Source organism: Bacillus sp. Leaf49, from assembly GCF_001426125.1.
In the GTDB taxonomy this organism is placed as follows: Bacteria; Bacillota; Bacilli; order Bacillales; family Bacillaceae; genus Bacillus; species Bacillus altitudinis.
In genome coordinates, this window is sequence record NZ_LMRK01000022.1 from 1 (window position 1) to 57671 (window position 57671).

54 protein-coding genes and 1 tRNA gene (1 of these 55 running past the window's edge) are annotated in these 57671 nt (G+C 40.8%); 44 read left to right on the forward strand and 11 right to left on the reverse strand.

Going from position 1 to position 57671, the window contains the following annotated elements:
• Positions 1 to 130: 130 nt before the first annotated feature.
• Positions 131 to 1423, reverse strand: a complete 1293-nt coding sequence (locus tag ASG46_RS14720; RefSeq protein WP_056705048.1) for a homocysteine synthase — start codon at positions 1421 to 1423, stop codon at positions 131 to 133.
• Between the two features lie 265 nt (positions 1424 to 1688).
• Here ASG46_RS14720 and ASG46_RS14725 point away from each other — a divergent pair, with 265 nt between their 5' ends.
• The 12 genes from ASG46_RS14725 (at position 1689) to ASG46_RS14780 (ending at position 10956) form a co-directional block, all read left to right on the forward strand.
• Complete coding sequence (locus ASG46_RS14725; RefSeq protein ID WP_034647783.1) at positions 1689 to 1844, forward strand: FbpB family small basic protein; 156 nt, start codon at positions 1689 to 1691, stop codon at positions 1842 to 1844.
• A gap of 162 nt (positions 1845 to 2006) precedes the next feature.
• The gene (locus ASG46_RS14730) at positions 2007 to 2774 is read left to right on the forward strand and encodes an ABC transporter ATP-binding protein (protein WP_056705050.1); all 768 of its coding nucleotides are present in this window, start codon (positions 2007 to 2009) and stop codon (positions 2772 to 2774) included.
• Positions 2775 to 2788: 14 nt separating this feature from the next.
• Positions 2789 to 3778, forward strand: coding sequence for an aliphatic sulfonate ABC transporter substrate-binding protein (locus tag ASG46_RS14735; protein WP_056705052.1), 990 nt, complete (start codon positions 2789 to 2791; stop codon positions 3776 to 3778).
• 44 nt (positions 3779 to 3822) lie between these two features.
• Entirely contained in the window at positions 3823 to 4611 is a 789-nt protein-coding gene (locus ASG46_RS14740) for an ABC transporter permease (protein WP_235562248.1), read from the forward strand.
• Between the two features lie 14 nt (positions 4612 to 4625).
• A complete protein-coding gene (gene ssuD / locus ASG46_RS14745; protein WP_017360383.1) occupies positions 4626 to 5768 on the forward strand; it encodes an FMNH2-dependent alkanesulfonate monooxygenase in 1143 nt (380 codons plus the stop codon).
• A gap of 541 nt (positions 5769 to 6309) precedes the next feature.
• Positions 6310 to 6522, forward strand: a complete 213-nt coding sequence (locus ASG46_RS14750) for a hypothetical protein (protein ID WP_003211695.1) — start codon at positions 6310 to 6312, stop codon at positions 6520 to 6522.
• A 115-nt stretch (positions 6523 to 6637) separates the two neighbouring features.
• On the forward strand, positions 6638 to 7384 hold the full coding sequence (locus tag ASG46_RS14755) for an ABC transporter ATP-binding protein (RefSeq protein ID WP_008349096.1): 747 nt from the start codon (positions 6638 to 6640) through the stop codon (positions 7382 to 7384).
• The gene (locus tag ASG46_RS14760; protein WP_056705056.1) at positions 7362 to 8828 is read left to right on the forward strand and encodes a hypothetical protein; all 1467 of its coding nucleotides are present in this window, start codon (positions 7362 to 7364) and stop codon (positions 8826 to 8828) included. Before ASG46_RS14755 ends, ASG46_RS14760 begins: the two co-directional genes overlap by 23 nt.
• Positions 8812 to 9717, forward strand: a complete 906-nt coding sequence (locus ASG46_RS14765; protein ID WP_056705059.1) for a PqqD family protein — start codon at positions 8812 to 8814, stop codon at positions 9715 to 9717. The genes ASG46_RS14760 and ASG46_RS14765 overlap by 17 nt, the downstream gene beginning before the upstream one ends.
• The gene (locus tag ASG46_RS14770) at positions 9714 to 9995 is read left to right on the forward strand and encodes a hypothetical protein (protein WP_008349089.1); all 282 of its coding nucleotides are present in this window, start codon (positions 9714 to 9716) and stop codon (positions 9993 to 9995) included. The genes ASG46_RS14765 and ASG46_RS14770 overlap by 4 nt, the downstream gene beginning before the upstream one ends.
• Positions 9996 to 10074: 79 nt before the next feature.
• On the forward strand, positions 10075 to 10755 hold the full coding sequence (locus ASG46_RS14775) for a hypothetical protein (RefSeq protein ID WP_047947127.1): 681 nt from the start codon (positions 10075 to 10077) through the stop codon (positions 10753 to 10755).
• 127 nt (positions 10756 to 10882) lie between these two features.
• Positions 10883 to 10956 (forward strand) — tRNA-Gly (locus ASG46_RS14780).
• Positions 10957 to 11052: 96 nt separating this feature from the next.
• Here ASG46_RS14780 and ASG46_RS14785 read toward each other — a convergent pair.
• The gene (locus tag ASG46_RS14785; protein ID WP_082515502.1) at positions 11053 to 11649 is read right to left on the reverse strand and encodes a hypothetical protein; all 597 of its coding nucleotides are present in this window, start codon (positions 11647 to 11649) and stop codon (positions 11053 to 11055) included.
• A gap of 83 nt (positions 11650 to 11732) precedes the next feature.
• On the opposite strand from ASG46_RS14785, the gene queG reads away from it, so the two are divergent.
• The 9 genes from queG to ASG46_RS14830 all read left to right on the forward strand — a co-directional run bounded on the left by queG (position 11733) and on the right by ASG46_RS14830 (position 21574).
• Entirely contained in the window at positions 11733 to 12881 is a 1149-nt protein-coding gene (gene queG, locus ASG46_RS14790; RefSeq protein WP_041093435.1) for a tRNA epoxyqueuosine(34) reductase QueG, read from the forward strand.
• A gap of 61 nt (positions 12882 to 12942) precedes the next feature.
• Complete coding sequence (locus ASG46_RS14795) at positions 12943 to 13845, forward strand: amidase domain-containing protein (RefSeq protein ID WP_056705061.1); 903 nt, start codon at positions 12943 to 12945, stop codon at positions 13843 to 13845.
• A gap of 43 nt (positions 13846 to 13888) precedes the next feature.
• Complete coding sequence (trmL, locus tag ASG46_RS14800; RefSeq protein WP_003211950.1) at positions 13889 to 14362, forward strand: tRNA (uridine(34)/cytosine(34)/5-carboxymethylaminomethyluridine(34)-2'-O)-methyltransferase TrmL; 474 nt, start codon at positions 13889 to 13891, stop codon at positions 14360 to 14362.
• Between the two features lie 443 nt (positions 14363 to 14805).
• Positions 14806 to 16701 carry a PrkA family serine protein kinase gene (locus ASG46_RS14805; protein ID WP_017360374.1) on the forward strand — a complete coding sequence of 632 codons (1896 nt, stop codon included), beginning with the start codon at positions 14806 to 14808 and terminating at the stop codon, positions 16699 to 16701.
• 140 nt (positions 16702 to 16841) lie between these two features.
• The gene (gene yhbH / locus ASG46_RS14810; RefSeq protein WP_056705062.1) at positions 16842 to 18005 is read left to right on the forward strand and encodes a sporulation protein YhbH; all 1164 of its coding nucleotides are present in this window, start codon (positions 16842 to 16844) and stop codon (positions 18003 to 18005) included.
• 362 nt (positions 18006 to 18367) lie between these two features.
• A complete protein-coding gene (locus ASG46_RS14815) occupies positions 18368 to 19000 on the forward strand; it encodes an HlyD family efflux transporter periplasmic adaptor subunit (RefSeq protein WP_007497037.1) in 633 nt (210 codons plus the stop codon).
• Positions 19001 to 19039: 39 nt separating this feature from the next.
• Positions 19040 to 20659, forward strand: coding sequence for a DHA2 family efflux MFS transporter permease subunit (locus tag ASG46_RS14820; RefSeq protein WP_041507548.1), 1620 nt, complete (start codon positions 19040 to 19042; stop codon positions 20657 to 20659).
• A gap of 17 nt (positions 20660 to 20676) precedes the next feature.
• Positions 20677 to 21201: a flavodoxin family protein gene (locus ASG46_RS14825; protein ID WP_017366904.1), complete on the forward strand. Its 525-nt coding sequence runs from the start codon at positions 20677 to 20679 to the stop codon at positions 21199 to 21201.
• Between the two features lie 13 nt (positions 21202 to 21214).
• Positions 21215 to 21574 (forward strand): hypothetical protein, encoded by a 360-nt coding sequence (locus ASG46_RS14830; RefSeq protein ID WP_056705064.1) that lies wholly within the window; start codon positions 21215 to 21217, stop codon positions 21572 to 21574.
• Positions 21575 to 21691: 117 nt separating this feature from the next.
• Here the strand turns inward: ASG46_RS14830 and cspB are convergent, their stop codons facing one another.
• Both cspB and ASG46_RS14840 read right to left on the reverse strand, forming a co-directional pair.
• A complete protein-coding gene (gene cspB, locus ASG46_RS14835; protein ID WP_008349061.1) occupies positions 21692 to 21892 on the reverse strand; it encodes a cold shock-like protein CspB in 201 nt (66 codons plus the stop codon).
• A 211-nt stretch (positions 21893 to 22103) separates the two neighbouring features.
• The gene (locus ASG46_RS14840; protein WP_056705065.1) at positions 22104 to 23195 is read right to left on the reverse strand and encodes a GGDEF domain-containing protein; all 1092 of its coding nucleotides are present in this window, start codon (positions 23193 to 23195) and stop codon (positions 22104 to 22106) included.
• 94 nt (positions 23196 to 23289) lie between these two features.
• Here ASG46_RS14840 and ASG46_RS14845 point away from each other — a divergent pair, with 94 nt between their 5' ends.
• Complete coding sequence (locus ASG46_RS14845; protein WP_056705066.1) at positions 23290 to 23670, forward strand: hypothetical protein; 381 nt, start codon at positions 23290 to 23292, stop codon at positions 23668 to 23670.
• 34 nt (positions 23671 to 23704) lie between these two features.
• Here ASG46_RS14845 and ASG46_RS14850 read toward each other — a convergent pair whose 3' ends face one another.
• A complete protein-coding gene (locus ASG46_RS14850) occupies positions 23705 to 24121 on the reverse strand; it encodes a hypothetical protein (RefSeq protein ID WP_041507545.1) in 417 nt (138 codons plus the stop codon).
• A 153-nt stretch (positions 24122 to 24274) separates the two neighbouring features.
• On the opposite strand from ASG46_RS14850, the gene ASG46_RS14855 reads away from it, so the two are divergent.
• Positions 24275 to 24781, forward strand: a complete 507-nt coding sequence (locus ASG46_RS14855) for a YhcN/YlaJ family sporulation lipoprotein (RefSeq protein ID WP_008349054.1) — start codon at positions 24275 to 24277, stop codon at positions 24779 to 24781.
• Positions 24782 to 24937: 156 nt separating this feature from the next.
• Positions 24938 to 25813, forward strand: a complete 876-nt coding sequence (locus ASG46_RS14860; protein ID WP_056705068.1) for a hypothetical protein — start codon at positions 24938 to 24940, stop codon at positions 25811 to 25813.
• A 29-nt stretch (positions 25814 to 25842) separates the two neighbouring features.
• On the opposite strand, the gene ASG46_RS14865 is transcribed toward ASG46_RS14860, so the two are convergent.
• The gene (locus tag ASG46_RS14865) at positions 25843 to 26487 is read right to left on the reverse strand and encodes a spore coat protein (protein ID WP_017366909.1); all 645 of its coding nucleotides are present in this window, start codon (positions 26485 to 26487) and stop codon (positions 25843 to 25845) included.
• A gap of 144 nt (positions 26488 to 26631) precedes the next feature.
• On the opposite strand from ASG46_RS14865, the gene ASG46_RS14870 reads away from it, so the two are divergent.
• From ASG46_RS14870 to ASG46_RS14880, 3 genes are all read left to right on the forward strand, one after another.
• A complete protein-coding gene (locus tag ASG46_RS14870) occupies positions 26632 to 29994 on the forward strand; it encodes a CheR family methyltransferase (RefSeq protein WP_056705070.1) in 3363 nt (1120 codons plus the stop codon).
• A gap of 82 nt (positions 29995 to 30076) precedes the next feature.
• Positions 30077 to 32983 (forward strand): 5'-nucleotidase C-terminal domain-containing protein, encoded by a 2907-nt coding sequence (locus ASG46_RS14875; protein ID WP_056705072.1) that lies wholly within the window; start codon positions 30077 to 30079, stop codon positions 32981 to 32983.
• 32 nt (positions 32984 to 33015) lie between these two features.
• On the forward strand, positions 33016 to 33582 hold the full coding sequence (locus ASG46_RS14880; protein WP_056705074.1) for a class D sortase: 567 nt from the start codon (positions 33016 to 33018) through the stop codon (positions 33580 to 33582).
• A gap of 34 nt (positions 33583 to 33616) precedes the next feature.
• On the opposite strand, the gene ASG46_RS14885 is transcribed toward ASG46_RS14880, so the two are convergent.
• Complete coding sequence (locus ASG46_RS14885; RefSeq protein WP_056705076.1) at positions 33617 to 34519, reverse strand: RluA family pseudouridine synthase; 903 nt, start codon at positions 34517 to 34519, stop codon at positions 33617 to 33619.
• Positions 34520 to 34627: 108 nt separating this feature from the next.
• On the opposite strand from ASG46_RS14885, the gene ASG46_RS14890 reads away from it, so the two are divergent.
• From ASG46_RS14890 to ASG46_RS14900, 3 genes are all read left to right on the forward strand, one after another.
• Positions 34628 to 34969: a DUF5365 family protein gene (locus ASG46_RS14890; protein ID WP_056705078.1), complete on the forward strand. Its 342-nt coding sequence runs from the start codon at positions 34628 to 34630 to the stop codon at positions 34967 to 34969.
• A gap of 307 nt (positions 34970 to 35276) precedes the next feature.
• Positions 35277 to 35942, forward strand: a complete 666-nt coding sequence (locus ASG46_RS14895; protein ID WP_017366913.1) for an HAD family hydrolase — start codon at positions 35277 to 35279, stop codon at positions 35940 to 35942.
• 14 nt (positions 35943 to 35956) lie between these two features.
• The gene (locus tag ASG46_RS14900) at positions 35957 to 37495 is read left to right on the forward strand and encodes a bifunctional GNAT family N-acetyltransferase/carbon-nitrogen hydrolase family protein (protein WP_007497061.1); all 1539 of its coding nucleotides are present in this window, start codon (positions 35957 to 35959) and stop codon (positions 37493 to 37495) included.
• 45 nt (positions 37496 to 37540) lie between these two features.
• On the opposite strand, the gene ASG46_RS14905 is transcribed toward ASG46_RS14900, so the two are convergent.
• The gene (locus tag ASG46_RS14905) at positions 37541 to 37957 is read right to left on the reverse strand and encodes a hypothetical protein (protein ID WP_025207006.1); all 417 of its coding nucleotides are present in this window, start codon (positions 37955 to 37957) and stop codon (positions 37541 to 37543) included.
• A gap of 166 nt (positions 37958 to 38123) precedes the next feature.
• Here ASG46_RS14905 and ASG46_RS14910 point away from each other — a divergent pair, with 166 nt between their 5' ends.
• From ASG46_RS14910 to ASG46_RS14960, 11 genes are all read left to right on the forward strand, one after another.
• On the forward strand, positions 38124 to 38540 hold the full coding sequence (locus ASG46_RS14910; RefSeq protein WP_008349030.1) for a VOC family protein: 417 nt from the start codon (positions 38124 to 38126) through the stop codon (positions 38538 to 38540).
• 83 nt (positions 38541 to 38623) lie between these two features.
• Positions 38624 to 39541: an AEC family transporter gene (locus ASG46_RS14915; RefSeq protein WP_007497064.1), complete on the forward strand. Its 918-nt coding sequence runs from the start codon at positions 38624 to 38626 to the stop codon at positions 39539 to 39541.
• A 28-nt stretch (positions 39542 to 39569) separates the two neighbouring features.
• Complete coding sequence (locus ASG46_RS14920; RefSeq protein ID WP_056705080.1) at positions 39570 to 41162, forward strand: PucR family transcriptional regulator; 1593 nt, start codon at positions 39570 to 39572, stop codon at positions 41160 to 41162.
• A 241-nt stretch (positions 41163 to 41403) separates the two neighbouring features.
• The gene (locus ASG46_RS14925) at positions 41404 to 42741 is read left to right on the forward strand and encodes an aspartate aminotransferase family protein (RefSeq protein WP_056705082.1); all 1338 of its coding nucleotides are present in this window, start codon (positions 41404 to 41406) and stop codon (positions 42739 to 42741) included.
• Between the two features lie 325 nt (positions 42742 to 43066).
• Entirely contained in the window at positions 43067 to 43624 is a 558-nt protein-coding gene (locus ASG46_RS14930; protein WP_017360356.1) for a glycerol-3-phosphate responsive antiterminator, read from the forward strand.
• A gap of 215 nt (positions 43625 to 43839) precedes the next feature.
• Positions 43840 to 44655, forward strand: a complete 816-nt coding sequence (locus ASG46_RS14935) for an MIP/aquaporin family protein (protein ID WP_008349011.1) — start codon at positions 43840 to 43842, stop codon at positions 44653 to 44655.
• A gap of 15 nt (positions 44656 to 44670) precedes the next feature.
• Positions 44671 to 46167 carry a glycerol kinase GlpK gene (gene glpK / locus ASG46_RS14940; protein ID WP_007497075.1) on the forward strand — a complete coding sequence of 499 codons (1497 nt, stop codon included), beginning with the start codon at positions 44671 to 44673 and terminating at the stop codon, positions 46165 to 46167.
• A 139-nt stretch (positions 46168 to 46306) separates the two neighbouring features.
• The gene (gene glpD, locus ASG46_RS14945; protein ID WP_056705084.1) at positions 46307 to 47968 is read left to right on the forward strand and encodes a glycerol-3-phosphate dehydrogenase; all 1662 of its coding nucleotides are present in this window, start codon (positions 46307 to 46309) and stop codon (positions 47966 to 47968) included.
• Between the two features lie 144 nt (positions 47969 to 48112).
• Positions 48113 to 49858: a phospho-sugar mutase gene (locus ASG46_RS14950; protein ID WP_056705085.1), complete on the forward strand. Its 1746-nt coding sequence runs from the start codon at positions 48113 to 48115 to the stop codon at positions 49856 to 49858.
• 151 nt (positions 49859 to 50009) lie between these two features.
• Positions 50010 to 51155: a GAF domain-containing sensor histidine kinase gene (locus ASG46_RS14955; RefSeq protein WP_041507534.1), complete on the forward strand. Its 1146-nt coding sequence runs from the start codon at positions 50010 to 50012 to the stop codon at positions 51153 to 51155.
• Positions 51152 to 51802, forward strand: a complete 651-nt coding sequence (locus ASG46_RS14960) for a response regulator (protein WP_056705088.1) — start codon at positions 51152 to 51154, stop codon at positions 51800 to 51802. The genes ASG46_RS14955 and ASG46_RS14960 overlap by 4 nt, the downstream gene beginning before the upstream one ends.
• A gap of 158 nt (positions 51803 to 51960) precedes the next feature.
• Here the strand turns inward: ASG46_RS14960 and ASG46_RS14965 are convergent, their stop codons facing one another.
• Positions 51961 to 52209, reverse strand: a complete 249-nt coding sequence (locus tag ASG46_RS14965) for a YhdB family protein (RefSeq protein WP_008349000.1) — start codon at positions 52207 to 52209, stop codon at positions 51961 to 51963.
• Positions 52210 to 52337: 128 nt separating this feature from the next.
• On the opposite strand from ASG46_RS14965, the gene ASG46_RS14970 reads away from it, so the two are divergent.
• Positions 52338 to 52721, forward strand: a complete 384-nt coding sequence (locus tag ASG46_RS14970) for a YqzG/YhdC family protein (RefSeq protein WP_056705090.1) — start codon at positions 52338 to 52340, stop codon at positions 52719 to 52721.
• A gap of 45 nt (positions 52722 to 52766) precedes the next feature.
• On the opposite strand, the gene ASG46_RS14975 is transcribed toward ASG46_RS14970, so the two are convergent.
• Positions 52767 to 54242 (reverse strand): catalase, encoded by a 1476-nt coding sequence (locus tag ASG46_RS14975; RefSeq protein WP_041091807.1) that lies wholly within the window; start codon positions 54240 to 54242, stop codon positions 52767 to 52769.
• Positions 54243 to 54402: 160 nt separating this feature from the next.
• Positions 54403 to 54834, reverse strand: coding sequence for an Rrf2 family transcriptional regulator (locus ASG46_RS14980; protein WP_007497090.1), 432 nt, complete (start codon positions 54832 to 54834; stop codon positions 54403 to 54405).
• A gap of 183 nt (positions 54835 to 55017) precedes the next feature.
• Here ASG46_RS14980 and ASG46_RS14985 point away from each other — a divergent pair, with 183 nt between their 5' ends.
• Positions 55018 to 56217, forward strand: a complete 1200-nt coding sequence (locus tag ASG46_RS14985; RefSeq protein WP_056705091.1) for a globin domain-containing protein — start codon at positions 55018 to 55020, stop codon at positions 56215 to 56217.
• 67 nt (positions 56218 to 56284) lie between these two features.
• Positions 56285 to 57671 carry the 5' portion of a SpoVR family protein gene (locus tag ASG46_RS14990; RefSeq protein WP_407707318.1) on the forward strand. Its footprint extends 38 nt past the window's final position, so only the first 1387 of its 1425 coding nucleotides appear in the window; its start codon is at positions 56285 to 56287; its stop codon lies beyond the right edge, outside the window.

Sequence of the window (57671 nt, forward strand, 5' to 3'; positions counted from 1 at the left end):
AAAGAGCCATGTCCAGCGTAAAACACATAATGTTTTTATCAAAAAATGTGAAAACCCCACTTTTACTTGAAGTAAAGGTGGGGTTTGTCTACGGTCTGAAAGCACACAGGTGTGTGCTTTTTTTGTTTGGTTAAGACTGGCTTTTTGAAATCGCCTGTTCTAGATCTGCCAGAATATCTTCAATCGCTTCTGTTCCAACAGATAAACGAATAAGTTCTGGTGTCACCCCTGTGGCTTTTTGCTCTGCTTCACTTAATTGCTGATGCGTTGTGCTGGCAGGGTGGATGATGAGTGACTTAGAGTCGCCTACGTTTGCAAGATGTGAGAAAAGCTGAACCGAATCAATGAGTTTTTTTCCTGCGTCTTTGCCACCTTTAATGCCGAATGTGAGGATGGCGCCTTGCCCTTTTGGTAAATAAGTTTGAGCCAGCTCAAAGGATTCATGGCCTTCAAGACCTGGATAGCTGACCCATTCTACAAGAGGATGATCTTGTAAAAATTGTGCTGTCTTCAATGCATTTTCACTGTGGCGTTCAAGGCGAAGATGCAATGTTTCTAAGCCTTGCAAGAGTAAAAATGAGTTGAATGGTGATAAAGCCGCCCCTAGATCACGTAAGAGCTGTACACGTGCTTTTGTGATATAAGCTGCTTCGCCAATCGCTTCTGTATACGTCAGACCATGATAGCTAGGGTCTGGTTCCGTCAGGCCTTTGAACTTATCACTATCACTCCAAGGAAACTTGCCGCTGTCGACGATGACTCCGCTAATGGATGTGCCATGGCCGCCGATGAATTTCGTCGCTGAATGGACAACAATGTCTGCGCCAAATTCAATCGGTCTTAACAAATAAGGGCTTGCAAGTGTGTTATCCACAATTAGAGGAATGTGGTGCTTGTGTGCAATGGCTGATACGGCTTCAATATGTAAAATGTCGCCTTTTGGATTTCCGATGCTCTCTGCATACACTGCTTTTGTTTTATCTGTAATGGCTGCTTCAAGTTCTTCAAGGTTTGAGGAATCCACAAACTTTACTGTTATTCCAAGCTTTTTCAAGGTATGAGCAAATAAATTATATGTGCCGCCATACAGACTGCTGGAGGATACGATTTCGTCACCAGCTCCTGCAATGTTTAAAATGGAGTAAGTGGTCGCTGCTTGTCCTGAGGAGACAGCAAGTGCACCAATTCCGCCTTCAAGCTCAGCGATCCGTTTTTCAAACACATCATTTGTCGGGTTCATAATACGTGAATAAATATTACCGGGTTCCTGAAGTCCAAATAAATTCGCCGCATGCTCACTATCTCTAAAACCGAAAGAGCTTGTTTGGTAAATAGGTACAGCTCTTGAATAGGTGGCTGAGTCCAGTTCTTGACCTGCGTGTATTGCTTTTGTTTCTAAACGAAATTGAAGTTCTTCTGACATGTGTGTATCCTCCTTTTGTTAGATAAAACCAACTATTTTAATAAGAAATATTTAATAAGACTATAAATCTTGTTTACTGCCCGGTCAATCATTTTTTAGATAAATCTGAAAAAACAATAAATATAGTTGACATGTCGGAATAGTATGTATTAACATAAGCATACTGAAAATACCAACAAGAATTGCTGATCGGTCAACCGAAGGCTCGTTCACTCAGGCATGAGTGAAGGGCCTTTTTTTATTTTAATCTGAAGGGAAGATGAAGATGGAGAAAAAGAAAAAACGAAAAAAATACAGAAAACATTTGGATATCACATTAGACATTTTGATTGAGCGGAACAAATATGAAATTTACAGCAATCAAGAACGAATAGAAGAGATTTACGATCGTATTGATGAAAAGCATACAAGGTCGAAATAACTATTTTATAAAATATAGTTGATTTATAGGAATAATATGATTTAGGATGGTGCTAACAACTCAATATGAATAGCTGATCGGACAACACGAAGGCTCTTATCTCTCTTTTGGGATAAGGGCCTTTCTGTGTATCTATCTGATGACAAGAGGAGTGAACTTGCATTGACTATTTCCGTTGATATTGTGGATAAGTCTTTTTGGAAAGACAAACAAACCATTCAAGTGCTTGAAAACGTAAGGTTCACCATCGTTCCTGGTGAATTCGTGACGGTGATTGGTCCGAGCGGTTGCGGGAAAAGTACATTGCTGAAGATGATTGGAGGGCTTGATACAGATTATGATGGGCAGATCGTGATAGGAGAAAGGCGTGTGACAGAACCAGGAATGAAACAGGGCTTTATTTTTCAAGAGCATCGCTTGTTTCCATGGCTGACGGTCGAAGAAAATATCGCTGCCAATTTCAATTTAAAACAAGCAGCTGTTTGCCGCAAAGTGGATGAATTAATTGACATTGTTCGGTTAAAAGGTTTTGAACACGCCTATCCACATGAGCTTTCAGGCGGGATGTCACAACGTGTTGCTATTGCAAGAGCACTCCTGCGTGATCCGGAGATTTTATTGCTTGATGAACCTTTTGGTGCGCTAGATGCATTTACACGGAAACACTTACAGGATGTGCTGCTGGATATTTGGCAGGAGAAAAGAACAACGATGGTGCTTGTCACTCATGATATTGACGAATCCATTTATTTAGCCAATGAAATTGTGCTGTTACAAGCAAGACCCGGCCGAATTCATAAAATCCTTCCCGTGAACTTACCATTTCCGAGGAATAGAACGTCAACAGCTTTTCAGAGCTTAAGACAAAAGGTGCTTTCAGAATTTGAGAAAACAGATGAGCTGTTACTGACGAATGGCTCAGGAATTTAAGGAGGTCAAATCGAATGAAAAGGCAAAAAAGGATCGTTCTCTTTCTTGGTATCCTCCTTGTATTAGCTGGGTGTGGTCAAGCAGCGAATGGATCAGAAGACAAGCCGAAAGAGGTTCGGATTGGGATTCAGCAAAGTCTAAGCCCACTTCTTTTAGCAAAGGAAAAAGGGTGGTTTGAGCAATCATTTGAAAAAGAAGGTATGAAAGTCAAGTGGGTGGAGTTCCAAAGTGGTCCTCCCCAATTCGAAGGGCTTGCCGCCAATCAATTAGATTTTTCACAGGTTGGTAATTCACCTGTTATAGCTGGTCAGGCAGCAGGTATTGATTTTAAGGAAATTGGTTTATCTCAGGATGGGTTAAAGGCGAATGGGATTTTAGTGAATAAGAACAGTGAGATTCAAAAAGTAGAAGATTTAAAAGGGAAAAAAATCGCCGTTGCCAAAGGAAGCAGTGGTTTTGACTTTTTATACAAAGTATTGGATCAGGCAGGTTTATCTGCAAAGGATGTCCAGATCATTCAGCTTCAGCCGGATGAGGCAATATCTGCGTTTGAAAATGGGTCAGTTGATGCTTGGTCGATCTGGGAGCCGTTCTTATCACTTGAAACGATAGAAAAGGGAGCAAAGCTACTGGTTAATGGAGAAGCGACCGATTTATATTCACCTGGATTCACACTTGTCAGAACCAAGTTTGCCGATGAGTACCCTGAACTAGTGGTGCAATTTTTAAAAGTATATGACAAAGCGGTGAAATGGCAGAAAGATCATCAACAGGAAGCCATTACACTTTATGCTCGTTTGAAACAATTAGATCAGAAGGTGGTGACACAAGTATTAAACAATACAGAGCCGCTCAATGAGCCCATTTCTAAGAAAATCATAAACGTCCAGCAGCATACAGCTGATTTTCAATATCAAACAAAGGCGATACAGCGGAAGATTGATGTCAATCAGGTGGTAGATAATTCGTTTATTGAAAAAATGCTGAAAGAGGAGAAGAATTGATGAAAGCTGCATCTAACCCAGCCCTTGTGACTAAAACCGAGCGAATGAAGAAAAAAAGGAGAAAAGCTTCATCCTTCATCATGTTAAAAGGACTTGTATTACCTGCTTTACTCATTGCGATTTGGCAGGGAGCTGCTGCTTCCCAAATCGTTTCTTCTACTGTACTACCTGCACCCACTGTCATTGCAGAATCTTTTCGTGAGTTGATTCGTTCCGGTGAGCTGTTTGGCCATATTTACATCAGTCTCTACAGAGCAATATGCGGGTTTTTACTTGGGGGAGGTTTAGGACTTGCGATGGGTTTGTGTGTCGGTTTTTCTAGGAAAACCGAGCAGTATGTAGATCCGACCTTGCAAATGCTGAGAACAGTTCCTCATTTAGCGGTGACTCCTTTATTTATTCTTTGGTTTGGTTTTGATGAATCAGCGAAAATTTTATTGATTGCACTTGGGGCTTTTTTTCCGATCTATATCAATACCTTTCTAGGAATTCGCAGTGTAGATAACAAGCTGTTCGATGTGGCTCGCGCTTTAGAGTTTAATCTGTATCAAAATATCACAAAGCTCATTTTACCTGCTGCCCTTCCTCATATTCTTCTGGGCGTGAGGCTTTCATTAGGCATTGCCTGGCTTGGTTTAGTGGTGGCTGAATTGATGGGGTCGAGTAGTGGAGTCGGCTACATGATTATGGATGCAAGACAATTCTCGCAAACGGATAAAGTGTTTGTAGGGATTATCATCTTTGCGGTAGTTGGTAAGATGACTGATTCATTTGTACGGCTGTTAGAAAAGCGACTGCTCAAATGGCGCACAAGTTATCAAGGTGAAAAATAATAGGAGGCGATATGATGAATATTCTATGGTTTATTCCAACGCATGGGGATGGGCGTTATTTAGGATCATCGAAAGGGGCAAGACAGGCAGACTATCCGTATTTTAAACAAATTGCTCAAGCTGCCGATCAGCTTGGGTACACAGGGGTCTTGCTGCCTACAGGTAGATCTTGTGAAGATCCATGGCTGACAGCGGCTGCTTTAGCTGCAGAAACAACCCATTTAAAGTTTCTTGTGGCTCTTCGGCCAGGGTTGATGCAGCCGTCTGTTGCTGCTAGAATGACCTCCACATTTGATCGGCTTTCAGGCGGGAGACTGCTGATCAATGTTGTAGCGGGAGGAAGTAAAGAAGAACTTGAAGGAGACGGGCTATTCATTTCTCATGATGAACGCTATGAGGCAACAGAAGAATTTTTGACCATCTGGAAGCGGTTATTGAAAGGAGAGAATGTTCAGTTTCAAGGGAAGCATCTGCAAGCACAAAATGGACGTCTGCTATTTCCACCAGCTCAAACACCACATCCACCCGTTTTTTTTGGAGGATCATCAGAAGCAGGCATTCAAGCCGCTGCAAAACATACAGATGTTTATTTAACTTGGGGCGAGCCGCCTGCACAAGTAAAAGAGAAAATCGCACAAGTGAAAAAGCAGGCTGAAAAGGAAGGAAGAACGGTGAGGTTTGGTATTCGACTTCATGTGATCGTGAGAGAAACGGAAGATGAAGCTTGGCAGGCAGCGGAACATCTGATTCGTCATTTAGATCAAGAGACTATTGATGAGGCGCAAAAGACTTTACAAGGGATGGACTCAGTAGGGCAAAAACGAATGGTTGAATTACATCAAGGGAATAAAGAGAAGCTTGAAATTAGCCCTAATCTTTGGGCAGGCATTGGCTTAGTTAGAGGCGGGGCAGGAACAGCGCTCGTCGGGGACCCGCATACAGTAGCAGAACGTATAATAGAATATCAGTCTCTAGGTATTGATACATTTATCTTTTCTGGTTATCCGCACTTAGAAGAATCTTATTATTTAGCAGAACTTGTTTTCCCGCTTCTCCCATTTAAAAGAAATGGTGATGCAGGACCACACGTTCCTGCTGGTGAAATTATTGGGAACAATTACTTTCCTGATACAGCCTCTGCTGCAAGTTCCTCATAAATGAAAGCAAAGCAGTCATACTTGTCGGGCTGCTTTGCTTTTTTTATAGAAAGAGATGCAAGTAAAATGATATGTGCTGTGGAAGAAGGCAAGGGCTTTTTTCCCAATAGGTTTTCTTGTATATACATATTTTAAGAGACAAGAGAAGAAGGAAAATATGCTCACTCTTTTGTTGGAATTATCAGTTAATATGTCGTATTTGATGTGTTAACGACATATAATTAGGACTTTTATATCTGATATATCGGGGGAATTCTTTCTATCTCAAAAAAATGAAAGATTAAATAGAAGAGATGATGAAAATGAACTATTTGAAAAAAGGCAGAAAAAAGATGGTTTAATTGACATTATATGGGTTTTGTGGTTCTTGAGTTGTGGTGAAAAATAGTAAAAAAGGAAGAATTTATACAGTTGAACATGAATAATTGAATAAAAAGTCACATTTTACACGAAAATATGTTCGGTCAAAAATGGGATCTTCTGTTGATGTTTGGAGTGTGACGCCTATGATACGATCATCATAAGCTGGGAGGTGAAAAGTATGACTTATGCAGCGCCGCAAGTTGACTATTCCACTATGGAACCTGCTATTATGGACCAAGCTTGGTTCTTAGTATTTGTTGCTGTCCTTCTTGGATTGGGAGCAACAGTTGTTCTAGGAGCAGCAGTTTGGTGTTTAGCAAACGGCAAGGGTAGCTTTACAGGAGCCGTTCAGTGGGAAAGTGGCTTAAAAGTCCAAATTGAATGTAAGTAGCTATACTTAGGATTCATCTTTTTACTTCTTAGATAAGACACCAGGGCTAAACCGTCTGTGGCGGGCGGTTTAGCCTGATCTGTTTTTAAAGAATATGCAGACACTTGGAGGTTATATGTTTACGATCGAGAATTTAACCAAGACGTATAAAAATAACGTGACTGCTGTCAATGATTTTCATTTGAAAATTGCCCCTCATCAAATCGTTGCTGTGGCTGGACCAAATGGATCCGGTAAAACAACGATGATTAACTGTGTACTCGGCATCATTAAGCATACAGAAGGAACCATTCATATCAAGGATGTCACAAATGATGATCCATCCTTTAAAAAACAAGTCGCCTATGTTCCAGATGATCTGCTGCTCCCTGAAGCATTGACTGGTGCTGAATATTTAGATTTTGTTTCTTCTATGTATGAATGTAAAACAATTCAAAGAAGAAATCAACTAATTGAATTGTTTGATATGGAATCAGCTTTATCAAGACCAATTGAAACCTATTCCCATGGCATGAAAAAAAAGACACAGCTGATTGCTGCCTTTATGCTTGAGAGTCAATTAGTGATCATGGATGAGCCCTTTAGAGGACTTGATATTGAAGCGGTTATAAACACAAAGAAACTGATGAAACGTTATGCCGAGCACCATGGTGCAATCTTGCTTTCAACGCATGATATGCTTTCAGCGGAAGAGCTGTGCCACAAGATCGCCATTATTTCTAAAGGAAATAAAATGGATGAAGGGACGGTTTCAGCCTTAAAAGAAAAGTATCAATCAAGCACATTGGAACAGGTGTTTCTGAAAGCTTCAATGTTAAGTGATAGGGGTGCACATTTTGATGAAATCATTAATCATTTCTAAAATGATGCTTAAAATGTGGCAGCAGGAGATGTATAAGCTCTTTGATACTCAAACGAAGCGAATCATTGTGGTCTTATTCTTTTTGTTTGCAGTCACAATGGGAGCCATCATCGGATACAGTTTTACGGGTGTCTTTATGAAGGCTTTCTTAAATGGAGATGAACGTTCACTTGGGTTGTTGGTTGTGTCGATGGCAATCAATGCATCCATTTTTACAAGCTTGTTATTTGTGCTGATCAAAGTCAGAACACCTGAACAAGATCGTTTTTCTATGCAGCTCAGCTGGTTTCCGCTGTCTACCTTTCAAAAAAGTCTTGGTTACTTCATTCCGATGGTGACAGTCGTCACAGGGCTTGTTTTATTTTTCATCGGGATCTTGCTTTTACCTAATTTTATTGCACAAGGGATCAGTATTTTCTTTATTCTTACGTTCTTTTTGATGGTGCTGTTGCAATCACTCTTTGTCTTAACACTGCTTCAGCTCATTTACAACGTGACTTATTTACTCGTACTAAAATTAAAATTACCGTTGCAAAAATTTGCAGCGATATTTGTTTTATTAGCGCTAGTTGTAGCGTATGGAATGACACATTTCGACATCAATCAAATACAGCAATCATATGTACAGTTTGATTATCATTTGATGTATTTTACAGCGCCGTTTTTCTTAGCGGCACAAGGGATGTCTCCTGACGGGGTGAATTATGCGATGTTGATCCTCTTCATCCTATTATCTGCGGGAGGCGCATTTATTTCTCTTGCTTTAATGCCAATTATGGCTGAGAAAAAAGCGTTAACCTTTCTGCACAAACTGCCATTTTCATCTTCAAAAAAGTGGTCTCTCATTGTAAAGGAAATAAAGTCACAAGTGAGAAATGAAGAAAATATTTTAAATTTTCTCATCCTCCTTATTGTCATTTTATTTGTCCGTTATCAGTTTGCCTTCCGCTTTGAAGGAGAAGCTTTTTTTGTCCTATGTGCGCTAGCTGGGTTAACAGCTTTTAATTCATTTGGCAATGACAAACGTATGCTTGGGATGTATAAAACGTTCGGTCTAAGGCCGTGGGAAGTGGCTCTTTATAAGTTTCTCGGACTTTTGCTCGTTGGTGTGATCCAAATTGTTTTATTTATGATCACAACACTGACGCTACCGGATCAGATCTGGATCGTGTTGATTGGTGCTGCTGTCTTGTGTAATGCAACGGCTCTCTTTTATGTGGTGGGTATTTTATTGCCCCTTGATCGAAATAATCCTTACACAGGCATTTTCTCGTTTGGAGCGCTTATTTTAATCATGATTCCGATTGTATTTATTGGAAACTATGTGATAGGGGAATCGAGTCAAATGATTCAGTGGCTGCTTGTGGCAGGATTTGAATGTCTGCTCATCTTTGCCATATATAAAGGTTTTTCATGGAGGTATTCACATGATTCAACTTCTTAACACTAAGCTAAAGATTGAGCGGGTGCCGGCACTTGGGCCATATGTGACTTTACAAAAAAGGCATTTGACTGATACGCAGTACGGAAGCTCACTTCCAATTAACGAAAGTGCATATCATATGTTAACGAAAGTGGATGGTCAAAGGACAGAGGCGAGTATTACGGCAGAACTCGCCGATTTGTTTCAGGTCGATGAGTCTGTGATTGCCCGCGATTTTTATCAATTGATGATGGGGCTGAATCAGCATCACTTGCTGTCGATTCATTATCAATCGCCATATCGGACTGTCACAGCCTTCTGTCAATTTTTTAAGCAGTATCAAGTAAAGATGAAAGAGCGATTTGACTGCACGGGTCATTCATTTCTTCACATATTGGGTACGGCTCTGCTGATGGTGACGCGCAAAATCATCTTTTTCTGGGTGCTCTTTATGATCATGGCGGGAATCGCCTTTTTATTTATGCCTGATCCATCGATTGCAGCCATTGCGATTTATTTTACGATTATTTATTTTGGATTAATTACTGGAACTGCCTTGCATGAGGCGGCACATGGGTATGCACATCGGAAGTTCGCCGGCCGGGATGGTCCTCAAGGCTTTTTTGCGAGCGATATGATGTCTGTGAAATTTGTGAGGCCTGTTTTAGATCCGTTTCAGAAAAAACAGGTGTGGATTACACTGCTTGGTCCGCTTTTGCCGGGGCTCATTGGCGCAGCCGGAATCATTGTGACTGTTTTATTTCTAAAAGAAAATCCAATTTCGACAGGGTTTTTCATTTTTTCAATCACGTATTTTATTCAATTGCTCTACCTTCTTCCGTTTATGGGGGATGGTAAGTCTATTATGAAGCAGTTATTGCTTGGTGGAATGGGAGGACAACGATCATGAACGTTCAGGCAATGAAACAAGGTGCAATTGTTGGTAGTTTCCTAGGTTTCTTAGGCTTTCCGATGCTGACCATTGGTGTTCTGTTCTATCACTTATTTCAATCAAAAACAAATAATGAATTATTATTTAACAGTCTTGCTTTTGAGATGGAAGGTTCGTCTGCATTTACGTTCCAAATCAAACCAAACTTTTTTATTTATATGGTTGTCATTTTTGCTGTCAGTTTTCTCATTGTGGCATTCCTATCAGCCATGAAACAGAAAAAAGCGAAAGATTAGGAGAATACTCCTAATCTTTTTTTGTATAATCAACCAAATTTTAGTATAATAAAGAATAAAAATACTAAAGGGGATATCAATGATTAAGAAATGGAGCATTCTTTTATTTACTGTTTTTCTATTAGCAGGATGCGGCGAGAAGGCTGCAGAAACAACAACGACAGAGAAAACGGTCTCAGAAAAACCTGCAACAGAGAAAAATAAGGAAACAGCAACTCACGATGAAGTAACTGTCGAACCTATGAAACTAACAAAAAATGAAAAAAGTCTTTTGGAAGCATTATCAGATAAGCCGTTTGAAGCGATGACAGTGAAAGGACTAAAAGGCAGTAATAAAAGTGTATCCTTGATCGGTATGCATTACAAAGATGGACAATTATTAAAAGACGATACAAAAAAAATCACCATTGAGCTTCATCAAAATGGCGTCGATAACAGTGTGAATTTTATCTACCAGCTAGAAGATGAAAAAGATGATCTGTTAAAAGTAACGTATAGCTTATGGAAAGATAAAGAGCAAAGCGAACTAACGAAACTCTCGACTAGCATGGATTTCAAACAGGACGTGGGAGGAAACACAACGATATCAGCTTCAGATCTTTTTCACATGTCTCCTGGAGAGAAAAAATTAATTTCTACTACCATCACAACTGGATTGAACCATGAGTTTTCTGGTTTAACAGGTTCTGAAAAGAATCTGAAAGAGGAATTAAAAGATGTGAAGCAGGCTTATTTGGTGTATTTGCAGCTAGACAAATAACTATCGTAATATATATGGAGAATATGAAATTTTTTGACGAAAAATCTTCATATTCTCTTGACGAATTGTTAAGAAAGTTGTAACATAATAAAAGTCAACGCAATGATGTTGTCTTTAAAAGATTGATGCGGGTGTAGTTTAGTGGTAAAACCTCAGCCTTCCAAGCTGATGTCGTGAGTTCGATTCTCATCACCCGCTCCAATACATAATTTTGTTTATAACGCAGTATTTCGTTTCATAGATAAACGAAGTGTTGCGTTTTTTATTATGTCAGTATAATGTAAAAAGCACTGTGACCTACAGTGCTTTTTCAATGAGTTCATATTTACTTTCTCCACCATGTATTTGTATAAACATCTTCGTCAAGGATTGTATAAGTGCCTCACTCTTTTCCCGGGAAATAGCTGGTGGGAAGAGAATGATTTGAAGAATGCTTTTTGTGTCTTGAGAAATTTGAGCTTTACTTGCTTGAGAAAATAACCCTTTAAGCTCTGCGCCATCCTGCCATTCAATATGACCAGTTTCATTTTTGGATAATGAAAGAGGCCCTTTCAATTGATCGGCATCTAATGTAAGGATAGGCAAGAAATATTTTAATGAAAAAAATATCGACAAATCCTGTACGGAATTGGTCGAGTCAATAAATTGTTCTTTTTGAATATCAGCAAGAAGCGGAAGAAAGGGGACACCTTCTAGAAGATTCGTCCATTCTTTGATCGCTGGTACTTCTTCCAAAGTTTGATCTTCATATTCAAAAAACAAAGATTCTTGAAACAGTCGCAGTCGGCCTTTTAACATTTGAGGGGATTTTCCTATCTCAATATGTGAATATTCAATCTGTCCAACATGGATAGACGGGCTTTGAGGTTGGGAGATTTTCATTTGTATCTTCACAGTGACTCACTCCAATCGGTCATGATACACTCGTATTATACTGAAAACAACTGAAGAAACAAAGAAAGGAGGTTTGCAAGGTGATTCATGTTGGACAATTAAAAGAAGAGTTAATTCAATATGCGAATGAAATTGGTGTCGATAAAATTCGATTTGCAAGTGCTGATACATTTGATTCATTAAAGGACCGCCTCATCTTACATGAATCGTTAGGGTATTTGTCCGGTTTTGAAGAGCCTGATATCGAAAAACGAACAAATCCTGCTTTGCTGCTTCCAAAAGCAAAATCAATTGTCGCCATTGCGCTCGCATACCCTTCCAAAATGAAAGATGCTCCCCGAAGTACAAAGGATGCCAGAAGAGGGATTTTTTGCAGGGCTTCATGGGGAACTGATTATCATGTTGTGCTGAAAAAAAAGCTCGACATGCTTGAAGAATTTTTGCGCAGTAAACACGAAGATATTCGGACAAAATCAATGGTGGACACAGGTGAATTGTCTGACCGTGCTGTAGCCGAACGTGCTGGCATTGGCTTTAGTGCAAAGAACTGTATGATTATCACACCAGAGTTCGGATCTTATGTCTATTTGGCTGAGATGATTACAAATGTTCCATTTGAACCGGATGAGAAAATAGAAGACCAGTGCGGAACTTGTAATAAATGTGTGGATTCATGCCCAACGGGTGCTCTTGTGAATCCAGGCCAGCTCAATTCTCAAAGGTGTATTTCGTTTTTAACACAGACAAAAGGGTTTTTACCTGACGAATTTCGCTCGAAAATAGGGAATCGGTTGTATGGATGTGATACGTGCCAAACGGTCTGCCCAATTAATAAAGGGAAAGACTTTCATCTACATCCTGAAATGGAGCCGGACCCTGAAATTGCAAAGCCGCTCTTAAAGCCACTGCTGACAATCAGCAATCGTGAGTTTAAAGAGAAGTATGGTCATGTTTCTGGATCATGGCGAGGGAAAAAGCCTATTCAGCGGAATGCCATTTTGGCACTTGCTCACTTTAAAGATGCATCTGCTTTGCCAGATTTGGTTGACCTGATGCATAAAGATCCAAGACCGGTCATTCGAGGCACGGCTGCTTGGGCAATCGGTAAAATTGGCGATGGTCAGCAGCTTTCAGAACTGGAAAAAGCCCTTGAGCGGGAAAGTGATGAAGAAGCAAAACAAGAGATCATCAAAGGGATTGAATTGTTACAAACACCTTTAAATACTAAATAACCTCCCATTGAACATAGAATGAACCAAACAGAGATGTTAAAAAAAGTTTGGTGGTGTCTGTGTGAAACAATTATTAGAACAAACGTTAGAAGACAGACTGGCATATTTATTAAATGGCAGTACGATCAAACAACCCCAGCTGATGTCTGATGTGGACGCTGTGGAGCGAAAGAAAGAGCTGTTTGCAAGAAGACAAGTTGAGATTGTCAAGGCGAAAGCAAAAGCAAAACTTCTCGATTCAGCTATTCAAGATGATGGAGCTCAGCAAGTACAATATCTCGCGCACCTCACTTATGTCTGTAAGGATATAGACGATTCTTTTTATTTAGAGGAACAGGTTGAGAAAAGAGAAGCGTTTCTTTATAACGACATGCTTGTGAAAGATCGGATGATGTTAGAAGAACGACAAAAGGAAGGTCAGGTGGATGAGCGCTTCCAAAATGAAGACCAATTTGGAAGAGCTTTTCACTATGACCGGCGTGCAGCTGTTCAATATGCTGAGACGTATTGGAATAAACGGAATCCAGCCTATAAAAATTTTGAAGATAACTGTACGAATTTTATTTCACAATGTCTAAAAGCAGGGAATGCACCAACGAGAGGATATCCGAACCGTGGATCTGGCTGGTGGGTTCGTCCACATACATGGAGCTACAGCTGGACGGTGGCACATTCGATGAAAAATTATTTAACGAATTCCAAAGCGGGGTTGAGAGCGAAGAAGCTCAAGGAGCCGCAGGAGCTTCAAATAGGTGATGTTATTTGCTACGATTTTGAGGGTGACGGTAGGTATAATCATACAACCATTGTCGTTGATCATGATAAAGGCGGAATGCCTCTTGTGAATGCACAAACGTATGACAGTCGTATGCGTTACTGGTCGTATGAAGATTCAACGGCTTATACACCTAGTATTCGTTATACGTTTTTTCACATTTTGGACGATGCTCCGAAGGATAGTTAATGGTATAATGTTGAGCGGAAAAGAAAATTAGAGGTGAACTTTTTTGGGACTTCATGTCGTTTTATATCAACCAGAAATTCCAGCTAATACTGGAAATATTGCGCGAACATGTGCAGCAACAAATACAACACTTCATCTGATTCGTCCGCTTGGTTTTTCGACAGATGATAAAATGCTGAAGCGTGCAGGACTCGATTATTGGAAATATGCCAATGTCGTCTATCATGATTCATTAGATGAATTGTTTGAGGCTCATCCGAAGGGGCAATTTTTCTATATCACAAAGTTTGGGCAAAAGCCGCATACAACGTTCGATTACTCGCAGCTAGATGAAGACTACTTCTTCGTATTTGGCAGAGAGACAAGTGGATTGCCAAAAGATTTGATTGAACGGAATATGGATCGCTGTCTACGTTTACCAATGACAGAGCATGTTCGTTCACTGAATCTATCGAATACGGCAGCGATTCTTGTGTATGAGGCGCTTCGCCAGCAGCAATACCGAGATTTGATATAAGAACATGATAAAAAGCCGAGATCCCATCTCGCTTTCAGTGAATATGTAAGTGCTGAAAATATGAACGAAATGAAAAAGGATGTTCCGCTGATGGAACATCCTTTTTTTCATTTACCAGGCTTGCCTTCGTAGCCAGCTGTGAAAATGGATACTAAAAACGTAATGATGACGCCCATCATAATGACCGTTCTCATATAAGCTCCCCCTTATCCCTTTGTTCCTTCGTTGCCGGTTTCATATGTTGTGAAGTTCGCCTTGAAAAGCAGGAGATGAAGATCATTTTTCTCCTGTTTTTCCTTTATTATGAAGGGTCTTGCGGATGGTTGTCAATTCAGTTTGCCAATTCGTCATTTTGAAGAACGAAAGCATGTAATAGGACGCCTCCGCATAGATTGTAAAACAGTATCTGATTTCTAGCTTCAATCTTGAAAGAGGAGGTTCATATGGATATTTTAAAGAAAATTGAACAGCACAGAGAAGAAGAGCAGCGACTGAAATGGGAAGGCACCTTCAGCGAATATTTAGATATTATTAAAGAAAATCCACTTGTCGCTCAATCTGCTCATTCTCGCGTTTATCATATGATTAAGGACAGCGGGATTGAAGAGGAGAATGGGGTCAGAACCTACAAATTTTTTGATCAGGAGCTTTTTGGTTTAGAGGAATCATTGGAAAGGCTAGTGGAAGAGTATTTTCACCCTGCGGCTAAACGTTTAGATGTCAGAAAGCGTATTTTATTATTAATGGGCCCAGTCAGCGGCGGGAAATCGACGCTTGTCACAAGGCTGAAAAGAGGGCTTGAAGAGTATTCACTAACAGATCATGGCGCAGTCTATGCGATTAAAGGCTGCCCAATGCATGAAGATCCGCTTCATCTCATTCCGCAAAATCTGCGGGAGGATTTCTATAGAGAATATGGCATACGTGTGCAGGGGAATTTATCACCTTTGAACTTGATGAGGCTGGAAGAGGAATATGGCGGCCGCATTGAGGATGTGAGAGTGGAACGAATCTTTTTCTCAGAGGACAAACGGACCGGCATTGGTACTTTCAGTCCGTCGGATCCGAAATCTCAGGACATTGCTGACTTAACAGGAAGTATTGATTTTTCAACGATTGCTGAATTTGGTTCAGAGTCAGACCCGCGTGCGTACCGGTTTGATGGAGAGCTCAATAAAGCGAACCGTGGAATGATGGAATTTCAGGAGATGTTAAAGTGTGATGAGAAATTTCTATGGCATCTTCTTTCATTAACGCAGGAGGGAAATTTTAAGGCGGGGCGTTTTGCGTTGATAAGTGCGGATGAATTGATTGTTGCACATACGAATGAAACGGAGTACCGGTCATTTATTTCAAATAAAAAGAACGAGGCTTTACACTCAAGAATTATTGTGATGCCGATCCCTTATAATTTAAAGGTGACAGAAGAAGAACGCATTTATCATAAGATGATTTCAGAAAGTGATGTCTCAGATGTTCATATTGCACCGCACACGCTAAAGGTAGCTGCGATGTTCTCTATTTTGACAAGGCTGAAAGAGCCGAAGCGGTCTGATATCGATTTGGTGAAAAAAATGCGACTGTATGATGGCGAAAGTGTCGAAGGTTTCCAATCTGTTGATATTGATGAGATGAAAAAGGAATTTCATGACGAAGGAATGAGCGGAATTGACCCGAGATATGTCATTAACCGCATTTCATCCACTATTATTCGAAAGAACATGGAATCCATCAATGCACTGGATGTCCTCCGTTCCTTAAAAGAAGGACTCGATCAGCATCCATCGATCTCAAGTGAAGATCGGGAACGTTATTTGAATTTTATTTCTGTCGCACGAAAAGAGTATGACGATATGGCGAAGAAGGAAGTTCAAAAGGCATTTGTGTATTCCTATGAGGAGTCTGCGAAAACTCTCATGGATAATTACTTAGATAATGTCGAGGCGTACTGCAATAAAAACAAACTGCGTGATCCGTTAACAGGTGAAGAAATGAATCCTGATGAAAAGCTCATGCGTTCAATTGAGGAACAGATCGGCATTTCTGAAAACGCCAAGAAGGCATTCAGAGAAGAAATCCTTATTCGGATTTCTGCTTATGCGAGAAAGGGCAAACGCTTTGATTATAATTCTCATGAGAGATTACGAGAAGCTATTCAGAAGAAGCTCTTTGCCGATTTGAAAGATGTCGTGAAAATTACGACATCGACAAAAACGCCGGATGAGCAACAGTTGAAAAAGGTCAATGAAGTAGTGGCGCGATTGATTGATGAGCATGGCTATAATTCCACAAGTGCAAACGAACTCTTAAAATATGTAGGTAGTCTTCTGAATCGTTAATAAATGAAGGAGGCATTATTGGCGCAAACTAGCACCGGTAATGTCTTTTTTAGAAATCGTCGTCATTTCGCTGACGAGCAGCATACGATAATGGAATCGATGGGTACAAGAATTGTCCAAAAAGGTGAGGAGGGGGATGGATGTCCCGGCAAGAAAAAAGTCAGTTTATTGTGTCTCAGGAAGACTGGTCCCTCCATCGAAAAGGCTTTGATGACCAGCAGCGTCATCAGAAAAAAGTCAAAGAGGCGATTAAAAACAATTTGCCGGATCTTGTCACAGAGGAAAGCATCATCATGTCTAATGGCAAAGATGTGGTCAAAATTCCGATCCGTTCTTTAGATGAATATAAAATTCGGTACAACTATGATAAGAATAAGCATGTAGGTCAGGGGGATGGAGACAGCCAGGTTGGCGATGTGGTCGCTCGGGATGGATCTGACAGTAAGCAAGGGCAGGGAAAGGGGCAAGGTGCTGGAGATCAAGCCGGTGATGATTATTACGAAGCAGAAGTCTCATTAATGGATTTAGAGGAAGCGCTGTTTCGTGAGCTGGAGTTACCAAATCTTAAACAAAAGGAACTTGATGATATCGTTGTCGAGGAAATTGAGTTTAATGATATTCGCAAAACGGGGTTAACCGGTAATATCCATAAAAAACGAACAATGCTGTCAGCATTTAAACGAAATGCCATGACAGGAAGCCCTTCCTTTTATCCCATTTATCCAGAGGATATTAAGTATAAGACGTGGAATGAAGTCACCAAACCAGAATCAAAAGCGGTTGTCCTAGCGATGATGGATACGAGCGGAAGTATGGGGCTTTGGGAAAAATATATGGCGAGAAGCTTTTTCTTTTGGTTGACACGTTTCTTGCGGACAAAGTATGAGACAGTCGAGATCGAATTCATTGCCCACCATACAGAGGCGAAGGTCGTAGACGAGGAGCACTTCTTTTCTCGGGGAGAGAGCGGGGGAACCATTTGTTCTTCTGTCTATCGAAAGGCACTAGAGCTCATAGACGAACGATATCCTCCGTCACGATATAATATTTATCCTTTCCATTTTTCTGATGGTGACAATTTGACCTCAGATAATGCACGGTGCGTGAAGCTCGTTTCTGAAATTATGAAAAAAGCCAATTTATTTTGTTATGGTGAAGTGAATCAATATAATCGGCATTCTACGTTAATGTCAGCATATAAACATATTCAGGATGAGAAATTTAAGCATTATATTTTGAAGCAAAAATCAGACGTTTTTCTCGCATTAAAAAAATTTTTTCAGCAGGAAGAAGTTCTTTCTTAAAGAGAACATTCAAAAAAACCTTTCAGCATAAGGGCTGAAAGGTTTTTTGTGTGGAGAAGGAAGGGATCACCAGAAAAAAAGTAAAACTTTCTCTTTGACATTTCAATTTTCATTTATTAATATTTAATCTTGTTAAATATAAGTTTTTCAAAAAAGATGCCGATAGTCTTTTCTTCTTTTTCTGCTTTTTGCTCATAAGTGAACAATAAGTATAAATGGGCTGCACACCATTTTCAGCGGAGTAGAAAAAGGGGAAACAGGCAGCTCTATGAGCTTGTTTCATAATCTGTCAGATGATGGGCATTCTAAGTTTGCTAAAGCAGATGACACTATATTTTTATACATGAAAGGAGAAACAAAACATGAACAGAGGGCGTTTATTGCTAACAAATATTATTGGCCTTATTGTGATTCTTGCCATTATTGCCGGAGGTGCTTATTACTACTACGAAAGCACAAACTTCGTAAAAACAGATGAAGCAAAAGTGACAGGTGACATGTACCAAATTACAGCGCCAGCAGCTGGACAAATCAAAGGCTGGGACATCAATGAAGGTGACGAAGTGCAAAAAGACAGCACAGTTGCAAAAGTTGAAGGAGAAGCAAAAACAAACATTAAAGCAGTGGCTGATGGCACATTAGTCAAAAAAGAAGTACAAAACAACCAACAAGTGCAGCCTGGGACAGTTCTTGGTGAAACGATTGACCTAAGCAAGCTTTACATTACAGCGAATATTAAAGAAACAGACATTAAGAACATTGAAAAAGGTGACAAAGTGGACATCGTTGTAGACGGCGATCCTGATACAACATTTGAAGGAACCGTTGAACAAATTGGTTATGCAACAAACTCAACATTCAATATGCTGCCAGCAACAAACTCAAGTGGTAACTACACGAAAGTGACACAAAAAGTAGCAGTGAAAATTTCAATTAAAAATCCATCTGACAAAGTACTTCCAGGTATGAATGCTTCTGTCAAAATTTCATCTTAATGATGACTGATATCAAAAAATGAAAGGAGGTTGTCTGAGATGGCAAATCAACCTGCAGCGACAAAACAGGGAGCAGGCTCCTTGTCTTTACTGATCATTTTAATGGCCGGTTTGTTCGTAGCGATTTTAAACCAAACGCTTTTGAACGTAGCCATGCCCCATTTAATGACTGAATTTAATGTGAGTGCGACGACAATTCAGTGGCTTACAACAGGTTACATGCTTGTCAACGGTGTGCTCATTCCGTTATCTGCGTTTTTAATCACACGTTTTGGCCAGCGCAGCTTATTCCTCGTGGCGATGATTTCATTTACACTAGGGACTTTTATTTGCGGTATTGCGCCAAACTTTTCTACGATGCTGATTGGTCGTTTGATTCAGGCAGTCGGTGGCGGTATCTTACAGCCGCTCGTCATGACAACAATCCTTTTTATTTTCCCTCCAGAAAACAGAGGGAAAGGAATGGGGATTTTTGGTCTTGCGATGATGTTTGCGCCAGCTGTCGGACCAACGTTATCTGGTTATATTATTGAACACTATTCATGGCGTATTATGTTTTATGGACTTGTACCAATCGGTGCGATTGTCATCATCGCGGCTTTCTTTATGTTTAAAAATATTGTAGAGCCTAAAAAAATCAAGCTGGACACTCTTGGTGCGATTCTGTCGATCGTTGGTTTTGCTTCGCTTCTATACGGAGTGAGTGAAGCGGGAAGTGATGGTTGGACAGATCCAATCGTTTTATCTACGATTATCATTGGTGCGATTGCGATCATTCTCTTTATTTTCCAACAGCTAAAAGCGGATAATCCGATGCTTGATTTCCGCGTGTTTAAATACAGCATTTTCTCATTATCAAGTGTTATTAACATTATTATTACTGTTGCCTTATACACTGGGATGTTCTTACTACCGATCTACTTGCAGAACCTCGTTGGGTTTACTGCACTGCAATCGGGGTTATTAATGCTTCCAGGGGCACTTGCGATGCTCATTATGTCTCCAATTTCAGGGATCTTGTTTGATAAATTTGGACCTCGTCCACTTGCCATTGTGGGGATGCTGATTACGGTTGTTACCACATACGAGTTTACAAGGCTGACGATTGATACATCTTATAGTCACATTGTGCTCATGTATGCAGTACGTGCTTTTGGTATGTCACTCTTAATGATGCCAGTCATGACTGCTGGGATGAACCAATTACCGCAGCATTTAAACAGTCATGGTACAGCGATGTCAAACACACTGAGACAAATCAGTGGTTCGATCGGTACGAGTTTGATCACGACGATTTATACAAATCGCACGACATTCCATTATTCCAATATGGCAGATCAAACGAATACAGCTGATCCGTTCTTTATGAATTCATTCCAAGCGGCTGTCTCTAATGTGATGCACCATATGGGCATGACAGCAGAAGCTGCTCAAAAATATGTGTCGACCCAGCTCTTTACGAAAGCACAAGTTGATTCCAATGTGATGGGCATCAATGATGCTTACATGTGGGTGACATTATTCTGTGCAGCTGGTGTAATTCTCAGCTTGTTCCTGCGAGATGTACGTAAGGATAAAAAGCGAAAAGAAAAGCAGGATAAGAAACAAGAAATGACATTGCTTCCAGCACCTAAGGAAGCAAACCAAGATGCAAGATAAGTGTGGAGGGACCGTACATGAAAATTTATGTCGTATATGATAGTGAAGGTGACCATACAAAAGCACTTGCAGAAGCGATTGCAGCTGGCGCAGGTGAAACAGAGCAAGCTGAAGTGTTCATTGATCATGTGAAAGATGCGGATATCCGCAAGCTTGATCAAATGGATGCAATCATTTGGGGCTGCCCTGGTCACTTTGGTACCATTAGTTCTGGATTAAAGACATGGATTGACCGTCTTGGGTATTTATGGGCAGAAGGAAAACTCATCGATAAAGTCGGTGCCGTTTTCTGTACCACTGCCACAACACACGGCGGTTTAGAAATGACGATGCATAATTTGATTACGCCGATGTTCCATCAAGGGATGCTTGTGGTCGGCCTTCCTGGAAATGTTCCAGAAAATGCGTTATACGGCTCTTATTATGGAGCAGGTGTGACGTGCCCGATTGATTCTGATGAAGTGATTTCTACAGAAGGCATTGAGCTAGGGAAAGCATTAGGAAGACGTGTAGCATCAGTCACTGCGTCATTTAAGCGATAAGGAGAGGGTTCTTTTGGCGACGATTATTGTAGCGTTAGTAGCTGCTGTTCTAGTCATTATCGGATTAGTAGCGTTCAATGTCAGACACGCTTCGGCCGAGAAGGAAGAGATCAAAGAAGATGTATCGAACCATCCTGACGTGCCGCATAGCGAGCCAGAAGTTGCGGCGAGACCTGTAGAGCCTGAAGTGGAAGAAAAAGCGTCAGAGCCTTCTCAGACAGATGATGCTCCGTCAGGTGATGATTTCTATAGACAGGCGCTTCAAAAGTTTAAGCAGCCAGAACCACCTGTCAAAGAAGAAGAACCAGAGACGAAAATGAATGATGATATGTATCGTTCTGCTTTAAAGAAACTAAAGCAGAAGGACAAATAAAAAGAGAACCTCTCGTCAGGTTCTCTTTTTTTTTTATTGCACAAAAAAACCGCCGGCATAAAAGCCAAGCGGTTTTCCTTCACTCTATAAAGTGCTAAAAGAGCAGATGCTCTTAAATTACGCTTTGTTAACGTTAGCAGCTTGTGGTCCACGGTTACCTTCAACGATTTCGAAAGAAACTGATTGACCTTCTTCTAAAGTTTTGAAGCCTTCGCCTTGGATAGCAGAGAAGTGAACGAATACATCGTCTTGACCTTCTACTTCGATGAATCCGAAACCTTTTTCAGAGTTGAACCATTTTACTTTACCTTCTAACATGAAATTTCCTCCTAAAGCGATCTTAACGCTTAAATTCACTATTCTTGCTCTTACACAAACTTCAAAGACGAAAACTCTTTCAAAACTTTCTTCTTAAAGATGATACGAACAAAAATAATTACCTTTACTTTACCAGTGTTTGCGGGAAAAAACAACTGTTATACGAAAACTTTTTTAAAAATAATTAGCGCTAACAAATTGAGGAAAAAGCCTATGTTAAGTGTTCTCTTTTTCGTCCAGAAAAGCTCACTTGGTTTCTGCCTGACTGCTTCGCTTTATAGAGCTCCTGGTCTGCAATAATCGGTAATTGTTTCATGTTTTCACTTGTTCCTGCATCACAAGCACATCCAATTGACACCGTAATGTGAATCGATGTTCCGTTTTGTAAATAAATTGGCTGATCCGCCATTTTTTTTCGTAAACGTTCCGCAATTTGCCATGTTTTTTCAACGGAACAATTCGGTAAAAGCACAGCAAATTCTTCACCGCCGATTCGCCCAATATAATCAGAGCTTCTTGTGTTCTTAATTAGCCTTGTTCCGATTTCTTTTAAAACGATATCTCCCTCATGATGTCCATACTGATCATTGATGGTTTTGAAATAATCGATGTCTAGATAAATCAAGGACATTTGATGGATAGGTTGCTTTAAGTTCAGAGAAAAAGCATCACTTAATATCTCATCGAATTTCCGTTTATTTAAAACACCAGTTAAAAAGTCATAATGAGCTTGGAATTTATACAAATTTAACATCTGATACGCTTTTGTTTGATGCTCAATGACATAAAAGTTAAATAAACCGGCAATATACGAGAACATCCAATAGGCAGCATGCAGTTCAAATGATCTTTCATTGACGATGATGATAAATAAAATCGTCGCTATGACGTTGCTCATGGTAATAGATAACAGCATTTTTACGACGTGATTGATATGACGCTCAGCAATTAAAAAAGAAGCTGTGGCGATAAATATCATGGAAAAAATATTAATGAAAGAAGCGACATTGGCTTCGATTAATAATCGGCCAATAATGATCACACAGGCTGCAATGAACGTTTGTGCAATGCCTCCATAAAATGCCGTTAAAATAAGGGGGATATGTCTTAAATCGATGATGGCTGGTCCTGCTTTAATAGAGAAAAACATTAAGAGGACACCGAGTAACCCAGAAATCATTCCTTTATAAATTTGTCTGAGCAGGGTGTCTTCCTTTTTTAAAAAATTCTCTTTAAACACAAGCATCAATAAATAATGGAAAGTGACAAGAATTGTTAAATTAATAAAGAGGTCTCTTAGCAAAATAAAATCACCTTTTTAAAATTACTAAAATTTGTTGCAAAAGAAAAGGGGAAACAAGATAATTAATAAAAATTTCACTTATGAGGGGTTTAAAATGAGGAGAAAACAATTTCCAGATCGAACGGACTGGCTTTCTTTTTTTGAGACGTGGCCTGATGAAGGTTTTGAACGGGATATGCCCATTGAATATCAAGATCTAACGTTTCGGTTTGAGAATGAGGAAGAGCGATTTGTGGTGACGATGTCTCTTGGAGTACAAGAATTTTCTTTGAAGGCTGTTCGAAAAAAGGACGCATCCGTTTTAGGAGTATATGCCTTTAAAACTGTGCGACATGTAGAAATAAAAAAGGATCGGCAACATGAAAAAGAGCTGTTGATACTATTAGATGGTGTGGAACGGTTTGTTACCACGATCGAAATCACCTTCTTGCCTTCCTTCTGCATCATGGTGAAAGAGCATTTTTCAGGAGAATAAACAGGAGCCTTCTGAAAAAAGGCTCCTGTTTTAGTTATTTGTGCTCGATGTCATTGAGCACTTGCTGAATAGATTCATCATCCATTACATTCATGACACTTTCATCAATGTGAAGAGACTGGGCGTAAGACTCTCTCGGCGGCTGATGAGTTTGGTATGTTTTTGATGATGTTTGATGCTGGCTTGTTTCATTAGGCTGGACAGCGGTGAATGCTTGCTTGATCATTTGTCCTACTTCAGCTGTGCCTTTTGAGTCTTTACGTGAATGTGAATGGGACTCATGACGAGATGACTCATGCTGGTGTTGATCTTTGCCTTTCATCATTGAGGACAAATTCATTTGAGTCATGCTGCTTAGTCTTCTCCGTAATAGTGGTGAAAATAATGCAATGATGGCTGTTGATGCTGCGATCATTGCACCAGTACTCATACCTTTTCTCTTTTTAAACAAACGAATCCCTCCATTTGATCGTGATGATACTTCTTCATCATGTTTAGGATGACCAATCAAGGCTGATTTATGAATTCATTGCTGAAATAGAGGATGTGTGCATAAAAAGTCTGCTGGATGAAAAACCTATGAGCAAAAGGAGGGAATAAATTGATGAATAAGAAATGGATGCTATCTTTATTACTCGTTCCAACATTGATCACTGCTGGGTGTGGAATGAACAACCAAGGCGATGAACGAAGAGGAACAATGAAACGACAGTACGAAAATGTCACATATAAGAACGACAACATGAGACAGGATCAACCAAATGTACAAACACCTCAGAAGGTGAAAGTGGCAGATAAGGCATCAGAGCTTGTTGCCAACATGTCTGAAGTGAAAACAGCGAACGTACTTGTCACAGGGAAAAATGCATTTGTTGCTGTCGTGCTTGAAGGCAATAAAAGCGGAGATGTAACAGACGATTTGAAAAAGAAAATTTCTGACAAAGTCAAATCGACGGATCAACAAATTGATAATGTGTATGTATCTGCTAATCCAGACTTTGTCGATCGTATGGCAGGGTACGGAAAACGTATTAGAAGTGGAGAGCCAATTTCAGGATTCTTCGACGAGTTTACTGAAACGGTTCGACGTGTCTTCCCTGAATCAAAATAGCTACGACAAAAGCCGTATGTCATATGCGGCTTTTTTGTTTGGAACCGCACCTTGCGCACCTGACTGCATAAAGTAAAAAATATATCACCTCTTGTTGATCTTTGTTTTTTCATAGAAAGAGAAAGAGGTTGCAGGATGAATTCAGGTGGGGAGTAAATGAAAGCAAAACCGTCATTAATTCATAAAAAACTTGTAAGCGGAATGATTGCAGCAGGTTTGATTTTTTATGCGTTCACTGCGTACTTGATTTATGTTGCGTTCCAGCTGGCAGAGCAATATCTAGAGCAGCATTCTTCGCCTAAAACGGTCTTAACGGAAGGACTCAATAAGCAAGTCTATGAACATATTCGAATCTACTATGCAAAGGATGAGGGCGCCTTTGTCGATTTGACCATAGAAGCGCTGGAACAGGCAAAGAAGAGAACGATGTCAGTGTTTCAGTATGAAGCTGACAAACCGTTAGATATCATTTATTTTGATGATAAAGAGACGATTGAGCAATTTGCCGGTATCAAGCATATTACAGGTTTTTATTCTGATGTTGATCATATGATTGGATTATACCCAGATAAACGGGAAGAATTGTTGAAGAAAGAGACACTGCCTTTATACTTTTTCAACACGTTATTCATTCATGAGTATGCCCATTTTGTTTTCTATGAAAAGGTGCATGCATACAATGTATCTCCAGTCGTCTTTCCCCTTTGGTTCCATGAAGGAACAGCAGAATGGACGGCCTATGATGTGCTGAACGCCACGTCTGAACGGTTTGACGTCATTCCTTTTAAATCTCTTTATTCTGATCAAGACTGGCAAGAATCTCGCACGACGTATGAGACAGATGTTTATTTACAAAGCTACTATATGATCTATGAGCTTGTGCAGCTTTATGGACGAGATGTCATACATGAGATCATGGAGGAAACGGCGAAAACTAGTCGTTTTGATAGAGGATTTGAACAAGCGACAGGACAACGTCTCACAGATTTTGAAGAGCAATTTAAACTGAATTATCAAAGAAACAACGGCTGACCTGTAAATAGGGCGGCCGTTGTTTTTGGTTAATGAAGCGGTTTTTGCTGATTGGCTTTGCTTGGCGGCATCTGCACTTGTCCCTGCATAGGGGCAAATGTAGACGTCATCGCCTGCATATCTTGAGCTGTAAGCTGCGGAACTTGATAATAGCTATGTTTGTTTTGATATAAGAAAATTTCATACGCCATTTCAATAAAGTTCGGGATTTGCGCTGCAAGCACACGTCGCACCACAGGGTTTGTGACCTCTAATGCAGTCATTGAGAGTAATCCAGCATGAGATTTCATGAGACCAAGCATATGCCCTGTAATTCCCGCATCTTTTACATCCTGTATTGATTGATTAGGCTTCTTAGGCTGAGATGGTTTTATTCCGTATGTCACCTGTGTCTGTTCTTTCATCATATAAGTAGATGTTTCTTCACTAGGCTTTTGACCAGTAGAAAAGCAATCTACCGTGACGTTGTACTGGGACAATACAAATTGATATTGTCGATCTAACATGTCGGATAATGCGGGATCTTGGATAAATTGCCGAAAGATCATGTATTGATCCAAAATATTAATGGTCCCTGCTAATACCTCATGTAAATCAAATAACTCATGCCCGCCATGATTGAATTGGGGCTGCTGGACATGTCCTTGAACGTTTGGTTGCTGATCGTTTTGCATAAAGAATCCTCCTTCTGTTTATACAGTCTGTTTTAATGTGAGGAAGTTTTCCTCCTTTCATGCAAAAAACATTATTTACAATTAGAGGGTTTTCTTCCTTTTTGTCGAAAAAATGTATCAGACGAATGAACATGGGGGTACCAGATGCAGGACAAAATCATTAATCGTTTGATAGAAGACGAACATGTGCAGGCACCAGTGATTGGCATCGGTGTTTCGCCGTTTGAACAGCATCATCTTGAGGCTTTTTTTCAATCATTTCCGCATGAATTAAATGCCTCTTTTATTGTTGTGCAAAATCATGTGACAGGCGATTGTGTAACTGATTTGGAAGCACTTGTTTTACCGATTGGCTACCGGGCAAAGCCGATTAAGCATGGTGAGAAAGTCATGAAAAATACGATTTATGTTTGTCCGCAGCATGCAGCTGTGACATTGACAGAAGACAAACGGCTACACATAACAGAGCAGCATCCTACGAACAAGGCGTGTGCTGTAAATTCATTGTTTCAGTCACTTGCCAATGTGCAAAAGGAAGAGGCATATGCGATCTTTTTTCAAAAAGGCTATTGTGTAGGAAGTGGTTTGCTTCAAATCGTTGAGCAAGGCGGTACAGCCATATCGTGCAGTGAGACAAATAGTGGGTTTGATCGTATGTATCATCAAACATTTCAAGACCCTTCTGCACTTGCGTCATATATAGCCAACATCATCAACGTTCCGCATACAGATGTTGCAGACCCTGTTTTGATCAGAATCATTGAACGTCTTGAAATGCATAAAGGAATTGCATTTTCAACCTATGAGAAGCGCAGACTGCTCTCTGTCATTCAAAAAAGAATGAGGAGTGCGAACCAATCGATCTCCTTATTGTCCGAGTATGATCGTTTATTAGAGAGAGAACCAGATGAGCTTGATCGCCTGCATGTACAGCTTTTAAGCGGCACGACTTCCTTTTTTAGAGATATGGAAGCCTTTCGAGTATGTGAACATCACATCATTCCGTCGATCATTGATAATACATTGAAAAATGGGAAATCTCGATGCCGCATTTGGATTGCAGGATGTTCTACAGGTGAAGAAGCCTATTCTTTTGCGATGTTATTTTTAGAAGAAGTGAAACGAAGACAAGTGTCCATTGAACTTCAAGTGTTTGCAACAGACATCAACCGGAAAGCCATCCAAAGTGCAAGCAAAGGTGTTTATTCGCTTGAGTCTATGGCACGAATGCCAGAAAAATGGAGGGCACGATATTTCGAAAAAAAAGGTGACGCTTTTATTGTGAAGCAGTCGCTTAGAAAACATATAGTCTTTGCTCCTCACAATTTATTGATCGATTCACCTTTTATCCACCTCGATTTTATCAGTTGCCGAAATGTTCTGATGTACTTCCAGCCAGAAGTACAAAAACGAGTCTTATCTCGATTCCAATATGCACTAAAGGATCAAGGGATGTTGATATTAGGACCGAATGAAAAGGTACCCAATATCCCTCGTTTATTTCATTTGTTCAATGAAAAGTGGAACATTTACACCCACTCAAACGTTCCTAAATACAATGCAGGTCATACGGAGTTAAAAGAACGAGCTGTCCAATATATGAAAGAAGTAGAGCAGGAGTATGATGCATGTTTCATCATAGACGATTGCGAGAAAATCCTTGCGATATCAAACGGTGCCTATTCTTACTTAGCGCATGCAGAAGTCTCAGATGAATTATGTGAATATGTAACCCCTGATTATATGAAAGAGATACTAAGTCAAAGCTTTCAAAAGGTATGGACTGAAGAGACTGAGGTTGTTTTTCAACATGTTCTCATTTCGGAAAATGGAAGAAAGCAGTATGCAGATTTTACAGTGAAACATTTTGATCGCCGTTTTAAAGGAGTATACGTCATTCTCATTCGGAAGAGTGAGAGAGGAAAAAATCAAAAGAACGGCAGGGACAAAGGGATGTTAGATCAGAATTCGGTTTATCAACAGCGAATTGTCGATTTAGAAAACGAGCTCAATGAGGTCAAACAAAAGGAGCAAGAAGCAAGGGCTCAATTAAAAGAAAAAAACAAGCAAATAGAAGTGCGCGAGAAAACAAACGAGCATTTTATAAATATCATAAACAATTTAAAGGTGACAAGAGAAGAACTGTACCGGCCGTCTGTGAAGCCAGAACTTGCCACGTTGTTTGTGGACCGGAAAATGAATATTCGCTATCACACTCCTACAGCTACCTCTTTATTCACTTCAGCTCAAACCCGGCACCAGCAAACGTTTCAGTCGATGGTGAAAAAGTTATCGAAGGAAATGCTCTATCATGATATTCAATCTGTCATTTCAGATAGGCGCGTGATCGAACGTGAAATTGAAACGAACGAAGGAGAACAATTCACGGTTCATATGACGCCTTTCTATGATCAAGATCGCGAGGGAGCAGTGATGACCTGGATCAAAATGACCGAAATGACAAAATTGAAGCAGGCTCTTCATCTTGCGGTGACAGCACTTGATAACAGCCATATTCATATTGTGGTTGCAACAGGAGAAGGTGTCATTCAGTGTGTCAACCAGCGCTTTTGTCAGTTTGTACAGCAGCATGAATATGACTTGATCGGAAAAGATATTTTTTCTGTCTATTATGCGTTGTGTCAATGTGATGATCTAGCGAAACAATGGGACGTGTGTTTAAGAGAGGGCAGCTGGACAGGTGAGCTGTATTTTCAGGACTTATCAGGGCGTGAGCGATGGGAAAGAGTCTCTTTACACCGAATCGATGACCCTGACAAAATGCAGTCTACTGTCATGCGGATTTCAGAGGATATTACAAGTCAAAAACAGTCTGAGAAAATGCTGATGAAGTCTGAAATGCTGTCAGCAGTTGGACAGCTTGCAGCTGGTATTGCCCATGAGATACGGAACCCACTGACGTCGTTAAAAGGCTTTTTACAGCTAATGATTCAAAGTAAAAAGTATCAGAAGGATTATGCCGATGTGATGATGTCAGAGTTTAATCGGCTTGAGTCTATTATTAACGAATTTCTTGTGCTCTCTAGAAGTAAATCTGTTAAATTTGAACCGGTGAATGTGAATCTTCTGCTCGAAGAAGTCATTATGGTCGTTGAATCTCAGGCGGTCTTAAAAGGAGTGTCGATTCAAAAGAATCTGGCGCCCTCACTGCCACATATTCAAGGCATTCCAAATGAATTGAAACAAGTGTTCCTTAACATTCTTAAAAATGGAATTGAAGCGATGGATGGAGTAACAGGTGTGATCCAAGTGACTTCATTATTGAAAAACGACCAAATGATGCTGATATTTGAAGACCAAGGAAAGGGCATACCAGAAGAGGAGATTGGGAAATTAGGTGAACCTTTTTACACAACGAAAGAAAAAGGCACGGGTCTTGGATTAATGATGACCATTAAGATTATTGAAAGCCATGGCGGTACCATTCTTTTTAAGAGCAAAAGCTTTGAAGGGACACGTGTGATTATTACGTTTCCAAGTAATTGAGATCAGTTTTACATGAAATCCATCCAGTCTTAATAATTGCTTTGTACACTAGAAGAGATGAAGTTCAAAGGGGAGAAATCTAATGAAACGTATACAATCTATTCGAATGGTCTGTTGTTTGATTTTGGTGATATTTAGTCTGCAATCTTTACTGCCTAGTATCATGACAGCTGAGGCGTTTTCTTCTTCTGAGAAAAAGCAGACTTTATGGAAACAAACAAAGCCGATGAACATAAAAAAAGCCCGAAAACTGATAGGAGAAACGGTAACGGTGAGCGGAATCGTAACAGCAGATCAATCCGCTATAGGGAATGGGAAACTATCAACATATATTCAAGACAAAACAGCTGGTCTCAATATTTATTCTGCGCAGCCTAAGAATTTTCCAGAAATGAAAGCAGGCATGAAGGTCACGGTGACTGGCAAGGTGACGACTTATAAAGGGCTCGTTGAAATTGTGCCAGATCAAGATCGTCTGAAGATAGAGGCTGTGAATCAGCCATTGCCTTCGCCAAAGAAAGTTTCCATTAAACAATTGGAATCGGATCAGGCAAGCAAATATGAAGGAAGATTAGTGAAGGTAAAAGGCTATGTAGAACAGACGCCAGATCAGCCAGCTGGCGGTGGATACAATGTGGTCATCATCGATAAAAAATATCATAGCACAGTCCTTAGAGTCATGGTTGATACGGGTGCCATTGATCAAGTGAAGACCGGAAAATGGTATGAGTTTACTGGCGTTTTAAGCAGATATGATACGCTGCAAGTACTTCCAAGACACAAAACCGATGTCAAATTGCTGAAGCACCAGCCAAAGCCGCCAAAAATCAAAAAAGAATATGAGGCAACGGTAGATCGTGTTGTGGATGGAGATACCATTCATTTGAAGAAGCCTGTGCTCGGCACAACAAAGGTACGCTTCGTGAATATGGACACACCAGAAACCTACCACAAGCCAAAGAATGAATTAGATCAAAACCAGCTGCGCTTTGGACAAAAAGCAACGGATTATTTAAAAACACTTCTTTCAAGTGGTGATCGAGTCACATTAAAGATTGGCCCGGAAGCAAAGGATGGATATGGACGTCTTTTAGCTCAAGTCAAAACCAAAAAAGGGCTGAATACGAACCTAGAGCTTGTGAAAAAAGGATATGCCCCTACTTATTTCATCTGGCCTGTTGGAGATGAAAAAGAGTATCAGATGTTCCAACAAGCAGTGAAAGATGCCAAGGAAAAAGGGCTTGGTATTTGGAATGAAGAAGATCCTCTGCTAGAACAGCCGTTTGAATTTAGAGCACGCGAGCAGAAAAAAGGGCTCACACGTTATGTGGGGGATTCATCTGCAAAAACCTACGTATCACCTGACAGCTGGAATGAGATCGATTTAGATAAACGTGTCTTTTTTGCTTCTAAAGAAGAAGCAGAGCAGGTTGGATATCAGGCGTCAGAATCATCCAGTGAAGTCCCATTAACCATTTTAAGCATGAATGATTTGCATGGGAAAATTGATCAGCAATATGAGCTGGATGTAAAAGGTGATGGCAGTAAAGGAACATATGGACGGATGGATTATGTGGCGGCTTATATAAAACAAAAGCAAGCTGCGCAAAAAAATACACTGACAGTTCATGCAGGAGATATGATAGGCGGAAGCTCGCCAATATCGTCTCTTTTACAAGATGAACCAACCGTTGAACTAATGGAGAACATCGGCTTTGATGTTGGGACAGTTGGCAACCATGAGTTTGATGAAGGTGTAGATGAATTATTGCGCATTTTAAAAGGTGGAGATCACCCGAAAGGCACAAAAGGGTACGATGGGCAGAACTTCCCGCTTGTTTGTGCAAACTGTGAATATAAGGATACTGGCAAACCACTTTTACCGGCCTATGAAATTATGGATGTCGAAGGAATCCCTGTGGCTTTTATCGGGGTTGTGACAACATCAGCGGCAGGTATGGTCATGCCAGAAGGAATTAAAGACATTCAATTTACTGATGAAGTCCAAGCTGTCAATGAAGCAGCGAAGGAATTAAAGCAAAAAGGGATTAAAGCGATCGCAGTTCTGGCTCATATGACCGCCTCTCAAAATGGTGATACCATTACTGGAGAAAGTGCAAGGCTTGCCAAAGAAGGCGATGACGAAATTGATGTCATTTTCGCTGGCCATAATCACGAAGTGGTCAATGGAGAGGTGAATGGAAAATTAATTGTCCAAGCCTTTGAATACGGAAAAGCGATTGGAGAAGTCAATGTCACACTTGACAGGAAAACAAAAGATATTGTCAAAAAGAGTGCAAAGATCCAGTATGTAGACCAGGCTGGTATTGAAAAGGATCAGGAGGCAGCGGACATTTTAGCTCATTACGGAAAAGAAGTGGAGCCGATTATTAGTGAGGTGGTTGGAGAAGCTGGCGTCAAGATGGAGGGCGGTTATTCAAATGATGGTGATACACCACTTGGTAACCTCATTGCGGATGGCATGAGATATTCAATGAAAAGTGACTTTGCCATGATGAATGGTGGCGGCATCAGACAAAATCTCGAAAAAGGACCCATTACTTGGGGAGACCTCTTTAATATTCAGCCATTTGGAAATGTGTTAGTGAAGCTGGGAATTAAGGGGAAAGATTTAGTTGATATCATTGAAGCTCAAATATCTCCTCAATTTGGACCGGATTATAGCATTTCAGGCTTTTCTTATTCGTACAATCCGTTAACATATAAAGTAGTCGACTTAAAACTGCCTGATGGTTCTTCCGTTGATTTCGATAAAACGTATACACTCACAGTGAACAACTTCATGGCGACTGCCACTGGAAGTAAGTATGCACCGATTGGGCGGCTAGGGAAAAATCCGGAAACAGGCCCAGAAGATTTAGAAGCAACGGTCGCTTTTGTAAAGAGCTTCGAGGGAGCTTCTATTGTGTATCAAAAAGAAGGCCGAATTCAACAAGCGAAACAAGAAGAAAAGGCAGCAGCAAGCTAAAGAATCATCAGCAAAGACAAAGGAGTTAACGCATGAAAAAATGGCTTGCAGTGATTGTCATGTCAGTGGGAATTGTGGTGCTTGGCTGGGGAATCTGGCAAATGGCTTCTACTCACATACAAACAGCACATTCTTTAGAGGAAGCAAAAAAGGTCGTAGAAACTGATCAAGGGATGACAAAGGAAAAATTTTCACCTGAAATGGGGAAAGCCTCTGGCATCCTGACCATTCCGAAATTAAAAGCCGATTTGCCGATTGTTGAAGGGACAGATGCGGACGACCTTGCCAAAGGCGTCGGTCATTACAAAGGCAGTTATTACCCTGATCAAAATGGACAAATCGTTTTGTCGGGACACAGGGATACGGTCTTCCGCCGGACTGGTGAACTGGATATTGGGGATCAACTGAAAATCACTGTACCGTATGGTGAGTTTGTTTATGAAATTACGCATACGAAAATTGTAGATCAGCATGATACATCCATTATTACCTTACAAAATAAAAAAGAAGAGCTTGTGTTAACCACATGCTATCCATTTCATTTTGTCGGCAACGCACCAGAGCGGTACATTATTTATGCGAAAAGAGCATCTGTCTAACGTCAAAAGAGCCTGTATGATCAGGCTCTTTTTTCTACATATTGTCCATTAATTCAGCCATATCAGGTGGAAGCGGTGCTTCTATCGTCAGCTTTTCACCTGTGAATGGATGGTTCATGTCTACTTGTTTGGCATGAAGGGCGCACCTGTTTATCAGGTCACGTTTCCCGCCATATAATGTATCGCCAGCTAAAGGATGCCCGAGACTGCTAAGATGGACCCGAATTTGATGCGTTCTGCCTGTTTCTAATCGCAGCTTAACGGCCGTCATCTGTAAACGTTTATTGAGATGGAAGACCTCATAATGAGTCTTGGCGCTTTGACCAGTAGGAGAAACCCTCCTTCTGACGGCATGGTGTTTATCACGTCCAATGGCTGCTTGGATCGTTCCTTTCTTTTTCTTAAACAGTCCTTGTGCGATGGCAAGATACGTTCTGTTAATCGCTTTTTTTGAAAGCATTTGATCGAGTACAGCATGTGCCAACCTGTGTTTGGCAAAAATAACGGTGCCGCTTGTGTCTTGATCCAGCCTATGTATATGTCTGACCCGCTTTTCTTCTCCATTTGCTTGAAAATGGAAAGCGACTAGGTTCGCCAGCGTACCTGTTTGTCCTTTTTCATTTGGATGCGTCGGCTTTCCAGCAGGCTTTTGGACAACTAATAAATGCTCGTCTTCAAAGAGTACCTCTAATTCACCGTATTCTGGCGTCACATCACTTTCTTCCGTCTCAAATAAATCAATGAGAATCTGATCACCTGTACTCACTTTTGCAGCATGGTGTGCAGGTTTTTGATTGAGACGGACTTTTTGGTGCTCCATCCAAAAATGGATAATCGGTTTAGAGGCAGACACTTCGTCTTTTAAAAATTGACTTAAGGAAATGCCATTTTGCTGCTCACCTACTTTTAGGGAGAGCGTGTGTCCTTTTATGATCATGATATTCGTCCTCTCTTTGGGTATATATAGGAAACACTTACCTTAGCGAATGACTTTTTTTCTGTGCTATTCTGAATGGAGTAATAACGACAGAGAGGTAGATGCCACGTGAGATTAATGAAAGCTGCGACAGACCTTCAAGAGCAGGCAATTGAAGAAATATCAAAAGAAGTTGAAGATCTTTTAGTCCGTTCTGTCAATGGAGTAGAGCAGGTAAAACAACCCCCGCTTACTTTCATTGATGGTGTGTATAACGGGACAATGGATGATGCTTTTCGTATCTTATCAGGTCTTCAGCTATTACATACCATTATTTTAAAGCCGAAGCGTCATATCACAAAACGAGATCGTGAGTTATTTGAACTCAACCGTGAACAAGTCAATGCGTGCGGCTTTTCTTTCCCGTTTGATTTAGATGATTTTGCAGGCCGTCACCTTCAAAATGCGTAAAAGTTGGTGTGAACTTCCTTGTTAACTTACAAGGTCGTCGCACATACTATTTTTAAGGGAACGGAGAAACCTTCAAGATCTGTAATACCAATTCCGCTCTTTTTCAACAATGTCTATTCTCCACGAATCGGAGCGCTTGGATCTCTTGCAGAAAGAATCGAACATGACAGGAGCCTGACAAAACGATGCAGGCTCCTTTTATACATAATCATTTTAGCAGACATTCATCTTTGAAAGTCAATTTTATTCACGATATGATAGCAGTATGGAAGATATTTCAGACTTTCGGAAAAAAGGAGTGGCCTCTTTGGTAAAGGCGATTATATTTGATTTTGATGGATTAATTTTAGATACAGAAACACATGAATATGAGGTTCTGCAGGAAATGTTTGCGGAGCATGAATCGGAGTTGCCTCTGTCTGTATGGGGAAATGTGATTGGAACGCAGGCAGGTTTTAAGCCTTTTGAATACTTGGAAGAGCAGTTAGGGAAGACATTAGATCATGAGGCACTCACAGAAGACCGGCGTTCACGTTTTCAAAAGAGAATGAAGGACGAAGCAGCAAGACCTGGTGTAGAAGCTTATTTAGAAGCGGCAAAGGAGCTTGGAATTAAGATTGGACTTGCTTCCAGCTCAGATTATAAATGGGTGTCTGATCACCTGAAACAAATTGGACTTTTCGATTACTTTGAATGTATCCGCACGTCAGACGATGTGGAAGAAGTGAAACCTCACCCAGAACTTTATTTGCAAACCGCACAATGCTTAGGCGTTGAGCCAAAAGATTGCGTGGCATTTGAAGACTCTGTGAATGGGTCAATCGCTGCCAAACGAGCGGGTATGAAATGTGTCATCGTGCCAAATAAAGTGACGAGCACACTGCAGTTTGAAGAATATGATGCGAGATTAGAATCCATGGCTGAAATCGAATTGCTCCAGCTATTCCATCAGCTTGAAAAAGAGGATCAGTAAGGGGGCAATACATCATGGCAGAAAAACTAGATTTAACGCGATTTGAAAAAAGAATGGTGATTCGAAATATTAGAGAAGAAGATATCGACCGAATCATTGCATTGCAAGAGGTATGCTTTCCAGGCATGGACCCTTGGAAAAAAGAGCACCTTGAAAGCCACCTTGAACATTTCCCAGAAGGTCAGTTCTGTGCGGAATTCGAGGGAGAAATCATTGGCTCATGTTCAAGTTTATTAATTAACTTTGATGAATACGATGATCGTCACACTTGGCAGGACATCACAGATGATGGATATATCACAAACCATAATCCAGATGGGATGAATATGTACGGAATTGAAGTAATGGTCAGTCCTGAGTACCGCCGGATGAAAATCGGTCATCGTTTATATGAAGCAAGAAAAGACTTAGCGAGAAGATTAAATTTAAAAAGCATCATCATTGGCGGACGTATCCCGAATTATCACAAATATCAAGAGGAAATGACGCCTCGCCAATATGTAGAGCAAGTCATGCTGCACCAAATTTATGATCCTGTGCTATCTTTTCAGCTGTTAAATGAATTTAGCCTGATGCGGATCAATCCGAATTACTTGCCGGATGATAAAGCTTCCAGTACGTACGCAACGCTAATGGAATGGAACAATGTCGATTATCGCCCGCAATCGAAAAGATATTATAAATCGGCGTTCCCAGTACGAATTTGTGTCATTCAATATGCAATGAAGCAAATTCATTCCTTTGAGGAATTTATGAATCAAGTGGAGTATTACGTGGATGTGGCATCAGATGCGTCAGCTGACTTTGCCGTTTTCCCGGAAATCTTTACAACGCAGCTTATGTCATATTTAGAAGAGAGATCACCAAGTCTAGCAGTGCAGCGGATCACAGAATATACCGAGGACTACATCAATTTGTTTACAGATCTCTCGGTCAAGTACAACATTAATATCATCGGTGGTTCTCATTTCGTTGAAGAGGAAGGGAAAATCTATAATATCGCCTATTTATTTAGACGTGATGGAACGATTGAAAAGCAATATAAGCTGCATATCACGCCGAATGAAAGAAAATGGTGGGGGATTTCAGCTGGTGACCAAGTCCGGGTATTTGATACGGATTGCGGGAAAATTGCGATCCAAATTTGCTACGATATTGAATTCCCTGAGCTTGCTCGAATTGCAGCTGACAAAGGAGCGAAAATTATTTTCACTCCATTCTGTACAGAAGACCGTCAAGGCTATTTACGAGTACGTTACTGTGCGCAGGCGAGAGCGGTTGAAAATCAGATATATACGGTCATTTCTGGAACGGTCGGAAACCTTCCGCAAACAGAAAACATGGATGTCCAATATGCACAATCAGCCATCTTTGCACCATCTGATTTTGAATTCGCAAGAGATGGCATTGTAGGAGAATGCAACCCGAATATTGAAATGGTGGTTGTCGGTGATGTCGACTTAGAAATATTAAGAAGGCAGCGTCAAGATGGGACGGTTCGTCAGCTGAAAGACCGAAGAAGAGACGTGTATCATATTGAATATAAGAAATAACCAAAACAAGCGCCCCGCAATTATGCGAGGCGCTTTTCTTTATGTTTACATTTTCTTTAAAGCGAGTGTAGCAAAGTGGGCAATGCTTTTGGCAGCTAAAAATGGAACGTCTGATTTGACAAGAGATTGATAAATCGTTTTTTCTACTTGTTTCCATGTAAGAGCAGGCTCTTCTAAAAGATTTTTTAAATCAGGTCCTACATGCTGGTTGAAAAACTGTTCAAATTGTTCACGTTTTTCTTGTCCGGCAATCACTTCTAATTTTTGTAGCCACTTTTCTTGTTTTTGGAAAGATTGTTCGATGTTTTGTTTAATGGTGTCTGTTGTTGAAGGAAGCTGAAAATCACTTTCTGCTGTCACCTGCTTCGTTTGAATAGATGCAGCATCAGCTGTCTGTGTAATAGGTGAAGCGAATAAAAGGACAGTGGTGGAGAGCATCAAAGATTTTGCGATTGTTTTCATTAAGAAAACCTCCTAGTTCATTTAGTATTGTGCACGAGATTAATTATACAATTTTGTTAAAATAAGGTAATGGGGCTTACCGCTTATTTTTTCATGCGACAAAGGGATGCCAAATGAAAAGACGAATATACTGAATGGAAATGATGTTTTACAAAGGGAGAGGGATATGGGGCGACAATCTAAACATCTGTATATCAATTTGCCAGTTAAGCATGTAAATGAGTCAAAGGCTTTCTTTGAACAGCTGGGTTTTGACTTTCAACAAGAACTGACGAATGAACATGCTGCTTGTTTTGTGATGAATGAGACGATCACAGTCATGCTGTTATCACTTAAGCATTTCCAATCCATTTCAGAGAAGGAATTGGTAGATGCCAGAAATGGCGCAGAGGTCATTATCTCTTTACAGGTCGAGACGAGGGAAGAGGTTGATGAGCTTGTAGAGCGTGCGATCGCAGCTGGTGGTTCACCGTTTAAGGAAAAACAAGACCATGATTTCATGTATGGCTGGAGCTTTCAGGATCGTGATGGTCATTTATGGGAAGTGTTTTATATGGATGAGGAGAGAAGCGACCTTTCATAAGGGTGCTTCTTTTTTATTGATGATCAGTGGTATGATAAGAGGGTAAAAAATAAGGAATTCATCTAGAGAAAAGTAGGTGCTGCATGGAGTTTTTACTTGTCTTAATGCCAGTGTTCGGCATATTCCTTATAGGGTATATAGGGCAGAAGACAATTGGTTTTGATATACATACGCTCTCATCAATGTCTTTATATTTAATGTCACCTTTTCTTGCGTTTGAAACCTTTTATCAAAATAAAGTATCGATGGACTATGTGTACTTATCTATATTTGTCGTAGGGCTTTGTCTTTCACTTGTTTTATGTGTCTTCATTTTATCTCGAATTTACGGGTATTCGAATGAAACGTATTGTGCCATGATTTTGTCATCAGCATTTATGAATAATGGAAATTACGGCACGCCTGTTGTCCTTCTTGTTTTTGGAGCAGCTGGTTTAGATATTGCGATTGTGCTAATGGTCCTTCAGCAGCTCGTCATGAGTACGATCGGCATGTATTATGCAGCAAAAGGTGGAGAGGACGCGGGAGACTTGAAGGTCGTTCTAAAAAAAGTGCTGCGTATGCCGGTTGCTTACGGGGCTCTTCTTGGTTTATTATTTCAGCTCATTGACCTTTCATTACCTAAAGAGCTTATGACAGGTGTTCAGCTGGTCGGGGATGCAGCGATACCGACGATTATGCTGATTTTAGGTATGCAGCTCGCAGTGATTTCTTTTAAGCAAGTGGATTATCGCAATATTTCCTATGCGGTGCTGCTCAAGCTGTTTATTTCACCTCTCATCGCCTTTGGTTTTACACTTATTTTACCTGTAGATGATTTGGTGAAACAAATTATGATTTTAGTTGCAGCGATGCCGACAGCGGCGAATACAACGCTGATGGCTGTGCAATTTCGAACGAAGCCTGAGTTTGTCTCAAGCACGACGTTTCTCAGTACGATTTTAAGTATTGTGACTTTACCTGTTTTATTATGGATTTTATCCATGCACCCTCTGGGATAGGGGACGGCAAACAAAGGGGGGCTTATGAATGAATGTAGATGTTCATTTTCAAGTAAGTGATGTGTTAAAAACGAAGCATTTTACGCATGCGAAAGTGTTAGCTGGGGAAAAGGGATTGTTTCGGCAGGTAAAATGGGTACATGTACTTGAAGTGCCTGCTGTAGAGGATTTGTTAAACGGAGGCGAGCTGATCTTAACGACGGCCGCAGGCTTCCATGATCAATTGGAAGTCTTTCAGGCGTTTTTAAGGCAGTTGATTGACTCAGGTGCGGCTGGACTATGTATTGAATTTGTACCGCTTCGGTTTGATGTACCGGAAGAACTGATTATTTATGCAGAAGAACGTGATTTTCCGCTTATTCTGTTTACAAAAGAAGTGAAGTTCGTCAATATTACACAGCATCTCCATACGATGATGATTGAACGTCAGTATCAGATGATGGCAGATTTAGAAACACTGTCGTCCAAGTTGAATGAGCTTTTATTGACTCCTCATCCGCAGATGGATATTTTGGATCAAGTGTATCAACACGTGAGAGGGATACTACTGCTGATCCCTGTTCAAGGTGAGCCGATTATTTTATGTGATTCTTCCAAACAAACGGAAGAGCTTGTGATGCATTATTTGCAATATGATTCATTACCAAAAGGATATGAAGTGACGCAAAAACAAGTCCTTGCACTCAAACAAACCTTTGCAGACCTCGTCCTCATTCATCAATCGAACACGCTCTCGGAATTTGAACTGCTTGTGATGGATAAAGGAGCAAATGCCCTTGCCCAGCAAACATTAAGAGAGCTGTATACAGAAGAGCTGAAGAAGACAAAAGAGAATGAATGGCTGCAAAAATGGTTTCATGAAGAGCATACAGAAAGAGAAATCATAGAACACCTTGAGGAAACAGAAGGACTGAAAAAACCGACCGGCTGTGTGGTGATGCTCTTTCAAAAAAAACACCAAATAGAAGAAATCGCAGGGAATCTTTATTTTCTTGTCTCTTGCCGTTCTATTTTTCAGCGTGCTGGTTTCTATTTGATTGTGTACGAGCATCAAGGACAAACCTTATTTATTTTATTGAATACAAGAAAAGTTGAGGACTGGAAAGAGCGTGCAGAAAAAGCGGCAAACGACATCACGCAATTATATGACCGTGAGAAGCCCGGCGAGGCAGTCATCAATTATGGAATCGGTTCATATTGTGAGCAATTTCAGTCCATGAGAAAAAGTTTTCAAGCAGCGAAAGAAGTGCTGCATTTAAAGAAAGTGATGCCGCAACGGATAAAAAGCCCATTTTATCAAGATTTACATATGCTTCGGTTGATGCCTGTCATGAAAGAAAGCGGGTTATTAGAATGCATGGTGAAAGAGTATTTAGAGCCGGTGATTTTATATGATAAACAAAATAGCGGCAGGCTCTATCAGACGCTGAATATCTTTTTACAGACAAACGGTTCTAAAAAAGAAACCGCAAGCCAGCTCTATATTGTGAGGCAGACGCTTTATCACAGATTGGATAAGCTTCATGCTTTACTTGGTGAGGATATGATGCAAGCGCCAAAACGTCAAGCGCTTGAATTTGCGATCCTTGCTTATGAATTTTTACAGGGGAATCGCCTTTAACGGTATATGTTAGATTTGCCAAGGGATCAAGTAGAGTGTCTCATGGTTCTTTTCAATCAGTTGACGATCTGTCTAATGTAATGTGTCTGGCCCCTTTTTTATAATGAGAGTAACGACACGGGCGGTCTTGTTTCAGTTTCATATGCCTCACTTTTTATCCATATAATGAATGGAGAGGTCATATGCAGGACCGGTTTAAGCTTCTTTGATGATGAAAACGGATACATGGGGGCGTGGGAAGATGAAAACACATAACGCACAAGATCTTCAGGCGAAAGATGATCAGTTCATTTGGCATCATATGAAAGGGACAAACAAAGAAAATGAAAGTATGGTGATTCATGAGGCAGAAGGCGCATGGGTGACAGATATTCATGGAAATCGCTATTTAGACGGGATGTCAGGACTATGGTGTGTAAATGCCGGATATGGACGTAAAGAGCTTGCAGAAGCGGCGTATAAGCAATTAAATACGATGCCTTACTACCCACTGACACAAAGCCATGTGCCAGCGATTCAGCTGGCTGAGAAGCTCAATGAATGGCTAGGCGGGGACTATGTGATCTTCTTTTCTAACAGTGGTTCTGAAGCGAATGAAGCGGCATTTAAGATTGCCAAACAATATCATGCGCAAAAGGGAGAGAGTACACGAACAAAATTCATTTCCCGATATCGATCGTATCATGGCAATACAGCAGCAGCTCTAGCCGCAACGGGTCAAGCGCAGCGTAAGTACAAATATGAACCATTAGGGCAGGGATTTATCCATGTCGCACCGCCTGATATGTACCGGCATCCTGAAGATCAAGAGAGCTTGGCAAGTGCTGATGCAATCGATCAAGCAATGACGTGGGAATTAAGTGAGACCATTGCTGGCGTCATCATGGAGCCGATGATTACAGGAGGCGGTATCTTAATGCCGCCAAAAGGATATTTGAAGAAGGTGAAAGAAATCTGTGAAGATCATGGAGCGCTCCTTATTGTGGATGAAGTGATATGCGGCTTTGGCCGGACAGGAAAGCGGTTTGGATTTATGCATGAGGAAGTGAAACCAGATATCATCACCATGGCAAAAGGGATCACAAGTGGATATTTACCGCTATCTGCAACGTGCGTGAAACGAGACATTTATGAAGCGTATGCAGGAGAAGATACGTATGACAGGCTACGGCATGTGAATACATTTGGCGGTCACCCTGCTTCCTGTGCGGTGGCACTTGCTAACCTAGACATCATGGAAAACGAGCAATTAGTGGAGCGGTCAGGCACGCTTGGCCAAGACATGCTCGAACGTTTGCAAGAGTTAAAAGAGCATCCATTTGTCGGTGATGTGAGAGGAAAAGGCCTGCTGTTTGGGATTGAGCTTGTGCAGGATCAGGCGTCAAAAAAGCCAGCTGATCCAAGTGTAGTCGGTCAATTGATTACAGAATGTAAAAAGCGAGGATTGATCATCGGGAAAAATGGCGATACAGTGGCTGGTTATAATAACGTGGCACAGCTCGCACCACCGCTAAATATCACTGATGAAGACGCCTCATTCATTATTCATACTTTAAAAGAAAGCATGGCACAATTATAGCAGAGATTTCTCTGCTTCAGATTGTTGACAAAGGGCTAAAATATTATTTATTTTAGCCCTTTGTCTTCTTTTCAGCGTGATAGAAAACCTTTGCAGTCTAGGAAGAACGAGTACTGGCGCGGAGCGAATTTGACATTCGTGAGCACCAGCACGCCGCTGTAGCAGAGAGGTTTCTCTGCTTTTTTCTATGCCCTGAAAGGATCAGGTTTTGATCGATCTGCTAGGCTGAATGGTCAATGGGCACACTAGGTGTATTGAAAAAAACATGCGATTCTATTACTGTAAGGAGAAGATAGAACCAATACACACGAGAAGGAGACGGCATATGAGTTTTCATGATCAACCCATTCTACCTGCTGTTCGCAATATGAAGCAATTTGAGGAATTTTTAAAAAGTCCATTTACATATGGGGTCTTACTAGATGTTCACTTAGGGCGGCTTAAGGGCATCATGAATGAGGCGAATGCGCATCATAAAAAAATGTTTGTCCATGTCGATCTCATTCACGGAATCAAACATGATGAGTACGGAACGGAATTTATTTGTCAGGAAATGAAACCAGCTGGCATTATTTCTACTAGGTCTTCTGTCATAGTAAAAGCCAAGCAGAAAAAGGTATATGCCATCCAGCGAATGTTTTTACTTGATACAAGTGCGATGGAAAAAAGCATGGAGTTTGTCGGGAAACATCGTCCAGATTTTATTGAAGTATTGCCGGGTGTCGTGCCAGATTTAATTACAGAAGTGCGCGAAAGAGCTGGAATACCAATATTTGCAGGAGGATTTATTCGAACAAAAGAAGATGTAGAAAGGGCGCTTGCAGCAGGGGCGACAGCTGTCACCACATCGAATACAGAGCTTTGGAAAGCGTTCCAAAAGTGAAAAAGATAAAATGTGAAAATTGATTGACAACGTTTTCATCCTCTGTTACTATAGCACTAAGTTAATATCATGTGATGGAGAAACGGAGATCCACAACGACGCTTTACTAGGTGACAAATGACCCTGATGTAAAGTATGTTTGTTGTGGATCTTTTTTCTTTATCTTTTCTACACATTTATAGGGGATGGCAACTGAACCAGAGGAGGAATTTTTCATGACACCATTTTGGGGTGAAGTCGTTGGTACAATGCTTCTTATTATTTTCGGAGGCGGTGTGTGTGCGGCAGTCAGTTTAAAGAAATCGCTCGCTTACCAGTCCGGCTGGATTGTAATCGCTTTCGGATGGGGATTTGCAGTAGCGATTGCAGCTTATGCCACTGGAGGAATCAGCGGTGCACATTTAAACCCGGCGCTGACAATAGGTCTTGCATTAGAAGGAAGTTTTCCTTGGGCTGATGTTCCAATGTATATTGTCGGTCAAATGCTTGGCGCATTACTCGGAGCTATTATTGTCTTCTTACATTACTTACCACACTGGAAAGCGACAGACGATCCAGGTGCAAAACTAGGCGTATTCTCAACTGGTCCTGCGATTCCGCATACTTTTGCAAACGTGCTCAGTGAAGTCATTGGTACATTTGTATTGGTGGTAGGAATTTTAGCGATTGGTGCAAATAAATTTGCAGACGGAGTCAATCCGCTGATTGTTGGTTTCTTAATTGTCGCAATTGGTCTTTCATTAGGTGGTACAACTGGTTACGCAATTAACCCTGCACGTGATTTAGGTCCAAGAATCGCACATGCCATTCTGCCGATTCCAGGTAAAGGTCCATCAAATTGGAAATATGCTTGGGTTCCTGTTGTTGGTCCAATTTTGGGCGGTGCATTTGGCGGTGTTTTCTATAATGCAGCCTTTAAAGCGAACGTCACACCAGCCTTTTGGATTGTAAGCGTTATTTTAGTTGTGGTATTGTTAGGACTCTATGTTTCTACGAAAAACCAGACAAATGCTGTCAATGAAAGTATGTAAGGGGAGGAAAACACCATGGCAAAAGAAAAATATATTCTCGCATTAGATCAAGGGACAACAAGCTCAAGAGCGATCTTATTTGATCAAGAAGGTAAAATTGCCCATACAGCTCAGAAGGAATTCAATCAATATTTTCCGAACCCAGGCTGGGTAGAACACAATGCAAATGAAATTTGGAGCTCTGTTCTATCAGTTATTTCAACTGCTTTAATCGAATCAGGAATTGAAGCAGATCAAATCGCCGGTATCGGAATTACGAACCAGCGTGAGACAGCTGTCGTTTGGGATAAACATACAGGCGCACCCGTTTACAATGCAATTGTTTGGCAGTCACGACAAACATCTGGTATATGTGATGAGCTAAAAGCGCAAGGGCACGATGAAACGTTTAGAAATAAAACGGGTCTACTCATTGATGCTTATTTCTCAGGTACTAAAGTGAAATGGATTTTAGACAATGTCGAAGGTGCTCGGGAGAAAGCAGAAAATGGTGACTTACTGTTTGGCACAATCGATACATGGCTCATTTGGAAAATGACTGGCGGTCAATCACACGTGACAGATTATTCAAATGCATCAAGAACGTTAATGTTCAATATTTACGATCTGAAATGGGATGAAGAACTACTTGATATTTTAGGTGTTCCAGCTTCCATGCTGCCAGACGTCAAACCATCATCACACATTTATGGTGAAACAACAGACTATCACTTCTTCGGTAAAAATATTCCGATTGCAGGAGCGGCAGGAGATCAGCAGTCTGCGTTATTCGGTCAGGCTTGCTTTGAAGAAGGAATGGCGAAGAACACATATGGTACAGGATGTTTCATGTTGATGAATACAGGGGAAAAAGCAATTAAGTCGGATCATGGATTGTTAACGACGATTGCATGGGGCATTGACGGCAAAGTTGAATATGCTTTAGAAGGAAGTATTTTCGTTGCTGGCTCAGCGATCCAGTGGCTGCGTGATGGACTTAGAATGTTTAAAGACTCAAAAGACAGTGAAGCTTATGCTGAGCGTGTTGAGTCAACAGACGGCGTATATGTCGTACCAGCATTTGTTGGTTTAGGCACACCATATTGGGATAGTGATGTCCGAGGCGCTGTATTCGGTTTAACACGCGGTACTTCTAAAGAGCACTTTGTTCGTGCAACGTTAGAATCACTTGCTTATCAAACGAAAGATGTTTTAGATGCGATGGAAAAAGATTCAAACATCTCACTTAAAACATTGCGTGTCGATGGCGGGGCTGTAAAGAATGATTTCTTAATGGGCTTCCAAAGTGATTTGCTGGATGTGCCAGTAGAACGTCCAGAAATTAATGAAACGACGGCACTCGGTGCGGCCTATCTTGCGGGAATAGCAGTTGGCTTCTGGAACGACCGTTCAGACATTGCAAAACAATGGAACCTTGACAAGCGCTTTGAACCTAAAATGGAAGAAGACAGCCGTGACTCGTTATACAGCGGGTGGAAAAAGGCTGTAAAAGCAGCTCAAGCTTTCAAATAAACAAAAAGTATGGTATACTTCAAGTAAGTTAATAGAACGGTTGGAGAACTGGAGAGACCGCAAGCACCGAAGTGTAGAAATACGCTTTGGGTGTTTGCGGTCTCTTTTTCTTTACCGTACAACATGGGAGGAACAAGAGATGACTTTTTCTAGCTTAGAAAGAGAACAAATGCTTCAGGACATGACAAAAAAACCATATGATGTGTTTATCATTGGTGGGGGTATTACTGGCGCTGGTACAGCACTTGATGCGGCTTCACGCGGAATGCGTGTCGGTCTTGCGGAAATGCAGGACTTCGCAGCAGGTACGTCTAGCCGCTCAACGAAACTTGTACACGGCGGACTTCGTTATTTAAAACAATTTGAAGTGAAAATGGTCGCAGAGGTCGGTAAAGAGCGTGCCATCGTATACGAAAACGGTCCTCATGTGACAACGCCAGAATGGATGCTTCTTCCGATGCATAAAGGCGGGACATTCGGTAAGTTTTCAACTTCAATCGGACTTAGAGTATATGACTTTTTAGCTGGCGTTAAGCATAGTGAACGCAGAAGTATGCTAAGTGCAAAAGAGACACTTGCAAAAGAACCGCTAGTGAAAAAGGATGGCTTAAAAGGCGGGGGCTACTATGTTGAATACCGTACAGATGATGCACGCCTGACAATTGAAGTCATGAAAGAGGCTGTGAAATTCGGGGCAGAAGCGGTCAACTATGCGAAAGTAAAAGAATTTATTTATGATAAAGGCAAAGTTGTCGGTGTTGTCATTGAAGATGTGATGACGCAAAAAACATACGACGTATATGCGAAAAAAATCGTCAATGCGACTGGTCCATGGGTCGATCAGTTAAGAGACAAGGACCACTCAAAAGAGGGGAAACATTTACAACATACAAAAGGAATTCACTTAGTATTTGACCAATCTGTTTTCCCATTAAAACAAGCAATCTACTTTGACACACCTGATAAACGAATGGTCTTTGCGATTCCAAGAGAAGGAAAAACGTACGTGGGAACAACAGATACCGTTTACAAAAAACAGCTGGAACATCCGCGTATGACAAAAGCAGATCGTGATTACGTGATCAAAGCCATTCAATATATGTTCCCAGATCTTCACATTACAGAGAAAGACGTTGAATCTAACTGGGCTGGTCTTCGTCCACTCATTCATGAAGAAGGCAAAGATCCTTCAGAAATTTCTCGTAAGGATGAGGTATGGACATCATCTTCAGGCTTAATCACGATTGCTGGCGGTAAATTAACAGGTTACCGTAAAATGGCTGAACACATTGTGAATCTTGTACGTGATGGACTTAAAGAGGAAACTGGAAAAGATTTCGGACCATGTAAAACGAAACATATGCCAATTTCAGGCGGGCATGTAGGCGGTTCAAAAAATATGGCATCCTTTGTTCAAGCGAAAACGGCAGAAGGAGCATCCGTTGGTTTGACAGAACCGATTGCACAAAAATTAGCTGAGAAATATGGCTCAAACGTCAGCAATGTCTTCAAGCGTGTGGAGCAGCTTCAAGGGGAAGCAGACAAACGAAACATTCCCGCATATGTGTTGGCTGAACTTGTCTATGCGATCGAAGAAGAATTGGCTGTAACACCTGTCGATTTCTTCTTGAGAAGAACAGGCAGCCTATTATTTAATATCAATTGGGCAAAAACGTATGCACAGCCTGTTGTTGACTATATGGCAGATCGTTTTGGCTGGGATGAAGCGACAAAACAGAAACATCAAACTGAATTAGACCGACTATTCCATGAAGCAGTCGTACCGCTTGATGCTGAATAAGTAAAAAGCCGATCGTGTATCGGCTTTTTTTATTTTGTTCATCGTTTTTTCATATGTTCATGATATAACATGACATGAAGGATAATTCCATATAAAATAACAGTAGATGTTATTTTATTGATGATAAGAGCTGGGAGGACGACCATGAGTTGGAATACGAATTATGAGCGTTGGATCAATGAGAAGCACCTGGATACTGAACTAAGGGAATGGCTGGAGGCACATCAAGATGATCATCAAGCGCTTGAAGACTGCTTCTACAAAAACCTTGAGTTTGGTACTGGAGGAATGCGCGGAGAAATTGGTGCTGGAACGAACCGAATGAATGTTTACACTGTTCGAAAAGCATCTGCTGGTCTTGCTGCGTATATTGCAGCACATGGAGAGGATGCAAAAAAAAGAGGCGTCGCCATTGCCTATGATTCACGCCATAAATCTCCTGAATTTGCGATGGAAGCGGCCAAAACACTTGCTTCGCATGGCATTCAAACATACGTATTTGACGAACTGCGTCCGACACCAGAACTCTCTTTTGCAGTTCGAGAACTGAATGCCTTTGCAGGGATTGTTGTGACAGCAAGTCACAATCCGCCAGAATATAATGGCTATAAAGTTTATGGAGAAGATGGAGGCCAAATGCCCCCATTTGAAGCAGATCAAGTCATTAAAGAAGTAGATGCCATCGAAAATGAATTAGCCATTTCAGTGGAATCAGAAGAGGTATTGAAGCAAAAGGGTTTGATCCGCATGATTGGTGAAGAAATCGATCAAGCGTATATGGAAAAATTAAAAACGATTCGTGTGCACCCTGAGCTTGCAAAAGAAGTCGATGTCAAAGTGGTGTTTACTCCGCTTCATGGGACGGCGAATAAACCTGTCCGAAACGGACTTCAGGCATTTGGTTATAAGCATGTGACGGTTGTGCCTGAACAGGAAAAACCAGATCCGCAATTCTCGACGGTCACGTCTCCAAATCCAGAGGAGCATGCCGCTTTTGAATACGCCATCAAGCTTGGTAAAAAGCAAAATGCTGATATTTTGATTGCGACAGATCCAGATGCAGATCGATTAGGTATCGCTGTGAAAAATCATGATGGTGAATTTACCGTTTTGACCGGCAACCAAACAGGCGCCTTACTACTTCATTATTTATTATCTGAAAAACAAAAACTAGGTCAGCTGCCGCCTCGCCCCGTTGTGATGAAAACGATTGTGACAAGTGAGCTTGGGCGTGCTGTTGCCTCAGCATTTGGAGCTGACACGATTGATACGCTCACTGGCTTTAAATTTATCGGAGAAAAAATCAAGCAGTTCGAGGAAAGCGGAGAATACACGTTTCAATTCGGCTATGAAGAAAGCTACGGCTATTTGATCGGTGATTTTGCACGAGATAAAGATGCAGTTCAAGCGGCGTTATTAGCAGTTGAAGTCGCAGCCTTTTATAAGAAACAAGGGAAGTCATTATATGATGCGCTTGTTGATATTTTTAAGGAATTTGGATTTTACAGAGAAGGGTTAAAGTCATTAACCTTAAAGGGGAAAGTAGGAGCGGAGCAGATTTCTGCTATTCTTCATACCTTTAGATCAAACCCGCCAGCTTCTATCGCCGGTCAGCGCATTACGGTCATTGAGGATTATCAATCAAGTCAAAGGTACCTTGTGGCTGAAAAGAAAGAAGAAACGATTCATCTGCCGGCATCAAACGTCCTGAAATATTTCCTTGAAGATGGCTCATGGTTTTGTTTACGACCTTCTGGTACGGAGCCTAAAGTCAAATTTTATATTGCAGTCAAAGGCACATCGTTAACAGACAGCGAAGAAAAGCTGAAACACTTATTAGAAGAAGTCATGAAAGTCGTCTATGACATTGTGGAAGAAACAGCTAAATAAAATATCAAAAAGCCATCATGTCATGCATGATGGCTTTTTCTCAGTCAAAAGGATGAGAAAAAATCATCCTTTTTGAGAAAGAGCCGCACAGATGCTCATGGTATAATCAACATATTGATAAGAGAGGCAGTAAAAGCCGGGGGTACACACGATGGGAGATTACCAAGAAAAAGTCAAAACATTAAAAACGTTAAAAGAAATTGCTGAAAAGCTAAATGAAGGGATGGAAATGAAGGAAACGCTTCATGAAGTGCTTCATATGCTTATGGAAGTGACAGGCTTTCAAACAGCATGGATTTATTTTATAGAAGAAGACGGATCGTATGAACTAATGGCAGAAGTATGTTTACCTGAAGCACTGGCAAAGGATCGAAAGCAATTGATGTGTCAAAACGATTGCTATTGCATCAACCGCTACACAAAAGGCTCACTGCAATCAGCGACCAATATCATCAATTGTAAACGGATTGAAACAGCGATTGAGCAAAAGCTTGGAGATACAGAAGGAATTACCCATCATGCAACCGTTCCGCTCCAAGCATGTAAGCGAACGTTTGGCTTATTAAATGTGGCGGCAAAAGGGAAGGTCACATTTACACAGGAGGAGCTGAATCTGCTTGAAAGTATTGCACTGCAAATAGGTACGGCCATTCAGCGCATGAAGCTTGTGCAAAATGAGCAGCAGCATGCACTGCTAGAAGAACGAAACCGGCTTGCGCAGGATTTGCACGATTCTGTGAATCAAATGCTGTTTTCCGTGAGTTTGACTGCAAAGGCAGCGCGTCAAATGACAAGTGATCAAAAATTAGGTGAAATGATTGATTTTATTCAGCATTTATCACAAGATGCCCTCATTGAAATGCGATCACTCATCTGGCAGTTAAGACCAAAAGGACTTGAAAAAGGTTTTACGACAGCGATTGAAGAGTATGCACAGCTTTTAGGTCTAAATTGTTCATTGTCTTTATCAGGCTGTATGGAAATAGATCATTCAAAGCATGAGACTTTATTTCGCGTATGCCAAGAAGCTCTAAATAATTGCCAAAAGCATGCGGGCGTTGAGAAAGTAGAGGTCAAACTGGAGCAATCAGGAGATACGTTTGGTATGAAAATCATCGATCAGGGAAAGGGATTTCAGTATGATGAACAAATGAGTCTTCCTTCATTTGGGCTGAAAGGGATGGCTGACCGTATCCGAAGAGCAGGAGGTACATTTTGCATCAATTCTGAGCTAGGGAAGGGAACGACGATTGATGTGAAAGTACCATTTTCTCAAGAAAGGAAGGGATTGTCATGAGGGTAGTCATTGCAGATGATCATCACATTGTCCGAAAAGGACTGGTCTTTTTCTTGCAAACCCAGCCAGATGTGGACATCGTCGGTGAGGCATCCAATGGGGAAGAGGCACTGCAGGTAGTTAGGCAAACAAAGCCTGACATTGTCTTGATGGATCTCTCTATGCCTGTAATGAATGGGATTGAGGCGACAAAGCAAATGACGCTGGATATGCCGGATGTCCGCATTGTCATTTTGACAAGCTATGCAGATAAGGACTATGTGATCCCTGCTATCCAAGCGGGAGCGAAGGCTTATCAGCTCAAGGATGTAGCACCTGAAAAGCTTCTCACGACAATGATTGAGGTGCAAAATGGTACGTACCAGCTAGATGGTCATATTACAGCGTTTCTTGTCCAGCATCTAACAGAACCTAAAGAGCAAAAATGGGCATTGATGAACGAACTGACCAATAGAGAACGTGATGTCTTATTTGAAATCGCAAAAGGGAAAAGTAACAAAGAAATTGCCTCATCGCTTTTTATTTCTGAAAAGACTGTGAAAACTCACGTGTCTCATCTGTTATCAAAGTTAGAGCTGGCAGATCGAACTCAGGCCGCTCTCTATGCAGTAGATTATCAAAAAAATCAGCCGAAAGAGCTGTTGTAAACAGTCATGGTGGACATTCCAAAAGACTTCATGAGTATTCCTCATGAAGTCTTTTCTTCTTTATGAAAGGCGGTTAGTAAAAGGCTGAAAACAAAGAGCTAAAATAAAGTTCATTTTAGCCCTATTTCAACAATCTGAAAGAAAATCAGCCTTTTCCTTTATGTGTACATTGGTTCAGCATATGCTTCAGCAACGGCAGCCTCTGAAGCATGGTCGATATACTGCAGGAGTCCATATAAACATTTTTCAACATCTGCATCGTTCCGGTTAAATTGATACGCATGTAAGAAATGCTCAATACGTTTCGAGAGCAAGTCATCTTGCGTACGTACCATAAGAATAAGTAAATTATCCCATTGCGAGCGATGCGTATAATAAAGTGCCTTATCATAATCTGCCACATTCATTAAACCTTCTCCTTTCCCTTGAGAAGTCTTACTTAGTTTGCTCGGATCAGATCGACTTTTTCAGGGGAAAAGTTGGTGTCTGCATAAACAGGGTACCGGGAATTATAGGCTGAATAAATGCTTGATGTATGAAAAAGAACCAACCAGCAAAACCTAAACAAAATAGACATGAAAGTGAGAATATTGATATTATGCACCCGAAATTATGGATGCTTTTTGCAGCAGGAATTGTTTTATTTGGCAGTCTCATGATTCATCCATCTTCACAAGCAGCCGAGCAGCCGGCAGAGAATTGGGAAAGACTTGCGTATACTGCCTTGCAAGATGAATATGAAGGCGCCGCTTTAAACGATTATCATTACATTGGACGTACACAAGTGAATGAAGATCAAACAAAAGATGTGTTTCGCGTGACCGTGAAGGAAGGCTCCACACGATTTGCAGCACATGCAGAAATTTATTTTCATCCGGTGACGGGTCATTTGATTAGTATTAACGTGTTTCGGTTATAAAAAAGCACCTCTTTTAAAAAGAGGTGCTCCAGCTGAAAAGAAGATCTATTTCATGCTTCCTTGAAGATATGAGCGAATATCCACACCAAGTGAATCCGCTAAACGCTGTCCATAATCTTCATCTGCACGATAGAAGTTGCAGATCGCAAGTAATTTCGTTTTTTCATTTACGTCTTTCAAGTCAGCTGTCAGGTTTTTGATCAATGCTTGTTTCTCTTCTTCAGAGTAGCTTCGATATTTTTCTCCAGCTTGTTTGAAATCGTTTGGTTTTTCGATTTTTTGTCTCACCATACGGTCACCGTGAAGAACCGGTTCACTTTCTTTGTAGTGAGGGTTTTCTTTTGGCTGATCGTCATAACGGTTTGGTTCATAGTTAATATGACCGCTTGGACGAGTTGTAGTCATAAAGCCATCCTGTTGGTTATTGTGAACAGGCGCATAAGGACAGTTCACTGGGATGCGCATGTAGTTTGCACCTAGGCGGTGACGCTGCGTGTCAGGATAAGAGAACAGACGACCTTGAAGCAGTTTGTCTTCAGATGCTTCAATTCCTGGTACTAGGGCACTTGGCGTGAAAGCAGCTTGCTCTGTTTCAGCAAAGAAATTTTCTGGATTGCGGTTCAGTGTCATGCGGCCCACTTTTTGCAGCGGATAATCTTCCTCGCTCCATGTCTTCGTCGGATCACATGGATCATAATCTAGTTCATCATAATCACTGAGCGGCATAAGCTGAACGTAAAGATCCCATGCTGGATAATTTCCTTTTTCAATACGATCATACAAGTCTCTTGTCGCATGCTGGAAGTCGTTTGCTTGAATTTCTGCAGCTTCTTCCATCGATAAATTGCGAATGCCTTCTGATGGTCTCCAGTGGTATTTCACATATTTTGTTTCTCCGTATTTGTTTACCCATCTAAACGTATGAACACCAGAACCGCGCATTTCAGCGTAGTTCGCAGGAATACCTTCGTCAGAGAAGAGCCATGTGAGCATGTGAGTAGATTCAGGTGTTAACGTCATAAAATCCCAATAACGGTCAGGATCTTGAATGTTGGTTACAGGATCTGGCTTGAGAGAGTGAACCATATCAGGGAATTTAAGTGCATCACGAATGAAGAAGATCGGCAAGTTGTTCCCAACTAGATCATAGTTGCCTTCTTCTGTATAAAATTTGACAGCGAAGCCGCGAGGGTCACGTAATGTTTCAGGCGAACCTTTAGGGTGAATAACCGTTGAGAAACGGACAAAAACGTCTGTTTGTTTTCCTTCTTCACTTAAGAAGGCTGCTCTTGTATGTTTCTCCATGCTATTTTCTACTTCAAACACACCATAAGCGCCGGCGCCCCTTGCATGAACAACACGCTCTGGAATACGTTCACGGTCAAAGTGTGCAAGTTTTTCAATCAAATGGTAATCATCAAGAAATGAAGGCCCTCTGTGACCAGCAGTTCTTGAGTTTTGATTATCGCCAACTGGCACGCCTTGATTCGTCGTCAAATTTTTATGATTAGAATTTGTCATTCTTTTTCTCCTCCTGTAAACAAAAAATGGTTTCTAGCAATCTATATACCCTAATTATATTGAATCAAACATGATAGTCAATATTTATTTATAATTATTTTAAATAAATTATTATTACAAGGAGGTAAAGAAAAAGACGAAAGAAATAAATTCTTTCGCCTTAGAGCAGAAGCTCTCTTAGAGCATCTTTGTTTTGTGTTAAATCACTTAATGTGTATTGGTCAAGAACGCGTAAATAAGCAGTGAGAGCTTCATGAAGTACGTGCTTTAATGAACAAATCGGGGAGATAATACAGCTGTTTTTCTTCGGATCAAAGCATTCAACCATGACTAAATCATCCTCTGTATAGCGGACAACCTCACCAATATTAATGCTTTCTGGGCTTTTCCCCAGCCTAATCCCACCATTTCTTCCGCGGATCGTTTCTACATAACCACGTTTTCCAAGATGGTAAATGACCTTTGTCAGGTGATTTTTCGAAATGCCATAAATATCGGCAATCTGCTGAATATTTGACAGTTCATTGTTTTCTCTCGAAGCTAAATAAATGAGTACCCTTAATGAGAAATCTGTATAATTCGTAAGTTTCATTTGGACGACCTCTAAACCTAATAGAGTTTTGTATCATCGTAACACATTTTAGACAAAAACTGTTCGAGAAAGTGCTAAATGTGACAACATTTAAAACATGTATTATAAATATTGCTTTTATACGTTGTCTTCCATTACGATAAAGATGTATTTAAAATACATCTTTTGAAAGAAGGAATAACGATGTTATCCACAGATCAAATGAATGCCATTAAACAATCAGCCCCTCTTCTAAAAGCTGAGGGAACAAAACTTGTGACAGTTTTTTATCAAAATATGATCAGACAGCATCCAGAGCTACTCAATCAGTTTAATAAAACAAATCTCATGAATGGAAGCCAGCCAGAGGCGCTTGCCGCAACACTCTATCAAGCTGCACTGCACATTGACCGCTTGGCAGACTTGCTTCCTGCTGTGAAACAAATTGCCCATAAGCATGTCAGTGTTATGGTGAAAAAAGAGCAGTACCCAATCGTCGGATATCACCTTCTTGAAGCAATGAAAGAGGTATTTGGGTTATCAGAGGAAGATGACACATTGTTGGCTTGGAAGGCTGCATATGACATCATTGCGAATATATTCATCACCATTGAGGCAGAAATGATGGCTGAAAATGTGAAACAAACTGGTGGATGGGCAGATGTCAAACCGTTTATTCTGAAGAAAAAGAAACAAGAATCTCCATCACTCATTTCCTTTTATTTAGTACCAGAGGATGAATCTGAGCTACCAATGTATGAAGCTGGTCAATACATTACGGTGCAGGTAGATATGCCGGGTGAAGCCTATGTATGCAGCAGACAATACAGTTTATCAGATCAATATCACCCATCTTACTATCGCATCACCGTGAAACGAGATGGGCATGTCTCCACATTCCTGCATGATGAAATGAGAGAAGGCGATGTTCTTCACGTCAGTATGCCGCAGGGAATGTTCTGTTTGCAAGATGATACAAAAGAACCTGTTTATTTGATTAGTGCCGGTTCTGGTGTCACACCAATGATTGGTCTAGTGAAAACAGCGTCGCATAACAATCAGCCATTCACGATGATTCATGCAGACAGACTAGAGGATGTAACCGCTTTTGAACAAGAGTTTGAACACGTTCTCACTTCATCTCCAGAGGGGCGTATTATCCTTTGTAACGAACAATTTGAAAAGAGTGTAAAGAGTGAGCTGGTTGAGAAGGTGGCTACGCGGATTGACCGACCTTTCCTTCAATCAGTCATTGGTGAAGGAAAAGGCCAATTTTATGTTTGCGGTTCCCCAGCATTTACTCAAGAGATGATCCTTATTCTAAAAGCGATGGACATTCCGGAAGAGAATATCCATTTTGAAGCGTTCGGCGGGCAGTCCATGAAAGAGATGGAAGTCGTCTAAACAACTGGCTGAACATCATGTTTTATTAGGTACGCTCATATATTAGGGATAAGTCCGATGAGGAGGGATGGTTTCCTTGAGCGTATCTGAAAAGCGTCTTTTACAACGAGCCATTGATGAAATTACAGAAATTGCAGAAGGATTTGGTCTGGATTTTTATCCGATGAGGTATGAAATCTGTCCCGCGGAGATTATTTATACATTCGGTGCATATGGCATGCCAACACGATTTAGCCACTGGAGCTTTGGAAAGCAATTTCACAAAATGAAGCTTCATTATGATTTAGGATTAAGCAAAATTTATGAGCTGGTGATTAATTCAAATCCTTGCTATGCCTTTCTCCTTGATAACAATTCGCTTGTTCAAAATAAACTAATTGTGGCTCATGTCTTGGCACACTGCGATTTCTTTAAAAACAACTGCCGTTTCCAAAACACAAAACGAGATATGGTGGAAAGTATGTCAGCGGCAGCAGAGCGAATTAAAGAATATGAACATATCCACGGTACAAAAGAAGTCGAGTCCTTTTTAGATGCTGTATTGGCATTGCAGGAGCATATTGATCCGTCGCTTGTTCGTTCAAAATTAAGCTGGAATCTCGACGATGAAGATGAATATGAAGAGGAGAAACCAAAACGTCAAACGCCATATGATGATTTATGGGGAATGGATGAACCGAAAACACGTGAGAAAAAGAAAACCATCAAGCAATTCCCACCAAAGCCAGAAAAAGATATATTGCTCTTTATCGAGGCACACTCCCGGGAGCTAGAGCCTTGGCAGCGGGATGTCCTGACGATGCTGAGAGAGGAAATGCTCTATTTTTGGCCGCAGCTAGAAACGAAAATCATGAATGAAGGCTGGGCATCGTATTGGCACCAGCGGATTATGCGTGAACTTGATTTAGATTCAAGTGAATCGATTGAATTTGCAAAATTAAATGCAGGTGTCGTGCAGCCATCTAAGACAGGAATCAATCCTTACTATTTAGGGCTGAAGATTTTTGAAGATATTGAAGAGCGCTACGATCATCCATGCGAGGAATTAAAAAAAGCAGGAGTGACGGAAGGGTCCGGTCGCAGCAAAATGTTTGAAGTGCGAGAAATTGAATCAGACATTTCTTTTATTCGAAATTACTTAACGAAAGACCTTGTGATGAGGGAAGATTTGTACTTGTTTCAAAAGCAGGGGAGAGACTATAAAGTCATTGATAAAGAATGGAAGGCAGTCCGTGATCAGCTAGTCAGCATGAGGGTCAATGGTGGCTTTCCGTATTTGACAGTCATCGATGGCGACTATTTAAAAAACAACGAACTCTATATTAAACATTGGTATGAAGGCATTGAGCTTGATCTCAAATACTTAGAAAAGGTGCTTCCATATTTGTATCAGCTATGGGGAAGAAGTGTGCACATCGAGTCAGTTCTTGAAGGAAAAGAAGTGATGTTTTCAT

Bases quoted from the DNA above. Each gene is read 5' to 3' on its own strand.
- ASG46_RS14880 (WP_056705074.1), top strand. From the start codon at position 33,016: ATGAAAAAATGGCTTGCAGTGATTGTCATGTCAGTGGGAATTGTGGTG.
- ASG46_RS14985 (WP_056705091.1), top strand. From the start codon at position 55,018: ATGTTATCCACAGATCAAATGAATGCCATTAAACAATCAGCCCCTCTT.
- ASG46_RS14720 (WP_056705048.1), bottom strand. From the start codon at position 1,423: ATGTCAGAAGAACTTCAATTTCGTTTAGAAACAAAAGCAATACACGCA.
- ASG46_RS14805 (WP_017360374.1), top strand. From the start codon at position 14,806: ATGGATATTTTAAAGAAAATTGAACAGCACAGAGAAGAAGAGCAGCGA.
- ASG46_RS14750 (WP_003211695.1), top strand. From the start codon at position 6,310: ATGACTTATGCAGCGCCGCAAGTTGACTATTCCACTATGGAACCTGCT.
- ASG46_RS14765 (WP_056705059.1), top strand. From the start codon at position 8,812: ATGATTCAACTTCTTAACACTAAGCTAAAGATTGAGCGGGTGCCGGCA.
- ASG46_RS14980 (WP_007497090.1), bottom strand. From the start codon at position 54,834: ATGAAACTTACGAATTATACAGATTTCTCATTAAGGGTACTCATTTAT.
- ASG46_RS14910 (WP_008349030.1), top strand. From the start codon at position 38,124: ATGGGGCGACAATCTAAACATCTGTATATCAATTTGCCAGTTAAGCAT.
- ASG46_RS14950 (WP_056705085.1), top strand. From the start codon at position 48,113: ATGAGTTGGAATACGAATTATGAGCGTTGGATCAATGAGAAGCACCTG.
- ASG46_RS14975 (WP_041091807.1), bottom strand. From the start codon at position 54,242: ATGACAAATTCTAATCATAAAAATTTGACGACGAATCAAGGCGTGCCA.
- glpK (WP_007497075.1), top strand. From the start codon at position 44,671: ATGGCAAAAGAAAAATATATTCTCGCATTAGATCAAGGGACAACAAGC.
- ASG46_RS14960 (WP_056705088.1), top strand. From the start codon at position 51,152: ATGAGGGTAGTCATTGCAGATGATCATCACATTGTCCGAAAAGGACTG.
- ASG46_RS14935 (WP_008349011.1), top strand. From the start codon at position 43,840: ATGACACCATTTTGGGGTGAAGTCGTTGGTACAATGCTTCTTATTATT.
- ASG46_RS14845 (WP_056705066.1), top strand. From the start codon at position 23,290: ATGAGGAGAAAACAATTTCCAGATCGAACGGACTGGCTTTCTTTTTTT.
- ASG46_RS14735 (WP_056705052.1), top strand. From the start codon at position 2,789: ATGAAAAGGCAAAAAAGGATCGTTCTCTTTCTTGGTATCCTCCTTGTA.
- glpD (WP_056705084.1), top strand. From the start codon at position 46,307: ATGACTTTTTCTAGCTTAGAAAGAGAACAAATGCTTCAGGACATGACA.
- ASG46_RS14930 (WP_017360356.1), top strand. From the start codon at position 43,067: ATGAGTTTTCATGATCAACCCATTCTACCTGCTGTTCGCAATATGAAG.
- ASG46_RS14875 (WP_056705072.1), top strand. From the start codon at position 30,077: ATGAAACGTATACAATCTATTCGAATGGTCTGTTGTTTGATTTTGGTG.
- ASG46_RS14820 (WP_041507548.1), top strand. From the start codon at position 19,040: ATGGCAAATCAACCTGCAGCGACAAAACAGGGAGCAGGCTCCTTGTCT.
- ssuD (WP_017360383.1), top strand. From the start codon at position 4,626: ATGAATATTCTATGGTTTATTCCAACGCATGGGGATGGGCGTTATTTA.
- ASG46_RS14755 (WP_008349096.1), top strand. From the start codon at position 6,638: ATGTTTACGATCGAGAATTTAACCAAGACGTATAAAAATAACGTGACT.
- ASG46_RS14905 (WP_025207006.1), bottom strand. From the start codon at position 37,957: ATGAAAACAATCGCAAAATCTTTGATGCTCTCCACCACTGTCCTTTTA.
- ASG46_RS14885 (WP_056705076.1), bottom strand. From the start codon at position 34,519: ATGATCATAAAAGGACACACGCTCTCCCTAAAAGTAGGTGAGCAGCAA.
- cspB (WP_008349061.1), bottom strand. From the start codon at position 21,892: ATGTTAGAAGGTAAAGTAAAATGGTTCAACTCTGAAAAAGGTTTCGGA.
- ASG46_RS14920 (WP_056705080.1), top strand. From the start codon at position 39,570: ATGAATGTAGATGTTCATTTTCAAGTAAGTGATGTGTTAAAAACGAAG.
- ASG46_RS14965 (WP_008349000.1), bottom strand. From the start codon at position 52,209: ATGAATGTGGCAGATTATGATAAGGCACTTTATTATACGCATCGCTCG.
- ASG46_RS14915 (WP_007497064.1), top strand. From the start codon at position 38,624: ATGGAGTTTTTACTTGTCTTAATGCCAGTGTTCGGCATATTCCTTATA.
- ASG46_RS14760 (WP_056705056.1), top strand. From the start codon at position 7,362: ATGAAATCATTAATCATTTCTAAAATGATGCTTAAAATGTGGCAGCAG.
- ASG46_RS14970 (WP_056705090.1), top strand. From the start codon at position 52,338: ATGAAAAAGAACCAACCAGCAAAACCTAAACAAAATAGACATGAAAGT.
- ASG46_RS14855 (WP_008349054.1), top strand. From the start codon at position 24,275: ATGAATAAGAAATGGATGCTATCTTTATTACTCGTTCCAACATTGATC.
- yhbH (WP_056705062.1), top strand. From the start codon at position 16,842: ATGTCCCGGCAAGAAAAAAGTCAGTTTATTGTGTCTCAGGAAGACTGG.
- ASG46_RS14740 (WP_235562248.1), top strand. From the start codon at position 3,823: ATGAAGAAAAAAAGGAGAAAAGCTTCATCCTTCATCATGTTAAAAGGA.
- ASG46_RS14865 (WP_017366909.1), bottom strand. From the start codon at position 26,487: ATGCAAAACGATCAGCAACCAAACGTTCAAGGACATGTCCAGCAGCCC.
- ASG46_RS14770 (WP_008349089.1), top strand. From the start codon at position 9,714: ATGAACGTTCAGGCAATGAAACAAGGTGCAATTGTTGGTAGTTTCCTA.
- ASG46_RS14860 (WP_056705068.1), top strand. From the start codon at position 24,938: ATGAAAGCAAAACCGTCATTAATTCATAAAAAACTTGTAAGCGGAATG.
- ASG46_RS14725 (WP_034647783.1), top strand. From the start codon at position 1,689: ATGGAGAAAAAGAAAAAACGAAAAAAATACAGAAAACATTTGGATATC.
- ASG46_RS14775 (WP_047947127.1), top strand. From the start codon at position 10,075: ATGATTAAGAAATGGAGCATTCTTTTATTTACTGTTTTTCTATTAGCA.
- ASG46_RS14955 (WP_041507534.1), top strand. From the start codon at position 50,010: ATGGGAGATTACCAAGAAAAAGTCAAAACATTAAAAACGTTAAAAGAA.
- ASG46_RS14825 (WP_017366904.1), top strand. From the start codon at position 20,677: ATGAAAATTTATGTCGTATATGATAGTGAAGGTGACCATACAAAAGCA.
- ASG46_RS14900 (WP_007497061.1), top strand. From the start codon at position 35,957: ATGGCAGAAAAACTAGATTTAACGCGATTTGAAAAAAGAATGGTGATT.
- ASG46_RS14815 (WP_007497037.1), top strand. From the start codon at position 18,368: ATGAACAGAGGGCGTTTATTGCTAACAAATATTATTGGCCTTATTGTG.
- ASG46_RS14925 (WP_056705082.1), top strand. From the start codon at position 41,404: ATGAAAACACATAACGCACAAGATCTTCAGGCGAAAGATGATCAGTTC.
- ASG46_RS14870 (WP_056705070.1), top strand. From the start codon at position 26,632: ATGCAGGACAAAATCATTAATCGTTTGATAGAAGACGAACATGTGCAG.